At 64.4% G+C, this 57671-nt stretch carries 38 protein-coding genes (1 of these 38 only partly in view); 27 read left to right on the forward strand and 11 right to left on the reverse strand.

Annotated elements, in window-relative coordinates:
* Positions 1-162 precede the first annotated feature (162 nt).
* Positions 163-1005 (forward strand): glycine zipper 2TM domain-containing protein, encoded by an 843-nt coding sequence (locus WBP07_RS30965; protein WP_395397072.1) that lies wholly within the window; start codon positions 163-165, stop codon positions 1003-1005.
* A 326-nt stretch (positions 1006-1331) separates the two neighbouring features.
* On the opposite strand, the gene WBP07_RS30970 is transcribed toward WBP07_RS30965, so the two are convergent.
* Positions 1332-2246, reverse strand: coding sequence for a LysR family transcriptional regulator (locus WBP07_RS30970; RefSeq protein ID WP_395397073.1), 915 nt, complete (start codon positions 2244-2246; stop codon positions 1332-1334).
* Between the two features lie 244 nt (positions 2247-2490).
* Between WBP07_RS30970 and WBP07_RS30975 the strand changes: the two genes are divergently transcribed.
* The 3 genes from WBP07_RS30975 (at position 2491) to WBP07_RS30985 (ending at position 16457) form a co-directional block, all read left to right on the forward strand.
* Positions 2491-13683, forward strand: coding sequence for a beta strand repeat-containing protein (locus WBP07_RS30975; RefSeq protein WP_395397074.1), 11193 nt, complete (start codon positions 2491-2493; stop codon positions 13681-13683).
* Complete coding sequence (locus tag WBP07_RS30980) at positions 13680-15428, forward strand: ShlB/FhaC/HecB family hemolysin secretion/activation protein (RefSeq protein WP_395397075.1); 1749 nt, start codon at positions 13680-13682, stop codon at positions 15426-15428. Before WBP07_RS30975 ends, WBP07_RS30980 begins: the two co-directional genes overlap by 4 nt.
* A 297-nt stretch (positions 15429-15725) precedes the next feature.
* Entirely contained in the window at positions 15726-16457 is a 732-nt protein-coding gene (locus tag WBP07_RS30985; protein WP_395398289.1) for an SDR family oxidoreductase, read from the forward strand.
* A 30-nt stretch (positions 16458-16487) separates the two neighbouring features.
* Here WBP07_RS30985 and WBP07_RS30990 read toward each other — a convergent pair whose 3' ends face one another.
* Complete coding sequence (locus WBP07_RS30990; protein WP_395397076.1) at positions 16488-17168, reverse strand: Fe2+-dependent dioxygenase; 681 nt, start codon at positions 17166-17168, stop codon at positions 16488-16490.
* Positions 17169-17284: 116 nt separating this feature from the next.
* Positions 17285-18133, reverse strand: a complete 849-nt coding sequence (locus tag WBP07_RS30995; protein ID WP_395397077.1) for an SDR family oxidoreductase — start codon at positions 18131-18133, stop codon at positions 17285-17287.
* A 324-nt stretch (positions 18134-18457) separates the two neighbouring features.
* Between WBP07_RS30995 and WBP07_RS31000 the strand changes: the two genes are divergently transcribed.
* A complete protein-coding gene (locus WBP07_RS31000; RefSeq protein ID WP_395397078.1) occupies positions 18458-20728 on the forward strand; it encodes a TonB-dependent receptor in 2271 nt (756 codons plus the stop codon).
* 49 nt (positions 20729-20777) lie between these two features.
* On the opposite strand, the gene WBP07_RS31005 is transcribed toward WBP07_RS31000, so the two are convergent.
* Both WBP07_RS31005 and WBP07_RS31010 read right to left on the reverse strand, forming a co-directional pair.
* Positions 20778-21737 (reverse strand): TauD/TfdA dioxygenase family protein, encoded by a 960-nt coding sequence (locus WBP07_RS31005; protein WP_395397079.1) that lies wholly within the window; start codon positions 21735-21737, stop codon positions 20778-20780.
* 69 nt (positions 21738-21806) lie between these two features.
* Entirely contained in the window at positions 21807-22550 is a 744-nt protein-coding gene (locus WBP07_RS31010; protein ID WP_395397080.1) for a TetR/AcrR family transcriptional regulator, read from the reverse strand.
* Positions 22551-22774: 224 nt separating this feature from the next.
* On the opposite strand from WBP07_RS31010, the gene WBP07_RS31015 reads away from it, so the two are divergent.
* From WBP07_RS31015 to WBP07_RS31025, 3 genes are read left to right on the forward strand one after another with little or no spacing between them, the layout of a single operon-like run.
* Complete coding sequence (locus WBP07_RS31015) at positions 22775-23668, forward strand: TauD/TfdA dioxygenase family protein (RefSeq protein WP_395397081.1); 894 nt, start codon at positions 22775-22777, stop codon at positions 23666-23668.
* A 38-nt stretch (positions 23669-23706) separates the two neighbouring features.
* Positions 23707-24783 carry an LLM class flavin-dependent oxidoreductase gene (locus WBP07_RS31020; protein ID WP_395397082.1) on the forward strand — a complete coding sequence of 359 codons (1077 nt, stop codon included), beginning with the start codon at positions 23707-23709 and terminating at the stop codon, positions 24781-24783.
* 4 nt (positions 24784-24787) lie between these two features.
* A complete protein-coding gene (locus tag WBP07_RS31025) occupies positions 24788-26878 on the forward strand; it encodes an FAD-dependent oxidoreductase (protein WP_395397083.1) in 2091 nt (696 codons plus the stop codon).
* A 2-nt stretch (positions 26879-26880) separates the two neighbouring features.
* Here the strand turns inward: WBP07_RS31025 and WBP07_RS31030 are convergent, their stop codons facing one another.
* The gene (locus WBP07_RS31030) at positions 26881-30441 is read right to left on the reverse strand and encodes an autotransporter outer membrane beta-barrel domain-containing protein (protein WP_395397084.1); all 3561 of its coding nucleotides are present in this window, start codon (positions 30439-30441) and stop codon (positions 26881-26883) included.
* Positions 30442-30806: 365 nt separating this feature from the next.
* Between WBP07_RS31030 and WBP07_RS31035 the strand changes: the two genes are divergently transcribed.
* Positions 30807-31853 (forward strand): ABC transporter substrate-binding protein, encoded by a 1047-nt coding sequence (locus tag WBP07_RS31035; RefSeq protein WP_395397085.1) that lies wholly within the window; start codon positions 30807-30809, stop codon positions 31851-31853.
* A gap of 152 nt (positions 31854-32005) precedes the next feature.
* Here WBP07_RS31035 and WBP07_RS31040 read toward each other — a convergent pair whose 3' ends face one another.
* Both WBP07_RS31040 and WBP07_RS31045 read right to left on the reverse strand, forming a co-directional pair.
* Positions 32006-33058, reverse strand: coding sequence for a tyrosine-protein phosphatase (locus WBP07_RS31040; protein ID WP_395397086.1), 1053 nt, complete (start codon positions 33056-33058; stop codon positions 32006-32008).
* A gap of 220 nt (positions 33059-33278) precedes the next feature.
* Positions 33279-34418 (reverse strand): Gfo/Idh/MocA family protein, encoded by a 1140-nt coding sequence (locus tag WBP07_RS31045; protein ID WP_395397087.1) that lies wholly within the window; start codon positions 34416-34418, stop codon positions 33279-33281.
* A 111-nt stretch (positions 34419-34529) separates the two neighbouring features.
* Here WBP07_RS31045 and WBP07_RS31050 point away from each other — a divergent pair, with 111 nt between their 5' ends.
* The 12 genes from WBP07_RS31050 (at position 34530) to WBP07_RS31105 (ending at position 46104) form a co-directional block, all read left to right on the forward strand.
* A complete protein-coding gene (locus tag WBP07_RS31050) occupies positions 34530-34901 on the forward strand; it encodes a c-type cytochrome (protein ID WP_395397088.1) in 372 nt (123 codons plus the stop codon).
* Positions 34902-34915: 14 nt separating this feature from the next.
* Positions 34916-35959, forward strand: a complete 1044-nt coding sequence (locus WBP07_RS31055) for a sugar phosphate isomerase/epimerase family protein (protein WP_395397089.1) — start codon at positions 34916-34918, stop codon at positions 35957-35959.
* 61 nt (positions 35960-36020) lie between these two features.
* The gene (locus WBP07_RS31060; protein ID WP_395397091.1) at positions 36021-37325 is read left to right on the forward strand and encodes an MFS transporter; all 1305 of its coding nucleotides are present in this window, start codon (positions 36021-36023) and stop codon (positions 37323-37325) included.
* Positions 37322-38236, forward strand: a complete 915-nt coding sequence (locus WBP07_RS31065; protein ID WP_395397092.1) for a hydroxypyruvate isomerase family protein — start codon at positions 37322-37324, stop codon at positions 38234-38236. The genes WBP07_RS31060 and WBP07_RS31065 overlap by 4 nt, the downstream gene beginning before the upstream one ends.
* A gap of 14 nt (positions 38237-38250) precedes the next feature.
* Positions 38251-39078 carry a DUF1080 domain-containing protein gene (locus WBP07_RS31070; RefSeq protein ID WP_395397094.1) on the forward strand — a complete coding sequence of 276 codons (828 nt, stop codon included), beginning with the start codon at positions 38251-38253 and terminating at the stop codon, positions 39076-39078.
* Complete coding sequence (locus tag WBP07_RS31075; RefSeq protein WP_395397096.1) at positions 39078-39644, forward strand: gluconate 2-dehydrogenase subunit 3 family protein; 567 nt, start codon at positions 39078-39080, stop codon at positions 39642-39644. Before WBP07_RS31070 ends, WBP07_RS31075 begins: the two co-directional genes overlap by 1 nt.
* A complete protein-coding gene (locus tag WBP07_RS31080) occupies positions 39641-40483 on the forward strand; it encodes a sugar phosphate isomerase/epimerase family protein (RefSeq protein WP_395397098.1) in 843 nt (280 codons plus the stop codon). Before WBP07_RS31075 ends, WBP07_RS31080 begins: the two co-directional genes overlap by 4 nt.
* Before the next feature lie 23 nt (positions 40484-40506).
* Entirely contained in the window at positions 40507-42189 is a 1683-nt protein-coding gene (locus tag WBP07_RS31085; RefSeq protein WP_395397099.1) for a GMC oxidoreductase, read from the forward strand.
* 68 nt (positions 42190-42257) lie between these two features.
* Entirely contained in the window at positions 42258-43295 is a 1038-nt protein-coding gene (locus WBP07_RS31090; RefSeq protein WP_395397100.1) for a LacI family DNA-binding transcriptional regulator, read from the forward strand.
* 43 nt (positions 43296-43338) lie between these two features.
* Positions 43339-43749, forward strand: coding sequence for a Dabb family protein (locus WBP07_RS31095; RefSeq protein WP_395397101.1), 411 nt, complete (start codon positions 43339-43341; stop codon positions 43747-43749).
* Positions 43750-43996: 247 nt separating this feature from the next.
* Positions 43997-45070, forward strand: coding sequence for a Gfo/Idh/MocA family protein (locus WBP07_RS31100; RefSeq protein ID WP_395397103.1), 1074 nt, complete (start codon positions 43997-43999; stop codon positions 45068-45070).
* Between the two features lie 5 nt (positions 45071-45075).
* Positions 45076-46104, forward strand: a complete 1029-nt coding sequence (locus tag WBP07_RS31105; protein WP_395397104.1) for an SMP-30/gluconolactonase/LRE family protein — start codon at positions 45076-45078, stop codon at positions 46102-46104.
* A gap of 34 nt (positions 46105-46138) precedes the next feature.
* Here the strand turns inward: WBP07_RS31105 and WBP07_RS31110 are convergent, their stop codons facing one another.
* On the reverse strand, positions 46139-47563 hold the full coding sequence (locus WBP07_RS31110) for an esterase-like activity of phytase family protein (protein WP_395397105.1): 1425 nt from the start codon (positions 47561-47563) through the stop codon (positions 46139-46141).
* A 37-nt stretch (positions 47564-47600) separates the two neighbouring features.
* Entirely contained in the window at positions 47601-49940 is a 2340-nt protein-coding gene (locus tag WBP07_RS31115; RefSeq protein WP_395397106.1) for a TonB-dependent receptor, read from the reverse strand.
* A gap of 445 nt (positions 49941-50385) precedes the next feature.
* Here WBP07_RS31115 and kdpF point away from each other — a divergent pair, with 445 nt between their 5' ends.
* From kdpF to WBP07_RS31140, 5 genes are all read left to right on the forward strand, one after another.
* Complete coding sequence (kdpF, locus tag WBP07_RS31120; RefSeq protein WP_395397107.1) at positions 50386-50475, forward strand: K(+)-transporting ATPase subunit F; 90 nt, start codon at positions 50386-50388, stop codon at positions 50473-50475.
* Between the two features lie 12 nt (positions 50476-50487).
* The gene (gene kdpA / locus WBP07_RS31125) at positions 50488-52191 is read left to right on the forward strand and encodes a potassium-transporting ATPase subunit KdpA (protein WP_395397108.1); all 1704 of its coding nucleotides are present in this window, start codon (positions 50488-50490) and stop codon (positions 52189-52191) included.
* 12 nt (positions 52192-52203) lie between these two features.
* Positions 52204-54249, forward strand: coding sequence for a potassium-transporting ATPase subunit KdpB (gene kdpB / locus WBP07_RS31130; protein ID WP_395397110.1), 2046 nt, complete (start codon positions 52204-52206; stop codon positions 54247-54249).
* A 12-nt stretch (positions 54250-54261) separates the two neighbouring features.
* Positions 54262-54852, forward strand: coding sequence for a potassium-transporting ATPase subunit KdpC (kdpC, locus tag WBP07_RS31135; RefSeq protein WP_395397111.1), 591 nt, complete (start codon positions 54262-54264; stop codon positions 54850-54852).
* A gap of 147 nt (positions 54853-54999) precedes the next feature.
* Positions 55000-55716: a response regulator transcription factor gene (locus tag WBP07_RS31140; protein ID WP_395397112.1), complete on the forward strand. Its 717-nt coding sequence runs from the start codon at positions 55000-55002 to the stop codon at positions 55714-55716.
* A gap of 20 nt (positions 55717-55736) precedes the next feature.
* Here the strand turns inward: WBP07_RS31140 and WBP07_RS31145 are convergent, their stop codons facing one another.
* Positions 55737-56120, reverse strand: coding sequence for a ribonuclease HI (locus WBP07_RS31145; RefSeq protein ID WP_395397114.1), 384 nt, complete (start codon positions 56118-56120; stop codon positions 55737-55739).
* Positions 56121-56519: 399 nt separating this feature from the next.
* On the opposite strand from WBP07_RS31145, the gene WBP07_RS31150 reads away from it, so the two are divergent.
* Positions 56520-57671: the 5' portion of an arylsulfatase gene (locus WBP07_RS31150; protein WP_395397115.1), read on the forward strand. 720 nt of this gene lie beyond the right edge of the window; only the first 1152 of its 1872 coding nucleotides appear in the window; the start codon lies at positions 56520-56522; its stop codon lies off the right edge, out of view.

The following is a 57671-nucleotide window of genomic DNA, read 5'->3' on the forward strand; positions in this document are numbered from 1 at the left end:
ATGCCGGGTGGTGCGCCGGGCATGCGTGCCGGGCAGCAAGACAGGCGGGGCCGCGCCGGGACAATTCGTTACATCTTATAATGTTTCATAACGTTGCCCGTCAGCGGCAGTTCACACTCGAATTGGCAAATTAGGGGTTCTGGACAAGACAGGATTATCGAAATGGCTGGCAGGCTGCAAAAGGCGGGAGCGTATATGATGGTGGGGCTGGTCGCCGTGACGACGCCTCTCGCAGGCGCTTCGGCGCAAGATTACCCGCCGCCTGGATCGTACGATCCCTATTCGCCTCCGCCGCCGCCTTCACCCCCTCCGCCGCCGGCGCCTTATGAACCATATCAGGGGCAGTATGACGGCCAGAACCAAGGCCAGTATCAGGACCAGTACCAAGGCCAGTACGGGCAGCCTTATGCCTCGCCGCCGCTGGACAGCTACGCCAACACGGCTCCGCAAGGGTATGACGGGTCACAGCCGCCTCCGCCTCCGCCGGGCTATCAGCAAGACCCGGCCTACGCGCAGCAGATGGATCAGGACCGCTATTACGAGGCGCATGCGGAGGACTGGGCGCAGCGTTACTGCGTGCGGTCGGGCAACAACGCCGGTTCGGGTGCCTTGATCGGCGGCCTGCTAGGCGCGTTGCTTGGATCGAGCGTCGCCGGGCGGCATGATCGCGGTGCCGGTGCCGTGGTCGGCGGGGCCATGGGCGCGGTCGGCGGTGCGGCGGTCGGCAGCGCGAGTTCCGGAGAAACCAGCCCCGGCTGCCCTCCCGGCTATGTCGTGCGCGGTGGTGCGCCGGCGTTCTATTACCAGAGCTATGGCGAGCCCTACTATTACGCGGCACCCGTCTGGTATCAGCCGTGGATATACGTAGGCAACCGCTGGACCTACCGCCCCTATCCCTATCGCAACTGGTATTATCGTCACTATAGCTACGGCCGTCCGTACCATGGCTACTACGGCGGTTATCGGGGCGGCTACCACGGCCATTACGGTGGCCCGCGCCGTTGACCGGCTGAGAAATTGCAGCGGAGGAGGGCGATGATCGTCCTCCCCTGCTAGGGCGTAAACTCATAAATGGCACCATCGAGGCGCCCAAATGGCGAACAACTCGGGCCGAAGGGACCGCCGGGCGGGCTGGCTGCCCGTCCAAGGTCGCTTCGGTTCGAGATGGAAGCCATTTGGGCGTCCCTTCGGGATTTGACCAAAATGGTCCATCGCTGCGTCAGGAAGCCTTGAAATATCGACATATTCCGGCGCCTTCCCTTCTGGCGCTGAACCATTTTGCCTCAAACCTCGATGGTGCCATTTATGAGTTTACGCCCTAAAAGGAGCCGTCAGTCTTCGAAGGTCGCTTCGCTGGTGAAGAACGGCTGATCGGCATAGTGCTCGATGAAGGCGCGTTGGGCGGCCGACATCCCCAGACGCGTGGCGAAGACCATGTGGATGATGCCTTCGGCCGTATGCCATTGCGGTAGAACGCGTTCGAGGCGATTTCGCACCATATCATCGCGGCAAGCACGTTCGTGAAGCAACGCGATGCCAAGGCCGTTCAACGCGGCATCGCGCACGATGCTGGAATCGTTGCTGCACAGGCGCGGCTGATGGAAACAGCGATGCTGCTGGCCATCGTCGCCGACAAGGTCCCAGCGGTGGTGCTCGGCATGTTCGCCCACCGACAAAGTGGGGAACCACTGCAGCGTCTCGATCGTCACCGGTGCCGTCAATTCCGCCAGAAATTCCGGGCTGGCTACCAGAATCCGCTGGCCCCGGCCCAGTTGGCGCATCGTCAGCGAGAGATCGGTTTCCTTCTCGACATCCACGCGCAGGGCGATGTCATAACCTTCGCGGATGATGTCCACGCGGCGGCTGGTCAGGTGCATGTCGACGCGCACCAGCGGATAGCGGGCCAGGAATGAGGCCAGCCGCTCCGCCCCCAGGAAGCGGGCGAGGCCGGGCGGGCAGGTGATCCGCAGCAGGCCGCTCACATCCTCGCGCGCGCGTTCGGCAATGGCGCGCGTGGCGGCCAGCCCTTCCGCAATGATCTCGCACTGGCGATAGACCTGCCGGCCGACTTCGGTGATCCGCACGTTGCGGGTCGATCGTTCCAGCAGGCGGGCGCCCAGTTCCCGCTCCAGCTTCGCCACGCGCTTGGAAAGCTTGCCCCGCGCCTCGCCCGTGGCGCGTTCGGCGGCGGAGAAGCCGTTGTAACGCACGACCATCGCGAAGCTGCGCAAGTCGTCGAGATCCATCGCACGTTCCCTTTCTGTGGCCCTGGCTGGTGCCATTCCCGTCCCGGCACGCGAATGCAAGTCGCTTCGGGGATTGGTCCGGCGCGCAGGGCCAACGGGCAGGCGGGATCGCACCGGCCATTGTTACGGGAACCCACCTAACCGCGATGAGTTGAAATGATGCAAGGGTTTCTCCCGATAGGCAGAATACCGAGTAGCTGCTCAAAAGAGCTGCTCAAGTACGTGCAACGGAAGGCTATATCCGATGCGTATGACTTCGGGCGCAGCGACTACGCGCCGAACGGTTTTGAGCAGTCTCGCTGGTTTTGGGCCGGCTTCCTATCGGGCCAGGCTGCTGGCGGGCAGCAATCTTTCGAGACGGCGTTCGGATGCTGCGGGCGGGCGGCGCATCGCCCTGCTGCTGGGCGCGGCCGCTTTGATGACGGTCTCCGCGCCTGCGCTTGCCCAAACGGCAACCCTGCCGACGGGCGGCGCCTTCAGTGCGGGCGCGGGTACGATCGCCACGTCGGGCACGACGATGACGATCACGCAGGGTTCGACTCGCGCGGTGATCGACTGGAAGGACTTTTCGATCGGGACGGACAAGACCGTTCAGATCAATAACGCTGCCGGCGCGACGTTGAACCGTGTGATGGGCGGGCAACTCTCGCGGATCGACGGCACGCTTTCGGCCACCGGGTCGGTCTATCTGATGAATCCCAACGGGATGATCGTGGGGCCGGGGGGCAAAGTGCTGACCGGCGGCAGCTTCGTCGGTTCCACCCGCCAGATGGATCCCGCCGCCTTCATGGCGGGGGGCGCGGTGCGCGCCACCGGTACTTCGCCGGGCGGGATCGAAAATCAGGGCACCATCAGCGCCGAAAACGGCAGTGTCGTCCTGATCGCCCGATCGGTAGCGAACAGCGGGCTGATCAGCGCGGCGCAGGGCCGGGTGACGCTGGCGGCTGCCGACGACGTGCTGCTGGCAACCACCGATGGCAAGGCGGACGGCATCTACGTCTCCTATGGCGCGGGTGGCGGCGATATAACCCAGACCGGCCGGATCGAGGCGGCAGCGGCGGCGCTGAAGGCGGCGAACGGGAATATCTTCGCGCTGGCGGGCAATCGCGACGGATTGGTCAAGGCGACCGGCACTGCGACCGTGGACGGCCAGTTCTGGCTGACGGCGCCTTCCGGAACCGTGGAAGTCGCCGGCGCGCTTGCGGCGACCCGCGCGGATGGAAGCGGCGGCACCGTTGGCGTCAACGGCGCGCACGTCCTGCTTGCCGGCACGGCGGACATCAGCGCGGCGGGCACGAAGGGCGGCGAAGTGCTTGTCGGCACGTCCGGCTATGCCAGCGGCGCCGATATCGCCCAATCCACCGTGATTGCCGATGGCGCGAGGATATCGGCAGGCGGTCCGCAAGGCGGCGGGTTGATCGAGACCTCTGGGCACAGCTTCGACGTCGGCGCGGCAAGCGTCTCGGCGGGTTCCGGGGGCAATTGGCTGATCGATCCCGATGACCTAGTGATCGATGCGGCCGCAGCCTCGACCATCGTTGCCGCGCTGAACACCAACACCGGTGTGACCCAGCAGACTACGGCCGGCGGCACCGGGGGACTTGGCGACATCACGGTCGCCGCGCCCATCGTGTGGACCGGCACGGGCACCCTCACGCTCAATGCCTATCGCGACGTCGTGGTGGGCCAGATGATTTCCGGCGTGGGGGAACTGGAGATCGATGCCGGGCGCGACGTTGCCGTCAATGCGCCGGTTTCGGCCGGGCAGCTCCTGTTCAACCTGCCGGGAACCCTTTCCATCGCCGCTGGCGGCTCGATCACCGGCAGGGCCTATGTCGCGCTGCTGACCGGCGTTTTTGCCAACAGCGCCGGTGCGGGGGCGATCTCTTCCAATACGGCCAACTGGTACGTCCTTTCCAACGATCCCGCCAACGATACCGATGGCGGGCTGACGCCCGATTTCTACCAGTACAACTACAATAGCACCTCCGGCCTGCCGACCACGCCCGGCAACGGGCTGCTCTACCGCGTGGCGCCCAGCGTCAGCTTCACGCTGGGGCCGGTCATCAAGGATTACGACGGCACCACCGCCGCCACGCTGAATGACGGCAACGTCACCGTGACCGGTCTGATCAACAGCGACAACTGGACGCTGGACGGCACATATGCCGACAAGAACGCGGCCACCGGCATCGACGTTACCGCCACGAATTTCGCGGCGACCCACAACGGCATCCCTGTCCTTGGTTATACCGTAACGACACCTAGCGTGACCGACGCGGTCGGTACGATCAACCCGATGGCGCTGACGGCGGCGATAGTCGGCACGCCGACCAAGACCTACAACGCCACCACCGCCGTCTCGCTGACATCGACGAATTTCGCGCTGACGGGTGTCGCCTCGGGCGAGACCATCACCATCGGCAATGCGGCGACCGCCGCCTACGATTCTGCCAATGCGGGCAGTCGGATCGTCAATGCCACTTTCACCACCCCGAATTTCACGGCCGGGGCGGGAACCAGCCTGTCGAACTACGTCCTGCCCACTACCGCAACCGGCGCCGGGCTGATCAATCCGGCCTCGATCCTGATCAGCGGCATCGTCGCGCAGGACAAGGTCTACGACAGCACCACCGTCGCCCAGCTCGACACTTCGGGCGCATCGATCTTCGGCGTCGTCGGTAACGACGATGTGACGCTGAACCTGTCCGGATCGATCGGAGAATTCGCGACCAAGAACGTCGGCACCGCGATTCCCGTCACCGCCACCGGCATCACGCTGAGCGGAGCGGCGGCGGGCAACTACGTCGTTTCGCAGCCCACCGGCCTTGCGGCCAACATCACCAAGGCTTCGCTGGTGGTCTCGGGCGTCACCGCGAACGACAAGGTCTATGACGGCACCTTCTTCGCCGGCGTCAACACCGCCGGCCTTGACGTGACCGGCCTCTATGCGGGTGACGACATCACCCCCGTTGCGGGCCCCGGCGCGCAGATCACCTTTGCGACCAAGAACGTCGGCACCAACATCCCGGTCACAATCGCCGGCATCCTTCTGACCGGGCCGGATGCCGGCAATTACGACCTCAGCTTCTCCTCATCGCTGACGGCGGCGATCACGCCGCGCCCCCTGAGCGTGACCGGCAACGGCATGCCGACCAAGGTCTACGACGGCACCACATCGGCGATCGTCAGCGCATCCAATGCGACGCTGAGCAATCTGGTGCCCGGCGAGTCGATCTCGCTAACGCAGGCTTCGGCAACGAACTACGCGTCCAAGAATGTCGGTATCTGGGACATCGACGTCTCGGTCAACACATCCGACTACGTGGCCGGGCCGAATACGCTGCTGTCGAACTATATCCTGCCGACTTCGGGCACGATCCAGGGCGAGATTACGCCCGCGCCGCTCAACATCACCATCATCGGCAACCCCACCAAGACGTACGACGGCAATGCCAGCGCCTCTCTCGGTCCGTCGAATTTCCAGGTGGACGGCTTCGTCACGGGTGAAGGGGCCACGGTTAACCAGACGCAGGGCACCTATTCCTCCGCCAACGCGGGGATCTGGACCGTCTCGGCCAATCTGGACGCCAGCAATTTCAACCCCGATTCCGGCACCTTGATGTCGAACTACATCATCCCCTCACCCGTCACCGGACTGGGGACGATCATCCGGCGCAACCTTGGGCCCGGTGTCATCAATGTCGATATCACCGGCAATCCCACCAAGGTCTACGACGGCAACACCGTCGCCACGCTCACCCCGTCCGACTATACGCTGAGCGGCTTCATCACCGGCGAAGGGGCCACGATCACGCAGACGGTGGGCGAATACGGCAGCCCCAATGCCGGATTGCAGGCGGTGACCGCGCAGCTTGCGCCCGGCGACTTCGATCCATTCCCCAATACCAATCTGGACAACTATACGCTGCCAACCGAAGCGACGGGCATCGGCACGATCCTGCGCGCGCCGCTGACGGCCAGCATCATCGGCAATCCCACTCGCATCTACAACGGCACGACCCGCATCACCCTGAATTCCGTGAATTTCCAGATCACGGGCCTTGTCAGTGGTGAGAGTATCGACGTGCAGCCGCGCATCGGCGCATATGACAGCCGCAATGCCGGCAGCCGCACGATCACCACTGCGCTGCAATCGTCCGCGGAATTCGTGGCCGGCGCGAACACGCTGCTGATGAACTATATCCTGCCGACGGAGGCAACTGGCCCCGGCACGATCACCCCGGCGCCGCTGGTGATCCTGGGCGTCACCGCGCAGAACAAGGTCTATGACCAGACCACGCTGGCGCAACTGGCCGGCACCGCCACGCTGTTCGGGCTTATCGGCGGGGACGACGTAACGCTGGATCCCACCGCCTCCACCGGCAATTTCGCCACGCCCAACGTGGGCAACGGCATCGCGGTGACCGTGTCGGGCTATACGGTCACCGGCACCGATATCGGCAATTACAACCTGTTCCAGCCCAGCGGGCTTGTGGCCAACATCACCCCGCGCGGGCTGACGATCGCCAACCTGACCGCGCTGGACAAGTTCTACGACGGCACCACGGCGGCCACGCTTTCGGGCACGGCGACGCTGACGGGCGTGATCGCCGGGGACGACGTTGCGCTGGATCCCAGCGGGTCGACCGCATCGTTCCTCCAGTCGAACGTCGGCACCGACCTTCGCGTAACCGCCGGCGGCTATGGCATTTCCGGCGCGCAGGCCGGCAACTACACGCTTTCGCAACCGTCCGGCCTAACGGCGGACATCAACCCGCTGGCGCTGACCGGCAGCATCATCGGCAATCCCACCAAGACCTATGACGGCACCACCCAGGTTTCGCTGACGGCGGCAAACTATGCGCTAACGGGCTTCGTCGCGGGCGAGGGCGGTTCGATCGGCCAATCGGCCGGCGCCGCCTACGACAGCCCCAATGCCGGTGCCCGCACGGTCACGGCCACGCTGGCGGTTTCCGATTTCACCGCCAATGCCGGAACATTGCTGTCCAACTATGTCCTGCCCACCAGCATTTCCGGGCCGGGTACGATCACGCAGGCCATGCTGAATGCGATCATCATCGGCAATCCCACCAAGGTCTACGATTCCACCACCACCGCCACGCTGACCAGCGCCAACTATGCGCTGAGCGGCTTCGTATCCGGCGAGAGCGCGAACGTGACGCAGACGGCGGGCACGTACGCCAGCAAGAACGTGGGGATTCGCAATGTCACTGCCTCGCTAGCCTCTACCGACTTCACGGCGGGGGCGGGCACCGACCTTGCGAACTATGTGCTGCCCACCAGCGCTGCCGGGCTGGGCACGATCACGCAGGCTTCGGTGCAAGTGCAAGGCATCGTCGCGCTGGACAAGGTCTACGACGGCACCACGCTGGCCACGTTGGACAGTTCGGCCGGATCGCTTTCGGGCGTCTTCGCGGGCGATACCGTCAACCTCGTCTCCACCGGAGCAAGCGGCCAGTTCGCGACCAAGAATGTCGGCACGGACATTCCGGTGACGGCGACCGGCTACACCACTAGCGGCATCGATGCGCTCAATTACATCGTGCTGCAGCCGGTGGGCCTTGCCGCGGACATTACCGAGGCGACGATCCGGCTGGCCTCGGTCACCAAGGTCTACGATGCGACGACCACAGTTCCCACGCTGGACAGCGCCTATACGCTTTCCGGCGTGATCGCGGGTGACAGCGTGGGCGTAAGCGCTGGCGGCATCACCGGCAATTACGACACCAAGAACGTCGGCACCGGCAAGCTGGTGACCTTGAGCGGCGTGGTGCTGAACGGCGCCGATGCGGCCAATTATACGATCGCGGCCAGCGTTACCGACGAGGCGATCGGCACGATCACCCCGGCAACGCTGAACGTGATCGGTGCGCTGGCGATCGACAAGACATACGATCAAAGCTCGCTCGCCCAGCTTAACAATTCCGGCACGTCGCTCAGTGGCGTATTCGCGGGCGACGACGTCACGCTCTCGACCGGGGGCAGCACGGGCACTTTCGTCGATGGATCCGGCAATCCGACCGCGAACGCCGGCACCTGGAACGTCACGACCAGCGGCTACACGGTTTCCGGCACCGATGCCGGCAACTACAATCTGGTGCAGGCGCAGGGTCTGAGCGCGACGATCAATCCGCTGCAAATCTTCCTGACTTCCGTCACCAAGGTCTATGACGGCACTGTCGCGCTGCCCACGGCATCGACCGGTTATACCTTCAGTGGCGTGCTGACCGGGGATGACGTGACCGCCAGCGCGGCCGGGGCCACCGGCCAGTACAACAGCGGCCCCAATGTCGGCACGGGCATGTCGGTCACGGTCAACAATCTCGGCCTTTCCGGCGCCAGTGCGGGCAACTACTTCGTCAGCGACGTGACCGACAATATCGGCACGATCACGCAGGCCCAGTTGGCCGCCGCGATCATCGGCAATCCGACCAAGATCTATGACGGCACCACCAGCGCCACGCTGACCAGCGGCAACTACCAACTGACCGGCTTCGTCACCGGTGAGGGGGCGACCGTAACCAAGACTTCGGGCAGCTATGACAGCCCGAATGTGAATGCGACGACCGTCTCCACCACCTTGATCGATTCCGATTTCACCGCGACCGGCAGCACGCTGCTGTCGAACTACGTCCTGCCCACCAGCGCTTCGGGCGCCGGTACCATCGATCCGCGCCTGCTGACGGTTTCGGGCGTGACGGCGAACAACAAGGTCTATGACGGCACCACCTTGGCCACGCTGAACAGCGCGGCCGCTGCGCTGAACAACGTCGTCAGCGGCGATACCGTGGCGCTCGACAGTTCGGGGGCGACCGGTACTTTCGCGACCAAGAACGTCGGCACCGCCATTCCGGTGACGGCGGCGGGCTACGCGCTCAGCAACAATCCCTTCGGCAACTACGTGCTGGAACAGCCGACCGGGCTTTTCGCAGACATCACGCAGGCGGCGATCCAGCTTGTCAGGGTGACCAAGGTCTATGACGCCACCCTGGCGCTGCCCACCCTGTCTGCCGCCTATACCCTGGGCGGAGTGGTCGCGAACGACGATGTGAGCGTCGATACCGTCGGGATCGCCGGCAACTATGCCGACAAGAACGTGGCCACGGGCATCGACGTATCGCTTACCGGGCTGGCGCTGTCGGGCGCGGACGCCGGCAACTACAGCATTTCCAGCGCGGTGGTGGCGCAGCCGATCGGCGAGATTACCCCGGCCACGCTGAACGTGGCGATCATCGGCAATCCCACCAAGGTCTATGACGGTAATATCGTCGCCACGCTGGCCGGCGGCAACTACGACCTTACCGGCTTCGTCGGCGGTGAAGGCGCCACGATCAACCAGACGACCGGCGCCTATGACAGCGCCAATGCAGGCGCTCGCACGGTCACGGCGGCGCTGGCGGCGGGCAATTATGTCGCCAATGCGGGAACGGACCTGGGCAACTACGTGCTGGCCACCAGCGCGTCCGGCGCCGGCACGATCACGCAGGCGACCCTGCTGGCGGCGATCGTCAACAATCCGACCAAGACTTACGACGGCACCACCGCCGCTACGCTGGCAAGCACCAACTACCAGCTGACCGGCTTCGTGGCGGGCGAGAGCGCGACCGTCACCCAGACCGGCGGCACTTATGCTTCCGCCAATGCCGGCAACTGGCTGGTCACCGCTGCGCTGGGCTCCGGGGATTTCGTGGCCGGGTCCGGCACGCTGCTGTCGAACTACATCCTGCCCACCAGCGCGCAGGGGCTGGGCACGATCGACCGGGCACTGCTGTCCGCGGCGATCGTCGACAACCCGACCAAGACCTATGACGGCAACACCGCCGCCACGTTGGTGAGCACCAATTACCAGCTTACCGGCTTCATCGCGGGCGAGGGCGCAACCGTCACGCAGACGGCAGGCCTCTACGACAGCGCCAATGCGGGCGCCCGCACTGTCACCGCGGTTCTCGGCAGTGCCGACTTCACCGCAAACGGGGGCACCCTGCTCGACAACTATGTCCTGCCGACCAGCGCCAGCGGGGCGGGAACCATCGGTCAGGCCACGCTTACCGCCGCGATCATCGGCAATCCCACCAAGACCTATGAGGGCAATACTTCGGCCACGCTGGTCTCCGGCAATTACCAGCTGACGGGCTTCATCGGCAGCGAAAGCGCCACGGTAACGCAGACGGTGGGCCTCTACGACAGTGCCAATGCCGGCAGCCGCACGGTGACGGCCGCTCTTGCCGGTGGCGACTTCACGGCCGGGTCCGGCACACTGCTGTCCAACTACATCCTGCCGACGACCGCCTCCGGCGCGGGCACGATCACGCAGGCGATCCTGACGGCGGCCATCGTCGGCACGCCGACCAAGCCTTATGACGGCACCGTTCTCGCCCATCTGACCAGTGCCAACTACAGCCTTGCGGGCTTCGTCGCCGGCGAAGGGGCGAGCGTGACGCAGACCGTGGGCGCCTATGATAGTCCCAATGCCGGCGCGCGCACCGTATCGGCGACTTTGGGCAGCGGGGATTTCACCGCGAACGGCGGCACGCTCCTGTCCAACTATGTGCTGCCGACCAGCGCGTCCGGCGCGGGCCTGATCAACCAGGTGGTGCTGACCGCCACGATCGTCGGCGTGCCGACCAAGACTTATGACGGCAACACGGCGATCGCGCTCGTACCGGGCAACTATTCGGTGACGGGCTTCGTGGCGGGCGAAGGGGCCACGGTCACGCAGACGAGCGGCTTCTTCCCCACCGCGGACGCCGGCTTTGCCCTTGTCACCGCCACGCTCGGCTCCAGCGACTTCTCGCCCACGGGCAGCACGCTGATGTCGAACTACATCCTTCCGTCGATCGCGCGCGGCTTCGGCCTGATCGAACGCGCGCCGCTTGTCGCGGCGATCATCGGGAATCCCACCAAGGTCTACGACGCGACGACAAACGCCACCCTGACGAGCGCGAACTACAGCCTGACCGGCTTCGTGGCGGGGCAAGGGGCCACCGTTACCGAGACATCGGGCCTCTACGACAGCCCGAACGCCGGCAGCCGCATCGTGACGGCAATGCTGGGCAGCACCGATTTCGTGGCGGACGCCGGCACCCGTCTGACGAACTATATCCTGCCGCAGGAAGCCGTGGGCGCGGGCACGATCACCGCCCGCCCGATCGGCGGCGTCATCAACGGGATGATCATCGGCAATCCCACCAAGGTCTATGACGGCAACACGGTGGCCACGCTGACGCCCGCCAACTACGAACTGACCGGGTTCCTGGGCAGCGACGGCGTGATCGTGACCCAGACGCTGGGCACCTATGCCGGCAAGGACGTGGGCATCCATCAGATCTCCGCCGATCTGGCCTCGGGCGACTATACCCCCACCGGATCCACCGTGCTGTCGAACTATATTCTGCCCACCCAGGTCTTCGGGCTGGGGACCATCACCCAGGCCCTGCTGACGGCCGCGATCGTCGGCAATCCGAGCAAGGTCTATGACGGCAATACGGCAGCCCTGCTGGCCAGCGGCAACTACGCGCTGACCGGCTTCGTCAGTGGAGAAGGCGCCAGCGTCACGCAGACGGCGGGCACTTATGCCGATCCCAACGCGGGCCTTCGCGCGATCACGGCCATCCTCGGCAGTGGCGGTTTCGTGGCGGACAGCGGTACGCTGCTGTCGAACTACATCCTGCCCACCAGTGCCACGGGGCTGGGAACGATTACCCGGGCCGTGCTGTCCGCCGCGATCGTCGGCAATCCGACCAAGGTCTACGACGGCACCACGGCGGCCACGCTGGCGAGCGGCAACTACACCCTGACCGGCTTCATCGCCGGTCAGGGCGCCACTGTCACCCAGACCGCCGGCACGTACGACAGTGCCAATGCCGGCGGACGAACCGTTACCGCCACGCTTGGCGGCGGTGATTTCACGGCGGACAGCGGCACGCTGCTGTCGAACTATACCTTGCCGACGATCGCCACCGGCGCGGGCACGATCACGCAGGCCATGCTGACGGCGGCCATCATCGGCAACCCCAGCAAGCCTTATGACGGCAACACCACGGCTCCGCTGACCGGCGCGAACTTCCTCCTGACCGGCTTCGTCGGCGGCGAGGGGGCCAGCGTCACGCAGACCGCGGGCACCTATGCTGACCGCAATGCCGGCCTCCACGCGGTTACCGCGATCCTTGGCAGCGGCGATTTCGTGGCGAACAGTGGCACGCTGCTCTCCAACTATGTCCTGCCCACGGAGGCGGCGGGGCTGGGAACGATTACCCGTGCCGTGCTCTCCGCAACGATCGTCGGCGATCCGACCAAGACCTATGACGGCACCACGTCGGCCACGCTGACCGGCGCGAATTACAGCCTATCCGGCTTCGCGCCGGGTGAGGGGGCCAGCGTTGGGCAGACCTCCGGCTCCTACGCCAGCGCCAATGCCGGCACGCAGACCGTTACGGCGGCTCTCGGAGCTGGCGATTTCACTGCGCTGAACGGCACGCTGCTGTCGAACTACGTGCTGCCGGGCAGTGCCAGCGGACAGGGAACGATCGATCGCGCCATCCTGCAGGCGGCTATCGTCGGCAACCCGACGCGGACCTACAACGGCAACAGTTCCTCGACACTGACAAGCGCCAACTATGCCCTGACCGGCTTCATCGCCGGAGAGGGCGCGCAAGTGACTGAAACCCAGGCGCTCTACGATGGTCCCAATGCCGGGCCGCATATCGATACGGCCATTCTGGGCAGCAACGACTTCGTCGCCAACAGCGGCACGCTGCTCAGCAACTATGTCCTGCCCACATCGGCCTCTGGCGACGGCACGATCACCCGGCTGGACCTGACCGTCTCGATCACCGGCAACCCGACCAAGCCGCGTGACGGCAACACCAATGCAACGCTGAAGCCGGGCGATTACACGATTGCCGGTTTCGTGAATGGAGACGGCGCGATCATCACGCAGACACACGGCACTTACGCCGCGCCCGATCCCGGGCAGCAGGAAGTCACCGCGGCGCTGTCGCTTTCGGACTACTTGGCGAACCAAGGCACGCTGCTTTCCAACTACAACCTGCCCGACGTGGCGCATGGGCCGGGCACCATCCTCTTTGCGTTCCCCTGCGCATCGGTAGTGCTCTGCATGCCGGACCTGCCGGACTTGCAGCAGAAGGTCTTCGGCGGCACGTTCGCGCGGTTCTACATCGTCTACCCCAGCATCTTCCCGCGTTTCCAAGGCTATACCCAGGCCATGGCGGCGATGCCCAGCGTGCTTGAACAAGGGGGAATGGACCGGACCGAAACCGGCTGGTCTATCCGCAAGACCAGCGCCGTGGTAAACTCCGCCGATCAGATCCTGAACCGCGGCGGGGGCAGCACGCAGATCCAGGTACGGTACGACCCGCCTTCGCCGCAGACCGGGCTTGGCGGGGGACAATGATGAAAGCCACACTATCGCGCAGTGCATTCGCGGCGGCAGGCATGCTGGCGCTGGCTTCAGGATTGGCGGCAGGATCCGCCCACGCGCAGGATTTCGAACGGCGGATGCCCAAGCAGCCGCCAAACCAGCCGGTTCCCGAAGTGCCCGCGCCGCCGCCCGAAGCGGCCTCCGCGAACGATACCACGCAGATCCTGCCGGTGCTGCGCGGGCTGGTCTTCGTGAACGGCGCAGGGGCCCTACAGCCTGCCGGCATATCCCCAGAGGGTGCGGGCAACGGCGTGGACGTTCGCCAGTTACCGCTGCTGGCCACCCCGGGCTTCGATGCCGCCGTGCGCCCTTATCTGGGCCGTCCGCTGACGCGGGGCGATCTCGATGGCATCGTCCGTATCGTCCAGAATGCCTACCGGACAAGCGAGCACCCGTTCGTCGATGTCGGCGCGCCGCCGCAGAACGTCCAGAGCGGCGTGGTGCAGATCGTCGTCACCGAATATCGGGTCGGCGCCATCGAGGTGACGGGCAACCGTCATTTCTCCACCCGTCTGATCCAGGGCATGAGCGATCTGAAATCGGGCGACGTGCTGACCCTGCCGCGCCTGCGCGGGGCGCTGGACGATTACAACCAGAACCCGTTCCTGACGGTGGACGGCGTCGTCCGCCCCGGCCAGTCGACCGGGACCACCGACCTCGTGCTGGAAGCGCACGACCGTCTGCCGGTGCGCGTCTACGCCGGTTACGACAATCAGGGCGTGCCCACGCTGGGGCGGGACGAATGGTTCGTCGGCTTCAACTGGGGCAATGTGCTGGGCACCGGACAAGTCTTGTCCTACCAGTTCACCCGCAGCTTCAAGGGCAACTATACCTCGCACTCCGCCAGCGACGTCATCCCGATCACGCCGGATGACCGGCTGATGATCTTCGGCGCCTATGCGATCCAGAAGCCCGATTTTTCCGACTTGTTCGACAGCGAGGGCCATTCGGGCCAGGTCAGCGCCCGTTTCGTGCACAACCTGCGCGGCCCGGGCACGGTGCGCAGCAGCATACAGGTGGGCGTCGACTACAAGCGTGCCAATAGCAACCTGGAGTTCCTGGGCTTCCGGCTGCTGGATACGGCGATGGAAGTCTTCCAGTTCCCGGTGATCTTCACCGGCACGATCGACGATCGCCACGGCCAGACGGTGCTGGAAAACCAGACGGTGATCTCTCCGGGCGGGATCACTGCGCACAATACCGACGCCGATCTTCAGCAGCTGGTTCCCTACGGCAAGGCGACATATGCCTATGATCGCATCTCGGTAACGCGCACGACCTATTTTCCGCACGGGATCAACTGGGTGGTGCGGGGCATGGCGCAGTTCGCCACCAGCAACCTGCCGTATAGCGAGCAATTGTCCGCCGGCGGGTTGGGCAGCGTGCGTGGCTACGATCCCAATGCGGCGCTGGGCAGTGAGGGGGTGTTGGCCAAGACCGAGCTGAATTCGCCGGCCTTCCACCTGATCGGTTCCAGCGGGGAATTCGCCGACCAACTCCAGTTCGGCGTGTTCTTCGATTACGGCAAGGTGTGGCAGCGGCGGCGGTTGCCGGATTCGCCGAAGAACGCGGAACTGGCCAGCGTGGGCGCCAAAGTGCACTACACGCTGGGCCGTTATCTCGACCTGGAAGTCGATCTGGGCCATCAGCTGAAAAAGGCGCCGTTCCAGGATAACAAGGATACGCGGCTGGCGGTCGTTGCGACGATAGGCATCTAGGGTCAGGACCTATTGATCACGCCTGCGAGCCATTCCAATGTCCCGAAGGGATTTGATCAAAATGGCCCATCGCCACGTCAGGAAGTCTTGAAATATGGGCATATTCCTGCGCCTTCCTTCCTCGCCCTGAGCCATTTTGATTCAAACCTCGCAAGCGTGATCAATAGGTCCTGACCCTAGCCCGGTACTGGCCCTTCGGCGTTCCCGGCTGTATCGGGAAGCCATGTACCGACCAGATTTCGCCTTTCGCCCCGACACATGCCTTGTTCCCCATCACGCCGGGGAGCAACGGGCATGATGCTGGCCGGAACGAGCGCGCTTGTAACCGGCGCGGCCGGTGGGCTGGGCCGGCAGATCGCCCTCGGCCTTGGCGGGGCGGGCGCGCACGTGCTTGTCCATGCCCGCAGCGCAGACCGCGTCGAACCGGTCGTCGCCGAGATCGCGGAAGCGGGCGGCAGTGCGGAAGCCATTGTGTTCGACCTTGCCGATGAAGCGGCGATGGCGGCAGCGCTGGAATCGCGCGGGGCGATCGACATCCTGGTCAACAATGCCGGCCACCGCGATCGCCGCCCGATTGCCGAACTGGATCGTGAGGCCGTGCGCTACATGCTCGAAGTCAATCTGGTGGCCGCTTTCGACCTGGCGCGGACGCTGGCACCGCGCATGTCTGCCGGTGGGCGGATCGTGAACGTCACCTCCATTGCCGGGCCGATCGCGCGGGCGGGCGATGCTGCCTACACGATGGCCAAGGGCGGGCTTGAGGCGCTGACCCGTGCGCTGGCGGCGGAACTGGGCGGCAGGGGGATCACCGTCAACGCCGTGGCACCCGGTTTCTTCGCTACCGATGCGAATGCGGCGATGGTGGCCGATCCAGCAATCGGCCGCCATCTGGAAACCAGAACTTCGCTCGCCCGCTGGGGCAGGCCCGAAGAAGTTGTGGGCCCGGTCCTGTTCCTGGCGTCACCGGCAGCCTCTTACGTCACCGGGCAGGTTCTGGCCGTGGACGGGGGCTATCTGGCCCATTTCTGATGTGATGAATTCTGGCGCGGCGTCGCCCGCTCAGGTCACCGACCATTGCCGCAGCAGGTTGTGGTAGACGTTGGTCAGGCTGTCCACCGATCCGTGTTCCGGATGGTCGCCCGCGATCGACTGGATCGCGCCGTCCAGTTCCAGCAGCAGCCGTCGCCGTTCCGGAGAGGCAACGAAGCTTTGCGTCCAGAAGAACGAGGCGAAGCGAACGCCGCGCGTCACCGGCGTCACCCGATGGAGGCTGCTGCCCGGATAGACGATCAGGTGCCCGGCCGGCAGCTTGACCGTGTGGGTGCCGAACATATCCTCGATAACCAGCTCTCCCCCGTCGTATTCGTCGGGATCGCTCAGGAACAGCGTGCTGGAAATGTCGCTGCGCAGATGTTCGCCCGTGCCGGGGATCGGGAAGATCGCGTTGTCGACATGATTGCCGTAGTGGCCTTGCCCGTCATAGCGGCTGAAGCGCGGTTGCAGCACGCGCTGGGGCAGGGCGGCGGCGATGAACAGCGGCGTCTGGAACAGGCGCGCCTGCACCCGATCAGCCAGTTGCCTGGCCAGCGGGTGGTCCAGTGCAAGCTGCTCGTTGTCCTTTACGCGCGCCGCGCGGTGGCCGGCAGTGGCGCGTCCGTCGGCCCAGTCCGCCGCCTCCAGCGCCTTGCGCATTTCGCGTACTTCGTCGGGTTGGAAAAGCTCGGGAATCTCGATGACCATGCCGCCCTCCTTGCCCAATTGGCGCGATATGACAATGGCGAACCGGGAGAGGCAGCGAAACGAAAACCGGCCCCGTCAGGGGCCGGTCGCATGGCATGGCGCCGTGGAAGCGGGTCTCAGCCGGCTTCGGCGTAGAACGCATCCGCGAAGTCGAACGCGTCGTAGACGATGCGGCGATAGGTCTCGTCGAAAGTCTTGCGAATGCCGCCGTCGCTGATGACCATGGGGCGGTCTTCCTCCACCGCCTTGACCACCAGCTGACCGACCAGTTCTGCCGGGCGGAACGTGACTTCGGCATGCCACTGCGCGCCTTCGGGGATCTGCACTTCGCCTTCGCCGGGGCCGCCGAACCGCGCGGGGCGATAGCGGGCATTGTTGGCCTTCATATTGCTGACCACGCCGTGCGGGACGAAGGCAGTGACCCCAACGCCATATTCGCGCGCTTCCACGGCCAGGTTCAGCATCATGCCGATGATGCCCATCTTCGCCCCCGAATAGGCAGCGTGATAGGGGATCCAACTGGGCAGCAGGCCGGCGGTGGACGCGGTGGCGCAGACGTGCCCGTCGCGGGCGGCCACCATGTCGGGATAGAAGGTCTTTACGCAGTTGAGCACGCCGATCAGGTTGGCGTGGACGATCCAGTCGATATCGTCCGGGCTCATGTCGGTGATCCGCTCGAACGAGGTGGCTCCGGCGTTGGCGAACAGCAGGGAAACCGGGCCCAGCCTTTCGCCCGCCACCCGCTTCGCGTTCTGGACGGAGGCGATGTCGGTCACGTCGCAGGAGATTCCCACGGCACGGCCGCCGGCCGCCTCGATCTCGGCGGCGACGCTCAGGGCATTTTCGGGCAGAATGTCCGCAATCGCCACGGCCGCGCCCTTGGCGGCGAGTTCAAGCGCCAACCCACGCCCGATGCCGCTTCCGCCCCCGGTCACCAGGGCCGTCCGGCCCGCCACTTTGGTCATCCGCGTTCCTCTCTCTGAAAGGGCCTGTTTCGAACGCCAGGCGCTTTGGAGATGCTATATTGTCACCGATGTCGTTTCAATGACTGCAATTCAGCAACATTGAAATCGCCGATTTGGGCAATCCGGCATGACTGAGGCGGAAATTAATCACCTCATTGGTTTCTAATTCATTGACCCGTTTCCGACGGTTCCTCACCCTTGGCGTACGGACGATTGCATTCGTTCGGAAAAAACAGAGCAGGGCGCAAACCGGCGACCTTGCGAAAGGGAGAGGCGCCGGCTGCCTGTGGCGCGGCGCGATGCACGATGTGGGAGGCTTTTGCCATGTCCGGACTTCGTTTGCCGCCGGCCCGCGCGCGTCTGCGCCCGGGCCATGCGATCCTGTCGGCCGCGGCCCTGGCAGGCTTGCCCGCCGGCGCTTTCGCGCAGGACGCCGCCCCATCCACCGCCCCGCAGGCGGACGAGAGCCGCGGAGTTCAGGAGATCATCGTCACCGCCCAGCGGCGCGCGGAAAACCTTCAGGACGTGCCGATCGCGATTACCGCCGTCGGCTCGCAGGCGCTGGCTTCGGCAGGCATTTCCGAAACGAACACGCTGACGCAGGCAGTTCCTTCGGTTCAGTTCTCGCGCTCCGGGGCAAGCGGGCTGTTCTTCGTGCGCGGCGTCGGCACCACCAACGCGTCGATCGGCGATGAAGGATCGAACGCCTTCTATGTCGACGGCGTCTACATGCCGGACCTGTCCAGCACGGTCATGCAGTTCAACAATATCGACCGGATCGAAGTGCTGAAGGGGCCGCAAGGCACGCTGTTCGGCCGCAATGCCTTCGGCGGCTTGATCCAGGTGATCACCAAGGAGCCTGGCGATCACCTCGACGCCTCGGCCCAGGCGGGTTACGCCAATTACAATACGATCCAGGGGCAGGCCTATATCGGCGGCCCGATCACCAATGGGATAAGCGCCGACATCGCGCTGACAGGCTATGACCAGCAGGATGGCTGGGGCCGCAACATCACGCTCGATCGCGACATCAAGAAGATGAAATACTGGGGCGCCCGCTCCAAGGTCGTGATCCGCCCCAGCGACGCGGTGAAGTTCGTGCTGGCCGGCGACTATTACGATACAGACGACAATACCGCGATCGGCTGGAGCGTGGACGAAGACTTTCTCGTCCGGGGCGGCATCCGATCGGTGGGCAGCATGGACACCGCATCGAACGACTATTCGCTGACCCAGCTGCGCAACTGGGGCGTCAGCCTGACGGGCGAGTTCGATCTGGGCTTCGCCAACTTGACCAGCATCAGTTCGCTGCGCGACAGCCGGAACAAGTCCGACTTCGACGTGGATGCCACGCAAGTGCCCTACTTGCGGATCGCTTTCACGTCCGGCTCGCGGGCGTACCAGCAGGAACTGCGCCTTGCCTCGGCCGATACCGATCCGATCAGCTGGCAGATCGGCGCATTCTACCTGCATTCCGAAGTCTTCAATCGATCGCGCTTTACCGGCCTTGCGCTGGGCGGGCTGACTACCGGCCAGTACATCGATGCCACGCTGGATACCGATTCCATCGCCGGCTTCGGCGAATTGACCTGGTCGATCACCCCCACCACCAAGCTGACCGGCGGCATCCGCTACACCAACGACAAGCGCACGCTGGGCGGCGGCTATGCCCCGCTGGTCAGCAATGTGGTGGGGACGCTGATCCCGACGGACGATGAACTGAGCTATGGCAAATTCACGTGGCGCGCCGCGATCCGGCAGGAGATCACGCACGACGTCAGCGTCTATGCCTCATACAACCGGGGCTTCAAGGCGGGCACTTATTCGCTGCAAAATCCGCAGCTTCCCCCGGTGAAACCGCAATATATCAATGCCTACGAAGTGGGTGTGAAGTCCGAACTGTTCGGCCGGGCGCTGCGCCTGAATGCGGCGGCCTTCCACTACGACATTTCCGATTATCAGGTGCGATCGGCGGCAGTGGGAACGCTGGGCACTGCGGTGCTGCTGAACGCGGCATCGGTGAAGGTGAACGGCATCGATGTCGATTTCGAAGCCGCGCCGACCAAGGGCCTGCGCCTCTTCGGCGGCTTCACCTGGCTGCATTCGCGTTTCGACTATTTCGGGCCGACCGACACGCTGGCCGGCGCGCCGTTCATCTATCCGCTTCCGGCGGTCTGCAATGCGCAGGGCACCAGCCACCCCGGCATGAGCACGGGGCCGCAGACCGGCGGCTTCCTGACCTGCTTTGGTGATGCCTCCGGCCTTCAGACGCCAACCGCGCCGGACTTCTCGGCCAGCCTGGGCGCCAGCGCGACGATCCCGCTGAACGAAGTGCAGGAACTGCGCGCGAACATGATGGCCAGCTACAACAGCGGCTATCCGTTCGAGACCGACGGCGTGCTGCGACAGGATGCCTACATGCTGCTCAACGGCTCCATCGAGTATCGCCCGACCGACCGGTGGGGCCTGGAATTCTGGGCGAAGAACATTTCGGACACCAAGTATTTCCAGCAGAAGATCTCGACCGGGCTGGGCGCGACGACGGCGCGCGCAGCCCCGCGCACTTACGGCGTGACCTTGAAGTTCGATTATTGAGGAACGGCCGGGGCCCTTTCGCCGAAAGGGTCCCGGCAAAAGCCGATGATCACATCATGATTTCGGTCATCGCGCCGGTCGGCTCGGACTCGAACCGGCCCAGCCCGTAGTCGCCGGCAATAGTCGTGCGCTGCATGGTGCGGCCGTGGCTGGGATCGTTGCCCGAAACGGCATGCAGCATCCGCCAATTGTCCCAGATCAGCATCTGGTCCAGCTGCCAGGCGTGGTGATAGCTCTGCCCGGCGGCCAGCCGGTTGATCGTCTGGCACACTTCTTCCAGCAGTGCCTCGCCTTGCGGCGTCTCGATGCCTAGGATCCCGTCGGCCATGTAGGGCGATACGTGAAGGCAGCGTTCGCCACTGGCGCGGGTCCAGATCGCGGGATGGATCGCGCGCGGCGCGCCTTGCCGGTTCGCCATCATTTCCAGCGCGCCGGGCTTTTCACGCACCACCCGCAAGTTGTCGGGCTGGCCGAAGCGGTTGGTCTTGTAGGCGACGTTGAGCGTGTAGAGGATTTCCGCCTGTTCCAGCTTTTCGCGCAAGTCGGACGGGAAGGCGTGATAGAGCGCCACGCCGTCAACGAAGCCGGTAAGGCCGCCCTCAGGCGTGATCTTCGTGGCGCGCAGCACGCCGGCGCGGTTCAGCTGATCGGTGTAGCAATGGTCGAAATGCCAGGGCAGCCAGTGGGCCAGCGGCTTTCCGTCGATTTCGACCACGCCGGATGCATTGGCCTCCTGCTTGATCTCCACCACGCCGGGCAGGCGATCGGCGTCGACGCGGCTGACTTCCTTCAGTGGATGATCCTTCAGCGGTCCGAACACGCGGCTGAGCGCCACCTGCATCTCGTCGCTTTGCTCGATCGCCTCGAAAACGATCAGCCCCGCGCGTTCGAAGGCATCGAAGATCGCGCGGCGCTGCGTCTCGTCCGCCAGCGTCGCATGGGTGACGCCGGATATGCGCACGCCGAACGGCAGGTCCTGCCGCAGCGGTTCGATCCTCAACTCGCTCATCTGTGAGTCCTTCCCGTTTGTCACCCCGGTCGTTTCTTTGCCGGTCGTTTTTCGGTGATTGGCGCCGATCTACGGCACCTGCGATTTCAGCATTGAATCGACCAGCATGCGCCGCAACTGCTCATTCTCGCCGCGCAGCCGTTCCAGTTCGGCAGCGGCGGAATCCGGTAGTTCCTTGCGCTCAGGGGCTGCCGAGCCGTCCGTTTTGGGCAAGAGGCCGTGGAGCAGCACGTGGACCGCATAACGGATGTTGCCGTCCACCTCGTCCGCGTCCAGCGTCACGCCCCAGGCCGTGGCCGTGGGCGGTCCGCCGACGACGATGTACATGTAGACGATCGCCGCATTGTGGGCCTCTGCCGCGTCGCAGCCCAGACGGCGGTGGAACAGCCCGGCCAGCCACTCGATCGTGCGGCGGGTTCCCGCCTCGTACGTGAAGGCGCCGATCTCGGGAATGCGCGGGCTTTCGGCATTGGTGATGCGCAGCAGGCGAATGCCGTCCTCGCTCATGACATTGGTGACAAGCCGGCGGCCGACGCGCAGCAGCGTCTCCTCCAGATCGTCCACCACGCAGGCCTCCAGCGCTTCCAGCGGCAGAATCCATTCCTCGATCGCGCGTTCCAGCGTCGCCTTGAAGAAGGTCAGCTTGTCGCCATAGCGTTGGTAGAACGTGCGCTTGGCCATGCCGGCGGCGGCGCAGATGGCATCGATGCTGGTCCGTTCGAACCCGCTTTCCAGAAACAGCACGAGCGCACGGTCGAGCAGCGCCTCATTGCTGAGCGAAGGCCGTCCAGGGCCGCGTGCGGGCATGGGCATGCCTTCCCCGTCACCCGCCTTCACGACAGCGTATTCCGGATAAATAAAACGACGTAGGTTTTAAATGCTTGCATGATGCCGCCGACTGAGGGAAGGTATGACGCGTTGAACCGGTTTATGAAACGATACGGGTAATAATCGACTCGGATGCCGCGTCGGTCAAGCCCAGAAAGTATCGACCAGAAACCGAAAAGCACTCGCGCACGGCTGAGGAGAGGCGAGCGATGGGACAGACAGGCGGAATTTCCGAACCCGAAGCGCTGGAAACTGTCGCACTGACGCCGCGTATCGGTTCGCAGGTGATGGTGGATAAGGAAGCCTTGCTGTCCGGCCGCCATGCCGCGCAGATCCGCGCCTTGCTGATCCAACGCGGCGCGGTGGTGGTGCGCGGTGTCGCGCTGGATGACGAGGATCTGCGGACTGTCGCCCGCACCCTGGGCGACTTGCGCATCGGTTCGGCGCGGCGCGGCGCGGACGGCGCGATCCTGTCCGAAGGCGATGGCGGCGTGCTGCGCGTGACGCTGGATGAACGCCGCAACCCCGAATACGCCCGCTTCCTGTTCGGCAACCAGCTTTGGCATATGGACGGCACTTACGAGGAAGTGCCGCCTTTCGCGACGCTGTTGGCGCCCGTTCGCCTGTCCCAGCGCGGTGGTGACACGCTGTTCGCCAATACCGCCGCCGCTTTCGCCGATCTGCCGGAGGAGGAACAGCGCGGGCTGGAGAAACTGCGCGTCGTCCACACCATGCAGGCCGCGCTGTTCCCGGCCAAGCGGGATTGCACGGTGGAGGAATTCGCCTTGTGGAGTTCCTATCCGCAGCGATCGCACCCGCTGGTCTGGCAGCATCGATCCGGCGTCCGTTCCTTGGTGCTGAGCACTTCGGGTGCCTATGTCGAAGGCATGGAGCCGGCGGAAAGCCACGATCTGCTCCAGCGGCTGATGATCCACGCGACGCAGGATCGCTACGTTTACCGGCACAAGTGGCAGCCGGGCGATCTCGCCATCTGGGACAATACCGCGACGATGCATCGGGTTGAACCGTTCGATCGGGATAGCGGCCGTGAACTGCACCGCTGCACGCTGAACGGTGAGGAGCCGGTTACCGCCCCAATCTGACGCGGGCGGCGCACGTTACGAAATTTGGGAGAAAAACCATGCAAGTCGGCATTCATCTGGGCTTTCAGAACCTCCACGGCACGCCGGATGGCGATTTCTTCCGCCGCGAAACCCAGCTTGCGATCGAGGCGGAGGCGATGGGCTTCGACTTTGCGGCGGCAGTGGAGCACCACTTTACCGACTACGCCGCCTGCCCCGATCCGCTGCAATTGCTGACGTACGTGGCGGCGAAGACCAGCACGATCAAGCTGATGCCGGCGGCCGTGATCCTGCCGTGGAACGATCCGCTGCGCGTAGTGGAAAAGACCGCGATGCTGGATCACCTGAGCAACGGGCGGGTGATCCTGGGTATGGGGCGCGGCGCGGCGCGGCGCGAATTCACCGGCTTCCGGACCGATCTTGCGGATTCGCGGGACCGTTTCGACGAGGCGGCGCCGATGATCCTGGCTGGCCTCGAAACCGGCTTTGTCGAAGGCCCCGGCCCGCACTTTCCCCAGCCCCACGTGGAAGTGCGTCCGCGTCCGGAAGGCTGGTCGAAGGATCGCTGCGTTATGGTATCGATGTCGCGCTCCTCGGTGGAGGAAGCGGCAGAGCTTGGCTTGCGCACCTTGCGCTTCTCGCAGGGAGACTGGACCAAGGCCCTGCCGGAAATCGACTTCTACCGCGAGACTTTTGCCAAGCTGCACGGCAAGGCCGCGCCGCCGTTCGTCATCAGCGATTTCGTGGTCTGCTTCGAGGACGAGCAGCAGGTGATCGATTATACCGACAAGTACTTTTCCGCCCAGTTCCAGCAGGTTGCCGAACACTACGAGTTCGGCGGCGAGCATTTCCGCAGCCTGCCGTCCTATTCCACGTACGTCTACATGGGGGAGGCTTCCGCTGCGGCAGGTGGGCCGGACAAGGCCTATAAGGACTACATTTCGGGCAACATGATCGGCACGCCCGACCAATTGGTGGAAAAGCACTTCGCGCGGGCCGAAATGGTCGGCGATTACTGGATCATCGCCAATTTCAGCTTCGGCGGCATGCCTTACGAGGATGTCTATCGCCAGATGCGGACCTTTGCCGAAAAGGTGATGCCGCGCCTGAAGGAAGGGGCAAGGGTGACGGCCTGACGCGATGCATCCGCACTATCCCAAGGTCTTCTCGCCGATCTCGCTGGGGCCGGTCGAAGTCCCCAACCGCTATTTCTTCGCGCCGCATGGCAGCGCGCTGAGCGCGGGGACCAAGCCGTCAGACGATCTGGTCGCCTATAGCGTGGAGCGCGTGCGGGATGGCGGTTGCGGGCTGGTGATCGTGGCGCTGGTCGCGCACGAACGCGGCCGCACTCGCCAGCCTTCGCCGCATCCGGACGAGAACGTGACCGCCTTCGCCCGCATGGCCGATGCCGTCCATGCGGCGGGCGGGCGCATATTCGGGCAGATCTTCTACTGGTGGGGCGGCGCCGGCTGGTGGCAGCCGTTGAGCCCGCCGGCACCGGCGCTGGGCCCCTCGAACCGGCAATTCTCCTACGGGCGCCGGTCGTCCGTCACGCGGGCCATGACCGTGGGGGAGATCGCCGGAATGCACGAGGCTGTGCGGCACTCCGCCGCGAACCTGCGGGCGGCGGGCTTCGACGGCGTGATGCTGCATGGATCGCACGCCGGGCTGATCGAGCAATTCCTCTCACCCTACTACAACGCGCGAGAGGACGATTACGGCGGCAGCTTCGACAACCGCCTGCGCTTCGCGGTGGAATCGCTGGAAGCCGCGCGCGACGGGGCCGGGCCCGGCTTGGCGGTGGGCATGCGTTTCAATTGCGACGAGGAAGTGCCCGGCGGCTACGGCATAGCCGATGCCGCCCGTGCGGTTGCGGCGCTGACGGGCCGGGGTTTGCTGGACTACCTCGACCTCGATGTCGGGATGGAGCCGCAGCAGTTCCATCACGGCATGCCGACCGGCTTCTCCGAGAAATTCCCCTATCGCCGCGCGGTGGAGCAAGTGCGTAAGGCCGCCGGTAAAGTGCCCGTCCTATCCGTGCTGGGTCGCATTACACGCATAGCCGAGGCCGAAGAGGTCATCGCCGCGGGCGTGGTGGACATGGCGGGATCTGCCCGCCAGTTGATTGCGGAGCCGCAGTTCGTTCGTCTGGCCCGCGAGGGGCGCGAGGCGGAAGGGCGGACCTGCATCGCCTGCAACTGGTGTACGGCGGCGGGTGGGGACGGGGCACAGGGCTGCACGATCAATCCCGCCAGCTACCGCGAACGGCTCTGGGGGATCGACAGCTTCGCGCCGGCCGCCCAGCCATCGCGCGTGGTCGTGGTGGGCGCGGGGCCGGGCGGCATGGAGGCGGCCCGTGTCGCGGCAAGGCGCGGGCACCGCGTAACGCTTTTCGAAGCGCGAGACACCTTTGGCGGCGCTCTTGCGGATTGGGCGAAGCTACCGGGCCGCGCGCATTATGGCGAAGCGGTGCGTTGGTGGTCGGCCGAACTGGAAAGGCTGGGCGTCGATTGCCGCCTAGGCATTCGCGCCGATGCCGATCACATATTGGCGGAAGTTCCCGACGCGGTGATCGTCGCGACCGGCGCGCGGTATCGGCCGGGCGGTCAGGGCATCGCCGATGAAATGCCGCTTCCCGGCCACGATCGCGCTTTCGTCCATACGCCGGAGGCCGTGCTGTCAGGGGAAGTGCGCCTTGGCGGGCATGTGCTGGTGGCAGATGGGGAGGGCTATCACACCGCCAGCGGGCTTGCGGAAATCGCGGCTGCGGACGGGGCACAGGTGACGCTGGTCTCTGCCGAAATGACGCCGGTTTCGGCCCGGCTCAGCGATGCCTGGGAAGAGCGTTTCATCCTTGCGCGGCTGAAACGGGCGGGCGTGTCGCTGGCAACCGGCACCTGGATCGAGCGCATAGAGGATAACGCCGCCGTGCTGCGCGACGTCCATACCGGCGAAACGCGCATGGTGCCGGTCGATGCGGTGATCCTTGCCAGTTCACGCGCGCCGGTCGACGATCTTGCCCGTGCGCTGGAAGGCCGCATGCGGCAACTTTTCACGATAGGCGATGCACTGGCCCCTCGGATGCTGGCGGCCGCCAGTTACGAGGGGCAAATGTTCGCGCGACTGATCGGCGAGCCCGGGGCTCCCCGCGATTTCGCGGCGGCGTGGTTTGCGACCGATCCGCCGTGGGTCAATCCGCTGCCTGCAGACGTTCCCAGACCAGCCTCTTGATCTCACCAGTTGAAGCGTAGGCCTCCCTTGACTTCGACCGCGTCGAAATTGCCGTTGAAGGCGCGGTTGTAGTCGCCGGATGCGAAAAACGTCAGTCTCGGCTTGAGCTGTATGGAACCGCCCACGCCCACATCCCACCAAGTGGTGGATAGATCGGCGCGGAACGGAACGTCGCCATGGGCGGAGGAAAACTCCGTTTCGGCATTGCCAAGGAACTCATGCCAGACATTCGCGCGTATCCAGCCCTGGCCCCGGCCGCTGCTGGCCAGGCGAAGACCGGCGCGGCCCACCAGGGAATCAAGATCGCGGTAGTGCACATGGGCGGCGATATCGTCGAAACTGTCCAGGCTGAGTGTCTGGTAGATCAGTTGCGCCTGCGGTTCCAACCGCCAGTTGTCGCTGAGGCGGAAGGGATAGCCACCTTCAAGCGACGCAGCGAAACCGAACCCGTTGGTCTTGATTTCCGAGAGGAGCGTCGGCGTCATATGCAGTTTGTACCAGGTGCCTTGGATCACGCCGTCCAGATAGGCGCCGTTGGGTGCGAAATGAGTCCAGTACGCGCCCAGCGACAGATTGTCCGATTTGATGCGGCCTGCCGGGATCGAGAAGTTGAGCAGGTGATGCTCGACATCGGTGCTGCTGCTTCCCACCGCGCCCATGATGCCTGCGTGGTCCCGGTTCCCGGTCCGGCCATCCGCCTGCTTTTCTTCATGCCGATATATGTCGAGCCCGAACTGGAACGCGTAGTAATCCGAATCGTACGACGGGCCGATGGCCAGAGAGCCGCCACTGGTGACGCGCGCATTCGCCTCACGATAGGTGAATCGGCCCCAGACCCCGTTGAACAGGCTGCCTGATCCCAGCGCGGGGCTTCCTCTCAACTGCTCTTCCTCGCCCACACGTTCGTGCAGGGTGGCGACGAGGCTGCGGCCGTAACTCATCAGTATCCCGGGCGCGGCTGCATAAAGCGAGGTTTCGGGTCGGTAATCCGGCGTCGGTGTCGGGGTTGGAGTTGGAGTTGGAGTTGGGGTCGGTGTCGGGGTTGGAGTCGGAGTTGGGGTCGGAGTTGGGGTCGGACTTGGTGTCGGAGTTGGTGTCGGAGTTGGTGTCGGAGTTGGTGTCGGAGTTGGTGTCGGAGTTGGCGTCGGAGTTGGCGTCGGAGTTGGAGTGGGCGTCGGGCAGGGCGGCGACGGCGCGCCTGGTACCGAGCAATCGAGTGTCGACCGCAGGTACCAGCTGTCCGGGCCGCTCGTGTCGACGCTGCCCCGATAAAGCAGGTACTCGTAGGGCCCTGCTATGACCGTATGGCCAAGTCGGAAGGCGCCGTTCGCGCTCGTCCCGCCATTGACCGCATCGACCACGAGGATGCCGTTGCCGGTCGTCAAGTCTCCCGGCCCGGTCGAATTGGTGATGCGCAGCGATGATGTGCCGGTGGCGGTGCCGCCGTTGATGATCAGCTTGTCTGACGGGGAACCGTCCGTCCCCAGATAGGTGTTGAGCGCGATGACGCCGTTGCTGCCGACATAATTCCCGGCCACCGTGATGGTGCGGTAGGAGGCGCTGTCGGTGGGCGCGGCTATCAGGGCGGCGGTGACCGGAAAGTCGATCAGGCTGTCGGCGTTCGACAGGTTGGTCAGGTTCGAGCTTGCGGTGACATTCCAGGTGCTGTCGTTGCTCATGTTCAGCGTTGTCGTGCTGGACGTGTCCGTCGCCACGCGACCGTTCACGACCGAATGGTTCGCGTCGAGCGTGAGCGTGGCGCCTAGCTGTCCTCCGGTGATCGGCCTTATGCCTGAGTAGACGGCATAGGTCGCCCCGGTAAGCGTGGAGTCGGTCAGATCGACATTGGCGACGCCCCCATAGATGCGCAGCGCGATGTAGGCATCCGATGTGACCGTGGTGTCATGCAGCACCATGTTGTACCCGCCGCTGGCAGGCACATATGCGGCGGATCCCAGATTGAAGGCGACTGGGTCGGCATCGTCGATCGGTGCCGATGACGGCGGTGTCGGATCAGGCGTGACGATCGCGAATGCGGGTGGTGCGGCCGTCGAATCCAGCAGAGGCGTCGTTGCGGGCAAGGCGGGTAGCGGGGGCGTTGCGGCGACCGTGGGCGCGGCCGTCAGTGTCGCCGGTGCGTAGAACATGATGCCTGTCGCGCCGCTGCCGGTCGTGTGCAGCGTTGCCCCCGTTGCGTTGAACAAGCCGTCGTTTTCTATGCGCACCCCGTAGGCATTCGTGCCGCTGGTATTTACGGCGGTGCCGTGGCCGCTTGCATCCTTGATCAGGTTCACCGTGCCCGCATTCGCATAGATGCCGTACGTGCCGGCCTGGTCGGTAGTGATGCTGCCGCCTGCGAAATTGGTGGTGGACGCGGTCCAGCCGTAGATTCCGTAGGCATTGGTGCCATGGGTTGTAATGGCGAAATCGCTGAGGTTGACGGTCGCCGCGCCGGATCCGGACAGAACGCCATAGGCCGAGGCACCCTGCGTCGTTATCGAGCCGCCGGTGAGATTTGCCGACGAACTGCCGCTCACCCATATTCCGTAGCCGGTCTGACCCAGCGTGTTGATGGCGATGTCGGAGCCGATCACGGTCGATGTGCCGGCAACCCGAAGGCCGTAAGTGGCGTTCTGCGTCGTCGATAGGTTCAGCCGATTGAGGTTGCCGCTGGCCGTGTCGATCTGAACGGCATGGCTGGCTGCGCCCGTGGTGCTGACGGATACCGTGCCCGCCACCGAAGGATCGGTGTTCGTGTTGATGGAGCCGCCCGAAGCAGCATAGAGCCCCAGATTGCCGTCGACGGTGGTATTGACCGTCGACGTGCCGTTCAGCGTGGCGGAGGAGCCGTTGTAGGCGATCACGCCGCCTGCGCCCACATTGGCCGGGGTCGTCGCAAACTTGGTCGACGCGACCGAGATGTTCGTATTCGTCAGCGTTATCTGGCTGCCACCCCAGGAGAGCACGCCCCAACTGTTGCTGCCCGTGGCGGTGATGTTGGTGTCCAGCAGGTTTACCGTGGAGTTGGCGCCGTAGACGCGCAAACCATCGGCCTGATTGCCATTGGTCACGAAAGTCGCGTTGGCGCCATCAAGCAAGGAGGGGCCGCGTGACGATTCCGGCATGTAGAGCCCATGCACGCTATCGCCATTGCCCGTGAACAGCACGCCGTAACTGCTGGCGGCGATGTTCACGGTGCCGTTTGCAATGTAGAGCGCATCGTTGGGCGCCCCCGCCTGATAATCGGACGTCACGGAAATCAGGCCGGGCACGCCAAGGTTCGGATCGATTGTGACGACGGCGCCGTTGAAGACCGACACGCCTGCGCCGCCCAGTTGGGAGGGGTAGGGCGGCACCGGATGGATCGTCACCGAGCCCTGGATCGTCCCTTGGGGGACGACGGTGCCGTTGTAATATTGCTCGAAGTCGAGGTTGCTGCCCGACGGGGTTACCGGATCGGGATAAGTCTGCGCCAGCGCCGCATCCACGGACATGCAGGTGATGACGGTGACGGCGGCCATCTTGTGGCTGCTGGGCAAGCGTGAGCGGATCGATCGAGCCATAGGCCCTCCCTGATGCAGAGCGCGGAGAGTGTGCAGATCGTCGACCGCGCACGCCGCTACGAGGCGGTGCCAAAAGTGCGCGCGCCAAGTTATCCCATTTAATCATGGGCGCAGGTCGATGACCCTCAGGGATATCGGGGATGGGGTCTAAGGGTAACTACCGAGGTGCAGTACCGGGAATTACCGAGGGCCGCCGTAATTAGGCAGGATGCCGGTGCGCGAGAAGAGGGGCCGAAGCCAACACCCTGCGCGGCATGGGAAGCGATACAGAGGCAATCGGGATTGCGCCGACACGCATCGCCTTGCGTGGTCCGGCCGGTCCATGGAGGACAGCGCATGGTCCGTTTGAGAAGGAATTCCATCCGATGGCATCCGCAATCCGCATAGGTTTGATCAACGAGATGAGCGACGGGCCACCTGCGGTGACCGATATCGAAGCATGGTTGCGGCGGGAGGTGGATGAACTGGTGGCGTGCGGCCGCATAGACCGCCCCGTCGAATTCGTGAGCAGCTGGGGGCTGGGCTTGCCGATGGGCACCGCTGCTGCGGTGGAACGCGGCTTTCGGGAGCTTGTCGATCGGGATGTGCTGATGATCGTTGGCCCGGCGATTGGCGATAACGCGCTGGTGGCCACTCCGCTGGCAGACCGCCACAGGATGCCGACGATCAATTGGGCCGGGGCCGAACGGGCGCGAAGCGATTACATGTTTCACCTTCAGGTCGGCTCGCACGAGGACGAATCCATCGTGATCGCGCGGCATCTCGCGGCTGCCGGGGCTACGCGGGCAGGTGTCGTCTTCGATGAATCGCAGATCGGGCGCCGCCATGTGGGCTATCTTGAGGATGAAGCCCGCCGGATCGGCCTGCGGATCGCCGCGTCGGTTTCGATCAAGCCGCTGGCCGAGCAGGCGGAGGCCCCGGTTTCGGAGCTTCTGGATGGCCGGGTCGATGCGATCGTCTATCTCGGGCTGGGCCTTTCGGCGCCGGCAGTAGCGTCATCGCTCAGGGCGCGCGGCTGGTCCGGCCTTACCGTGATGAATACGGCGGGGCTTCGCGGCTATGATGAAACTTTCGCGCGGAAGATCGATGGCTGGCACTATGTTGACATGCATTCCGACAACAACGGGACCCTTGCCTCGCTTCGCGACAGACTTTCCATTCCACCCCAACGGGCGCTGAGCGCGGCGAAGGGCCACGATCTCGGGCGGTTGGTCGCAGAAGGGATAGCGCGGGCGCCCGAACTGACGCGCGATGGCCTTCGAGCAGGGCTCGAACAGGTCAAATGGATCCCGGCCGCGGAAGGGCACGATGGCACGTTGCTTGGCTTCGGGGTGCAGGATCGCGGAGCGTTGCACGGCCGGTATCTCGTGCTGCGCCAATGGCGGGACGGCCGTTCCGCGCAGATCGGGTAATTTCGCCGTCGGGGGCGCGACAATCATCGAGCATTAGGCTGTCGAAGGACCCACCTGCGGCGGAGACTGTTCCGTCATGGCAGTCGCTGCCGAGCGCCTGCGTGGTCACCGGATCGGCCGTTTCCCGTCCGATCCGGTGCGCGCTGGATGTTTCAGTCCAGCATGGTCTTGCGCAGTTTGGCGATGTCCGCGTCGGTCAGGCCGATCTTCTGCTTCAGGTAACCTTCCGAACCGCCGTACTGCTGGTCGAGGTAGGCGAAGAACTGCGCCAGGTTCGAAGCGCCGCTGGGGGTGTAGAGCGGCTCTGCCTTGGGCGGCTGGCCATCGGCGCGCGCGGCGTAGTACTTCAGGATCGGGTTGTTGGGATAGTCGGCCGGATCGACCTTGGGCATTTCCCACTGCGGACGGCGCAGTTCGGTCGAGCGGTGATAGTCCTTCAGGATCGTCTCGCGATCGACGCCCAGGACGTCGTAGATGAGAGCGGTGGCAATGCCGGTGCGGTCTTGCCCGGCAGAGCAATGGTAGACCACAGCGCCCTCGTTCGCGAGCAGGCGGTTGAACAGCGCGCGAAACTGCGGAACCAGCATGATTTCCATGCCCTGGTAGATGTTCTCGCCGCCGCTCTTGGCCATCTTGGCGAACAGGGGCTTCAGCGAATAGTCGTTGGCCAGGAAGAGCGCGCCGGTGCGATCGTCCAGCAGGTCGGGCGCCACTTCGCGTTCCTCGATCGAGCGCAGGTCGACCACGGCGCCGAGATGAAGCTGGCCGAGCAGCGCATAGTCGGCATCGGTCAGCAGCGGCATCGCGCCCGAACGGAACGCCTTGTCCCACTTCACCGTGCGGCCGTCCTTCGTGACGTAGCCGCCGATATCGCGGAAGTTGCTGCCCTGCTGGAGCGGCAGCACGCGCTCCGCGACGACGGTGGTCTTGCCGCCCTTGTCCTCAAGGATGACGTAGCGGCGCTCGGTGACCGGGATGGGCAGCTTGAGCGTGGCATCCGTGCTGGCGGTGGCGACGCGGTGGTCGCCCTTGTCGAGAACGGTGTCTGCGCTGATCCACACGGCGCGCGGCGCGGTGTCCGGCCGGGTTAGCTCCACCGTCTGATCGTCGATCCGGACCAGCGTGGCCAGTTCGCGGGCAGCGGCGGGCGTTGCAGCCAGCGCCGCGATCATGGCGAGAAGAGCGGTGGGGGCGACCTTGCGCATTGTTCTTTACCTCAATAGTGGCGATGTATGACCGCGCATCTAGAACGGATGTATGTACCTCCTATGACATTCCTTCGGCTGGATCTATCCCGAGCCTATCGTGGCGGTGATCGAAGAAAACGGCGGATGATCCCCGAAAATCGCGAGATTGACCCGTCGCCTCGCTGTTCCCCTGGGTGCTCGGCGACGGGTCAATGTAACGGATGTTTTTAGCCTGCCGCTATTCGGCGGAAAGCTTGGTCCACTTCGTGTCCGATGCGGCATTGGCGATGACGCTTTCCACGAAGCCCATCGTCCGCAAGCCCACTTCGACCGAGGGGAACGATGCCGTCTCCGCGCTGTCCAGAATTCGAAGCGCGAAGGCGTGATAGAGGTTGGCGAAAGCTTCGATATAGCCTTCCGGGTGTCCAGCCGGCGTGCGCAGGCGGCGCAGGGTGGACTCCGCCAGTCCCGGGCCGCCGGCGCGGATGATTTCCGTCGGTCGATCGAGCCAGCGCAGGGTCAGCGTATTCGGCTCCATCTGGGCCCATTCCAAGCCGCCATGTTCGCCGTGGATGCGCAGCTTCAGCCCATTCTCGTCGCCCGCCGCCACTTGCGTGGCCTTGAGCGTTCCGCGCGCGCCGCCATCCAGTCGCAGCAGGACGCTGACGTCGTCGTCCAGCCGCCGGCCGGGCACGTGGGTTGCGACATCGGCGCACAGCTCCTGCACCTTCAGCCCCGAAACATGTTCGGCCAGATGGAATGCATGGGTGCCGATATCGCCCAGACATCCGCCAAGGCCGGCGCGCGCGGGATCGGTCCGCCATTCCGCCTGCTTGTTGCCTTCCCGGTCGATCGCCTGGCTGAGCCAGCCCTGCGAATATTCCACCTGGACCAGACGGATCCTGCCAAAGTCCCCACGGGCCACGCGAACGCGGGCCTCTTCCACCAGCGGATAGCCGCTGTAGGTGAAGGCAAGGGCGAAATGGCGGCCGGAACGGGCCGCGGCTGCGGCGATCAGGCGCGCCTCTTCCAGATCGAGCGCCATGGGCTTTTCGCAGAAGACATGGAAGCCGGCTTCCAATGCGGCGATCGCCATGGGCGCGTGAAGGTGGTTGGGTGTCACGATCGCGATGGCGTCCACGCGTTCGTCGGCCGGAAGCGCCGCTTCGGCCGCCAGCAGCGCATCGAGCGAGGCATATGTGCGGGCCGCTTCGATCCCCAGCATTTCGCCCGAGCGGCGGTTGCGTTCGGGATCGCTGCTGAACGCGCCGGCAACGAGTCGCCAGTCTCCATCCAGTGCGGCCGCCGCGCGGTGAATCGCGCCTATGAATGCGCCTTCGCCGCCTCCGGCCATGGCCAGGCGCAGGGTCCGTTTCATCACCGCTCTCCTTTGTTTTCTTGCTTGCGATAAGGCCATGATTTCAGCCCTTGATCTGCTATGATTTACCGGTAAACGTAAGGCAATAACAAATAAGACGGAGAGTCGAGGATGCGCATGACAGCAAGCCTCTGCCTGACATCGATCGCCGCTGCTGCGGCGTTGTTTACCGTGCCTGCGATGGCTCAAACTGCGGCGCCGCCCGCTTTCAACGCCTGCCGCGCCTGTCACAGCGTGGACAAGGGCGGGAAGAGCGGCATCGGCCCCAATCTGAACGGTGTTGCCGGCCGAACGGCGGCATCTGCGCCGGGCTTCAACTATACGCCCGCTCTCAAGGGCGCCAAGCTGACCTGGAACGATCAGACGCTCGATGCCTTTCTGGCCGCGCCGGCAAAGAAGGTGCCTGGCACGCGCATGCCGGTCGCCACCCCCGATCCCGCCAAGCGCGCGGCGATCATCGCCTATCTCAAAAGCCTGAAGTGACGGAGCGGAAGGCCATGCGCGGACCGGCGATTTTCCTGGCGCAGTTCATGGGCGATGCGGCGCCGTTCGACACTCTGGACAATGCCGCGCGCTGGATGGCGCAGGCGGGATACAAGGGCATTCAGGTGCCCAGCAACGATCCGCGCTGCATGGACCTGGTGCTGGCGGCCGAAAGCCAGGATTATTGCGACGAACTGGCCGGGCGCTGCCGCGAGGCGGGCGTAGAGATCACCGAACTGTCGACCCATTTGCAGGGCCAGTTGGTGGCGGTCCACCCTGCCTATGACGCGGCGTTCGACGCCTTCGCGCCGGCCGAACTGCGCGGCAAGCCGGTGGAGCGGCAGGCCTGGGCGGTCGATCAGCTGAAGCTGGGGGCCAAGGCCAGCCGGCGACTGGGCCTGACCGCGCACGCCACCTTTTCAGGCGCTCTTGCCTGGCCGTTCTTCTATCCCTGGCCCCAGCGTCCCGCCGGTCTGGTGGAAGAAGCTTTCGCCGAACTGGGGCGGCGTTGGCAGCCGATCCTCGACACGTTCGAGGAGGAGGGGGTAGATCTCTGCTTCGAACTGCATCCGGGTGAGGATCTGCACGACGGCCTGACTTTCGAACGTTTTCTCGATGCCGTCGGCGGGCACCAGCGCGCCAATATTCTCTACGATCCCAGCCATTTCGTGCTGCAGGCGATGGACTACCTGCAGTTCATCGACATCTATCACGACCGTATCAAGATGTTCCATGTGAAGGATGCCGAACTCAACCCGACCGGGCGGGCAGGCGTCTATGGCGGCTATGCCGACTGGGTGGACCGTCCGGGTCGCTTCCGTTCGCTGGGGGACGGGCATGTGGATTTCACCGGCATCTTCTCTCGCCTGACGCAATACGGCTACGACGGCTGGGCCGTGCTGGAATGGGAATGCTGCCTGAAGCATCCCGAAGACGGCGCGCGTGAAGGGGCGCCCTTTATCGAGGCGCACATGATCCGCCGGCCGGAACGGGCATTCGACGATTTCGCAGGGGGCGGAGATCCCGCCAACAACCGGCGCTGGCTGGGGCTGACCTGACGGCGACGCAAGCACGACCCCGATAACAAACATCACGGGGCACATGGGTAGAGGATCGGGCATGACGGGCATAAACCGGCAAAGGCTATTCTGGCTGAGCGTTCTGGCGCTCTTCACAGCGTCGATGAGCGCATCTTTGCGCGCGGCGGTGGCAAGCAGCCTGAAGGCGCAATGGATCGACCCCATTGCGCCGATTTCGGCAGGCGAAATGATCGGCGCGGCGCTCGGCTCCGCGTTCCTGGGTTTTTCGATCACCGTCTTCGTCGTCAGCGCGGTGCTGGACCGGATCGGCATCCGCCGCGTCCTGATCGGATGCGGCGTGGCCTTCCTGATCGGTACCACGCTGATCGTGGGCGCGGGCGTGTTCGCCACCGGCATGGCGGTCTATCATCTGGTCTGGCTGGGCATGTTGCTGAGCGGCCTTGGCTGGGGCTTTGCCGAAGCATCGATCAATCCGCTGACGGCACGGCTCTATCCTGAAGACACCACGCATCGCCTGAACGTGCTGCACGCCTGGTATCCGGGCGGGTTGATCGTTGGCGGCCTTGCAGGCGTGTTCCTGGCTCCGCTGCTGCCCTGGCAGGCGATCATGGCGCTGGTGTACTTGCCGGCCATCTTCGTGATCGCGATCGCGGCGACGACCCGCTTCCCCGAACCTCCCGCCGCTGCGGGCGACCGGGCGATGAAGGAGATGATGCTGGAAGTGGTTCGCCGCCCCAGCTTCTTCGTCTGGTTCGGTGCGATGTTCCTTACCGCCTCCTCCGAACTGGCGCCGGGGCAGTGGATCGACGTTGCGCTCAGCAATCGCGTCGGGATGCGCGGCATCCTGCTGCTGGTCTACGTCAGCGCGCTGATGTTCGTGTTCCGCCATTTCGCCGGGCGGATCGCCGGGCGGCTGTCCAATCCGGGGCTGCTGTGGGTATCGAGCCTGCTGGCTGCGATCGGCCTGTTCCTGCTGTCGCAGGCCCAATCTCCGGTTTCCGCAATCCTGGCGTCGACCGTATGGGGCCTGGGCGTCTGCGCCATGTGGCCGACGATGCTGGCCTCCGTGGCCGAACGCTATCCGCGCGGCGACTCCTGGGCACTGGGGCTTGTCGGATCGGCCGGGGCCCTCGCCAGTTTCTTTGTCCTGCCGCGCCTTGGTGAGATGTTCGACCAAGCCAAGGTGGAGATTGCCGGCGGCCCCGAAGCCTTCACCCAGTTGACCGGCCCGGCGCTGCGCGCCGTGGAAGATGCCGCCGCCTCGCAATCCTTCGCGCGGTTGACCTTTGTGCCGCTGACGCTGCTGTTCGTGTTCGGCGCGATCTGGCTGGCCGAACGCCGCGCTGGTCGCAAAACCGGCCGCGTTGCGGAGGGCGTGGCATGAGCCTGACGAGACGGACCGTGATCGCCACCGGGCTGGCGGCTGCGGCGACCCCGGCACTGTCGGCGTCGGCGGGGAAGGGCGCATCGAACGCCGCGCATTTCTCGCTCGGCTACGCGCCGCACGAAGGCAGCTTTGCCAGCCGGGGCGGGTTGCTGGAGCAGATCGCTTTCGCCGCCGACCAGGGGTTTCGCGCCTGGGAGGACAACGAGGCGCGCAAGCGGCCTGTCGACGAGCAGGAGGCCATGGCCCGCGCCCTTTCTCAGCGCGGCATGACCATGGGCGTCTTCGTTGCCAGCATGCCGAAATGGGCCGACTTCCGGCCGGTGCTGGGCAGCAACGACGATGCCGATCGGGACGCTTTTCTGGCGGACATCCGAACCTCGATCGAGGTCGCAAAGCGGCTGAATGCCAAGCACATGACGGTCGTTACCGGCTTCATGGACCGCAAGGTGCCCGAAGCGATCCAGACCGGCCGCATTATCGACTGCATGCGCCGCGCCGGTGACATCGTGGCGCCGCATGGGCTGACGCTGGTGATGGAACCGCTCAATACGCGGACGAACCATCCCGGCGTGTTCATGCAGTCGATCGCGCAAGGCTATGCGGTCGCGCGCGGCGCCAACAGCCCGGGCGTGAAGATCCTGGCCGATCTCTATCATGAGCAGATCCAGTCGGGGAACCTGATCCCGACGCTGGACGCCTGCTGGGCGGAGATCGGCTATATCCAGTTCGGCGACAATCCCGGCCGCAAGGAGCCGGGAACCGGCGAAATCAACTTCGCGAATATCGCAAGCTGGCTGCGCGCCCACAACTACGCCGGCGTGATCGGCATGGAACATGGCAATTCACTGGCCGGACGCGAAGGCGAAGAGCGATTGATCGCCGCCTATCGCGCCATCGATAGAACATGAAGGGGAGCGAGAGGATGAAATACATCCCGATCGGCATGCTGGTGGCGGGCACTATCCTGGCCGCCACGTGTGTCGAGGCGCAGGACAAGCCGGGCTTCAGGGACACGCCGATCCTGCCCGGCGGCAACTGGCACGTCCACGATCCCGATCGCCCGGCGCCGACCGTGGTTACGCCCGCGCCTGCTCCCGGCGGCGCACCGTCCGATGCCATCGTCCTGTTCTCCGGCACGTCGCTGGACGCCTGGCATGGCGAGCGTGCGCCATGGACGCTGGAGAACGGCGTGATGACGGTTCCCTCCCGCGCGCAGAGCGGGGGTGAGAATAACCTCATCTCGAACCAGGAATTCGGCGACGTTCAACTGCATCTGGAATTCCGTTCTCCCAATCCGCCGGAAAAGACTTCGCAGGATCGGGGCAACAGCGGGATCTGGTTCATGCAGCGCTATGAAGTCCAGATCCTGGATGGCTACCAGAACCCCACTTATGCCGACGGTACGGTGGGCGCGGTCTACGCATGGAAGCCCCCGCTGGTGAACCCATCGCGGCGGCCGGGTGAGTGGCAAAGCTACGACATCGTATTCGAACGCCCGCGCTTCGATGCCAAGGGCGGTCTGGTCCGTCCGGCCTATGTCACGGTGCTGCTGAACGGTGTGCTGGTGCAGAACCATCAGGTCATGCTCGGCACTACCGTCTGGCGCAAGGTCGCGCAGTATCAGGCGCACGGCGACAAGGCGCCGATCCAGTTGCAGGATCACAATTCGCCCGTTTCCTTCCGCAACATCTGGGTTCGCCCATTGCCGGAAGAAGCGATCGCGCAGGATCTGAAGGGGGCAGCACGCTAATGGATCGCAGAAACGCGCTTGCGGGCATGGTCGCCCTATTCGGCGCCCAGATATTCGCCCCTCTCGCCCGGGCCGCAGGGCTTGCCCCCGGCGCCGCGATTCCGGTGATCAACCAGGGCGCGCCCAGTGTCCAGGTCTTCACGCCGGAACAGCGCGCGCTGATGACTGCTCTGTCTGAGCGCATCATCCCCACCACCGACACCCCCGGGGCGATCGCCGCCGGCGTGCCGATGTATGTCGAAAAGCTGCTGGCCGACTGGGCGGTGGCGGAAGATCGCGAACCGATCCTGTCCGGCCTGGCGGAAATCGATGCGCGCAGCCGGCAAGATTACAAGGTGCCCGCCGTGCAGGCCACGCCCGAGCAGCAGGACGCACTGCTGACCCTGGCGATGCATGATGAGCTTCCCGATGGAGAGGAGTTCTTCAAGGCGTTCCGGCAGATGGTGATCGTCGGCTACTACACGTCCGAAATCGGCATTACGCAGGAACGCGAATACCTGCCCGTCCCAGGCGAATACAACGGCGCCTTCCCTTATTCTCAGGTCAACAAGGTCTATTCCGCATGATCATGAATCGTCGTTCCCTGCTCGGCGCCGGTGGCATTGCCGTGCTTGCCACCCAGCCTTTCCTGGCCAGCCTCGCCAACGCAGCCCCGATCCGCAATGTCGGCCTGCAGCTTTATACCGTGCGCGAGCTTTTCGCCGCCGATCCTGTCGCGACCCTCGAACAAGTCGCCAAGATCGGCTATCGCGAGGTTGAATACGGCGGTGGCGGCTATGATGCCATGGACCATGCCATGCTGCGCAAGACCATGGACCGGCTCGGCCTGAAGAGCCCGTCCATCCACGTCGGCTACGACGCACTGCTGGACAATTTCGATGCCAGCGTCGCGATGGCCAAGACGCTTGGCGCGGAAACGATCGTCCTGCCGTACATGGTCGACAAGTATCGCAATGCGGCTGCTTGGGATGCCGCGATTGTCAACATCAACCACTTCGGCGAAAAGTTGAAGGCGGCGGGCCTTGGCTTCGCCTATCACAACCACGACTTCGAATTCACGGTAAAGCCGGATGGTGTCAGCCTGTACGACCGGTTGGTGAAAGGTACCAATCCGGCATTGGTCAAGCTTGAGCTGGACTTGTACTGGGCCATCTACGCCGGACAGGATCCGCAGGCGCTGATCCGCAGCCTGCCCGGGCGCATCTATGCCTATCACGTGAAGGACATGCGGCCGGATCGCAGCATGACCGCCGTGGGCGCGGGAACGATCGATTTCGCCAGCATCTTCAAGCTGAATGGCCTTGCCGGCGCGCGGCACTTCTACGTCGAAAACGACCAGGCCCCGGCACCTTACCTGCCCGACATCACCAAGAGCTTCCAGACACTCAGCACCCTGCGCGTCTGACCATCGATCGGGAGAGGATTACCATGGCGGCAACGGACAGGTTCGATGCAATCGTTATCGGATCGGGCATCAGCGGAGGCTGGGCGGCGAAGGAATTGACCGAAAAGGGGCTGCGCGTGCTGATGCTCGACCGTGGCCACATGGTCGAGCATGGCGAGGATTACACCTACGACGGCAAGCCAGCCTACGAAGTGCCCGCGCGCAACATCATGCCGGATGGCCTGCGCGAGAGCGACTATTTCATCGCCCAGCACGGTTATGTCACCCCCAGCAACCAGGCCTTCTACAACAACGACCGGCTGAACCCCTACGATTTCGGGGAAGGCAGCAAGTTCTACTGGATCCGCCCTTCCGCTGTTGGCGGCAAGTCGCTGATCTGGGGGCGCTGGAGCTTCCGCTGGAGCGCCGCCGATTTCGAGGCGAACAAGCGCGACGGCATCGGCGGTAACTGGCCGATCGGCTATGACGACCTGGCACCTTGGTACAGCTATGTCGAAAAATACATCGGCGTATCGGGTTCGCGGGAAAATCTGGACTATCTGCCGGACAGCGAATTCCAGCCGCCGATGCCGATGAACATAGCCGAAAAATGGATGAAGCAGCGGCTGGAATCCGCCTTTCCCGGGCGCAAGATAATCAATGCCCGCGTCTCCAACATGACCGAGGACAAGCCCGAGCAGAACCGCACCAAGTGCCAGTTCCGCAACCAGTGCAGCAACGGCTGCTCGTTCGGCGCCTATTTCTCGACGCAGGCGGTCACGCTGCCCGCCGCCCGTGCAACCGGGCGGCTGACGCTGCGATCCGATGCGGTTGTCACCAATCTCGAATACGACCCCGTCAGCAAGAAAGTCACGGGCGTACGCTTCGTCGATGCCAAGACCGGGGAGGCTGAAGTGGTTACCGCAAGGGCGGTCTTCCTCAACGCATCGACGATGGGGTCCTTGCAGGTGCTGCTGAATTCACGCCCGCAGGGTAGCGACCGCAGCCATTTCGACAGCAGCGGCATGCTGGGCCGCTATGTGATGGACCATATCTTCCGTGTCGGCGTGAAGGGCGACATTCCCGGCATGGAGGAATTCGTCGAATATGGCCGCAGGCCCGGCGCCATCTATGTCCCGCGGTTCCGCAACAACGGTCGGGACGAAGACCTGGGCTTCCGGCGCGGCTATGGCTATCAGGGCGGCGCCTACCGCGAGCCGTCAAAGCCGGTGGGCTTCGGCGCATCGATGAAGGAAGGGATGCGGCGCTATGGCGGCTGGAAATTCCAGATGGGCGCTTTCGGCGAATGCCTGCCCTATGAGGACAACCATGTCGCCCTGAATGCGAATAAGGTGGACCGCTTCGGCGTGCCGCTGATGCAGTTCAATGTGACTTTTCGCGACAACGAACTGCGCATGATGGCGGACGCGCGCGAGCAGGGCGAAATGATGCTGCGCGCGGCCGGGCTGACGAACATCGAAAGCAAGGTGAAGGAACACGTGCCGGGCGACGCCATCCACGAAATGGGCGGCGCGCGCATGGGGGACGATCCCCGCACATCGGTGCTCAACAAGTGGAACCAGGCGCACGATGCCTCCAACCTGTTCGTCACCGACGGGGCGCAGATGGCCTCCATCTCCTGCGTCAATCCGTCGCTGACCTTCATGGCGCTGACCGCGCGCGCGGTGGATCACGCCGTCAACGCGATGAAGGCGGGCACGATCTGACGCCGATGTTTCCAGCGCTGTGAAGGCGCTGGAAACACGCTATCAGAGGGTATGGAGACAAGAACCTGATGGCGAGACGAAACGAGAATGGCGTGACGATCCGCGCTGTCGCACAGCGCGCGGGTGTGTCCGCCATGACCGTGTCCAACGTCCTCAATGGCGCCGGCCGGGCCAGCGCCGCCACAGTGGCGACCGTTCAGGCGGCGATTGCGGAACTCGGCTACGTGCCCAATCTGGCCGCCAGACGGCTGGCAAAATCGCGCGCGACGACGGTGGGCCTGCTCTACAGCAACCGGCGGACGCCGTTCCTGGATGCGGTGCTGGTGGGGGCGTTGCGGGCAACCAATGCCCATGGTCTGCAGCTCATCCTGCGTGATGGCGATGGCGTCAGCCGGGACGAAGCCGAACGCATGGCGCAAGATCTGGTACGCTCCGGCGCGGACGCCCTGCTCGTGATCCCGCCTTTCGCCGAACAGTTGAGCGGGTCGGACGTGCTGCCCACCCTGGGCGTGCCCCTGGCGGCGATCGCAACCGGCACTGCGATGCCCGATATCACCACCGTCAGGATCGATAACCGCGCCGCGCTGGAACTGATCGCCCGGCAGGTCATCGCCAGGGGCCACCGGCGCATCGCCTATGTCGCGGGCCCCGATCACTACAGCGTGGTGGCGGCGCGGCTCGATGGCTTCCGGGCTGCGTTGCGCGATGCTGGCCTCGCCGAAGAGGACGATCTGATCGTGCGGCATGGCGAGTTCGACTATGAATCGGGCAAAGCGGCGGCGCAGGCGCTCCTGTCCCGGCCGGATCGCCCGACAGCCATCATTTGCAGCAGCGACGATCTTGCCGCAGGCGTGGTCGCGCAGGCCAGCCATCTGGGGCTACGCTTGCCGGCGGACCTGACGGTGACGGGTTTCGACGACACCATTCTGGCATCGCGCATCTGGCCCCCGCTGACGGTGGTGCAGCAACCGGTCGAGGAAATGGCCTTCCGCGCCGCGCAGTGCCTGATCGCGGCATTGGGCAAGGCGGAGCCGGACGTCAGCGACGAAATCTTCGATCACGCGATCATAGAGCGCGAATCCATCGGGCCTCTGGCCCCGCAATGACACCGTCGCAGGGCGGCCAACCATTTACATCGAAAGCGTCACCATGAAAGCAAGCAGACGAGAAATGGCGGCAATGATTGCATTGGGAAGCACCGGCATTGCGGTATCATCGGGTAGGGCAGAGGCTTCACCTCCGCAGCCCGGAGTGGTTCACCATGTCTTCTTCTGGTTGCATCAGCCCGGATCGCATGCGGATCGCGAGCAGTTGATTGCGGGCCTTCGCACTTTGCGCGGCATCCCGGTCATTCGCCGGCTGGAGATCGGCATACCCGCCGATACCGAAAGCCGCGATGTCGTCGATGCCAGTTACGACGTATCGGAACTCATGTTCTTTGATAGCGTGGCGGATCAGAAAGCCTATCAGGACCACGCCATCCATCAGACCTTCGTCAAATCGTGCGGGCACCTTTGGTCGAAGGTCGTGGTGTATGACATGGCCGTGGTACCGGGATAAACGGCGGAACGGGTTGCCGGAGTGGATGGCAGTCCTCTTCGGAACGCTGGAAACGCGGCATGCACGTTACTCTATCCGCCTGAAATGTCGTTCGTTTCGTGATGCAATCGGCTTGATGCGGTTGGCAGGCCTTGCCAAGTTCAGCCAAAGTCGGCGATAGACGCGGAAATACTGACATCGATGTCGGTTGGAGAGGGCAAAGGCATTGGAATCCCGACGCGACGTTTTGGGCGGCATAGGCGCGGGCATGGCAGTGGCGAGCCTCGCTTCGGCTCTCCGGGTGCCGAGCGCTTTCGCGGAAACGCGCAAGATCGGTTATGCTATCGTCGGCCTTGGCTATTACGCCACGAAGCAGATCATGCCGAATTTCGCGGAATGCGAACATTCCCGGCTCGTCGCGCTGGTCAGCGGATCGCCGTCGAAGCTGGAACAATACGGGGCGCAGTACGGAATTCCGAAAACGCACCGATACAGCTATGCGGATTTCGATCGCATCCGCGACAATCCGGATATCGACGTGGTCTACGTCGTCCTCCCCAACAGCCTGCACGCCGAGTATACCGTTCGTGCTGCGCGCGCAGGCAAGCATGTGATGTGCGAAAAGCCGATGGCGACCTCGGTGGCGGAATGCCAGGCGATGATCGCCGCCTGCCGACAGGCCGGGACGAAGCTGATGATCGGTTATCGATCGCGGTTCGAACCGTACAACCGACTGGCAATCGAACTGGCACACGGCGGCCATGTCGGCCCGACGCGTCTCATCACCGCAGAGCATGGGTTCTCCATCCAGCCGAACCAGTGGCGGCTGAACCGGGCAATGTCCGGCGGGGGTTCGATGATGGATATCGGCATCTACAGCCTCAACGCGGCCCGTTATCTCACGGGGGAGGAGCCGGTGGAAGTGAGCGCGGTGGAATCGACCGACCACGCCGACCCGCGTTTTCGCGAGGTGGAGGATCGCGTCAGCTTCATCCTGCGCTTCCCTTCGGGCGTGCAGGCCAATTGCATTTCCAGCTACAGTTCCGCGCACAACGGCTACCGCGTTAACGGCACGCAGGGCTGGATCGCGCTGGAACCGGCCACGTCCTACGCGGGGCAGGCGATGACGATCAACAGGGACGGGATCACCGCCCCCAGAACGCTGCCGGCGCCTGCGCGCAATCAGTTCGCGGCGCAATTGGACCATCTGGCGGAATGCATCCTGACCGGCGCCTCGCCGATCGTGGCCGGTGAGGAAGGACTGGCGGACATGCGCCTTATCGAGGCGATCTACCGCTCGGCGGCGGAGCGCCGCAGCGTTGCTTTGAAGGAATTGGGGTGAAGGGGATGATGGACCGTCGCAGCATATTGGCCGGAATGGCCGCCTTGCCGTTGCTGGATGCGGTGCCGTTGGCGGCGGCTGGCGGGAAGGGCAGTGGCTTCGGCACGATCCGCCGTCTCGATCCGGGGCTGGACAGGGTTATAGCGCCGGGCGCGACCGTCCGCCTGCTGGCCTCCGGATTTCAGTGGACCGAGGGGCCGGTATGGGTGCCGCACGAGAATTGCCTGCTGTTCAGCGATCCGCCACGCAATACCGTGCATCGCTGGAGTGCCGGGAAGGGCACCGAGAAGGGAGTGGAGGTTTTCCTGCGCCCCTCCGGGCTGCAGACGCCCGTTCCGGCATCGATCCGGGAGCCGGGGCTCAACGGTCTTGCGCTGGATGCGCGCGACGCGCTGGTCGCGGCGGACAGCGGCTCGCGGGCGATCGTGCGGATCGACCTGACCTCGCGCCGGCGTGAGGTTCTGGTGGATCGCTACGAGGCGAAGCGCTTCAACAGCCCCAACGATCTTTGCGTTGCCGCCTCGGGTGCGATCTACTTTACCGATCCGACCTACGGGTTGGCGGATGGGGACGATTCATCGCTGCGCGAACTGGCATTCTGCGGGCTTTACCGCCTGTCTCCGGACGGCAACGTGGTGGCGCTGGATCGCGATCATCGCCGGCCCAATGGCGTGGCCCTGTCGCCGGACGGGCGCACGCTCTATCTCTCGCTGTCAGACGAAGTACAGCCGGAAGTCTTGGCCTACACGCTGGACGAAAACGGGATGCCCACGGATCGCCGCCGGTTCCTTGACCTGCGTGCCGACTTCGCGGCGGGCCGCCCGGGGCTGCCTGACGGCATCAAGGTGAACGCTTCCGGACATGTCTTCGCCACCGGCCCAGGCGGCATCCATGTCTGCACACCGGCCGGGCAGGTGCTGGGCGTCATCGAGACCGGAAAGGCCATATCCAACTGCGCGCTGGGCCGGAACGGCACGGCGCTGTTCCTGACCTCGTCGGACAGCGTGGCGGTTCTGGAGGGGATTCTGGCCTGAGCGCCCTAAGCGGTGACGGCCGAATACCCGGCAGTCACCGCAGCGGAGCGGGCAGGCCGAGGCGGTAGACGAGTATCCGATTGTCGTTGTCGATCGGGGCGTCGCAGGGCTGGCCTGACATCCGGCACTTGCGGGCGATGAAGTCGTTGTCGTTGCCCACGAACAGGAAGTAATCGGCCGGGTGATCGGGTTCCAGCACGGGAACGAGATCCATCGCTTCCCATTTTTCCGACAGCTTCTCGATCCCCAGGCCGAAGCGTGCGAGTTGCGTGGGATTGAGCATGTTCACCAGTTCGGCGTGCTCGCCCGGGACGATGTTCGGCCGTAGCGCGGTGCTAGCGGGATCCTGCAGGACCGACGCGGTCGTGTGCTCGTATTCGGTTCCCGCCAGATTGGTCGCTCCGGCAAGGTCGACCAGCAGGACGCTCTTGTAGACGATCGGCGCGGAACCCTCCGCCCCCAGTCCGGCTCCGTCACGCGCGAGCATCAGGAACCTGTGGTCGTCGAGCGCCCGGATTTCGCTTTGGGCAGCGGTGCGATTGGGCGCTCCGCCGCGTCCCTCATCGTTGTACGCCGGCAGTTGCACCACGTAATGCCCGATGGGCCGCGAGGGCGTGGGCCCGTGCCGCACGTCGTAGACCAGCACGCGAATGGCGGTGCGTCCGGCCGCATTGGTCTTCGCGCTGTCCTGCATCAGCGCGCTCTGGAGTGCCACGAAAAGGGTGCGCCCGTCCGGTGAGAGCGACATGCCCTCAGGCCCCTGATTGTTGCGGCGGCCGGTATCCGGGGCTTTCAGCGATCCGAAGCAGGGTTTGCCGCCGCAGCGCGGCGTCACTGCTTCGGGCGGCGTGATCACGCCGCGCAAACGGCCCTTGCGGTCAAAATAGTAGATGTTGGCGGTATATTCGTCGCCCACATAGAAGCTGCCATCGCGTGCGAATTGCAGCGATTCCGCATCGATGGACACTTTGCCCTGGCCGATGCCGCTGGCCGGTGCGGGCAGGGCGATGCCGTGCTCCGCCAACATGCCGTTGGCTGGATCTGCGCCAGTGAAGGGGCGTCCGCGAAAGTCGCGCAGTTCAAGGCCGCCGTCGGGCGTGATCTCCACCCGCCCGGTTTCCGGAGCGAAGTTGAGACGAAAGCGCTCAAGGCGTGCCGGATAGTCGAAGAAAAGATTGGCGGCGGGATCGTTGCGCCCCCTGTCCGGCAGGGTCCAGAGCACGCCTTCGTAATGGTCGCCCACGCGCTTCCAACTGCCGGGCGCGATCTGCAGCGAGGAAAAGGACCCCAGCGTGTCGCCCAGGAAATCGACCGTCTGAGCCGAAAGCTGGCCTGCGCCGACCAGCCCCCGATTGATGTATCTCTGGCCGCGCAGCGAAACGTCCCGCGGGCCGGCCGTCTGATCGAGGTGAGGCGGTGTCACCGGCTCCTCCCCGCCGGCGAGGGCGGGGAGGGCCATGGACAGGCAACCCAGGGTCAGCGCGACCCGTGCAGCCTTAAAACGCAACGCTGAGCGTTCCGAAGAACTGGCGCGGCGCCGAAGAGTGGAACACCACGATCGTGCCGGCGGCATCGTCCGGTGCGAACACGCTGTTGTCGAGGTTCGATGCATAGCGCTTGTTGGTCAGGTTGGTAACGTTGAGCGCCAGCTTCGCACCCTTCACCGCGCCGATGGAACCGAAGTCGTAAGTCAGTCCAAGGTCGAAGGTGGTGTAGCCGCCGAAGCTCTGGTCATTGGTATAAGTGTAGTAACGGCGGCCGGTATACTTGCCCTGCACCATCGCCGATACGGCGCCTTGCGTCAGCGTCAGCACGCTGGCCAGCATTTCTTTCGGCGTATCGACCTGCTGCTTGCCTGCGGTCGCCTTGATGACGCAGGTGGTGGTGCACCAGTTCAGGTCGTTGTCGTAAGTGGACTTGTTGTACGAGGCAGAGTTGTACCAGCTCAGCCACGGTGCGGGCTTCCACAGCACGCCCAGTTCTGCGCCCCGGCTGGTGACGCTGCCGGCGTTGTGGAACGAGTTGCCGCAGCCGGGATTCTGCTGCTGGTTGGTCGGGCAGGGGTTATACTGCAGTAGACGATTGTCGAACTTCACCCAGTAACCGCTCAGTGCGATCTGAAGCGGACCGCTGACATAGCGATAGCCACCTTCCACGCTCTTCGAGGTTTCCGGCTTCAGCGTCTTGCCCTGCGCGTCCCACACGGTTTGGGTGACCGATTGTGGGCCAAGCTTGAAGCCGCCCTGATACATGGCCATGTTTTCGGCATAGCTGGCGTAGAGTTCGTGGTGCGGCGCGACCTGCCAGTGCACGCCCACTTCCGGCAGGAAGTAGTCCTTGGCGGTCAGCGAACCGGTGGCGAACTGGGTGGTTGCAGGCGGAGCCGCCTTGGCGATGCCGTCCTGCGCCTCTGCGTCCGAGCGTGAGTAGGTGCCCTTGAAACCGAAATCGACGGTCAGCGCATCATCCAGCAGCTTGATCGTGTCCTGCACGTAGAACTGGCGCGTCTTCCACTTGGTTTCCTGCACCCACTGGGCCGTATCCGGCTGGCCCTTCAGGAACTGGCCGATATCGAACGGACCGGTGACGTTGCCCCAGATGTAGCGCGCGGCGCTGCTCTTGTTCTCTTCAAGCCAGAAGCCGGCCTGGAGCTGGTTGAAGCCCAGTTCCCAGCTCAGGCTGCCAAGGGCGCCGGTGCGGTTGATCGTGTAGCGGGTGTCGCGGATCTGCACCGGCACGTCGTCGGCCGTGGTCGTGGTGCCCTGCTTGGACCAGCCGACGATCCAGTTGTTGCCGGCGCCCTTGTCTGCGTGGTGATAGACTTGTGCGTGCAGCGTCAGCGACTTGGTGATGTCGTAATCGCCGGCGACGTAGAACAGTTCGTCGTTACGCAGGATCTGGCCGTTGGTGAAGGTGACGTCCGAATTCTTCTGCGGCTTCGGCGCGTTCACGCACTTGGTCGGCGCGGTCGGCCCGGTCACCGAGCAATAGGCGACGCCCAGATAGGAATCCCAGTCAGGCGCATAGCCGCCCCAGTCCCAGCCCAGACGGCCGAGCATGTCCTTCGAGAGATAGGCGTCGTCCGCCTGGTTGGTGCGCGAAATGTCGGCGAAGGCGGTGATCGTGCCGCCGGTGAATTCGTACTTCGCCTTGCCGTTGAACTGCTTGCCGGTGGAGCGGTTGTAGTCGCGCTGGTGCACGAACAGATCCTGCTCGCTGTACTGCCCGGAAACATAGGCGGAGAAGCCGCCGTGCTCGCCGGTGTCCAGCCGCACGAAAGTGCGCAGGCTGTCCTGGCTGCCGAAAGTCTGGCTTGCGGAAACGCCCAGATCCTTGTGCGGATCGCTGCTGACATAGATCAGCGCGCCGCCAAGATTGCTGGTCGATGCGATGCCAAGGCCGGCGATGCCGGTCGCCAGATCGGCGCGGCCGAGGTTCTCGGAAATCAGCGCACGGCTGATCGAAAGGCCGTTGTAGTTGTTGTAGGCGCCGTCGCCCAGCGGCATGCCGTCCAGCGTGTAGCCGAGGTGCGTGGTGCTGAAGCCGCGCACCTGAAGCGACAGCGACTGTTCGTTCACGCCCAGCGCGTCGATCGACTGCGCGCTGACGCCGGGAAGGAAGTTCAGCGCCTTCTGGACGCTGGTGCCCGGGGGCAGGACTTCGAGGTTCGAGGGCAGGAGCGTCGAGACCGAGCGGGTCTGGCCGCTGCCGATGACGACGATTTCATTCGATCCGCCGGTGTCTGCTTCGGCAGCGGCAGCATCCTCCGCCCTCGCCTGTGCGGAAACCGAAATGCTGGCGACGACTGCCAGCGCGACGACGGATTTTTGCAACACTTATGCCCCCTGTGATCCGAAAAGCGCCGTGTGTCCCTCCACCGGCCTTTTCTGGAGCGGGCCTATTCCACGCGTTCATGACGCCTTTGCTACAATCCGGAAACATAAGGGAAAAATCGCAATCGATTAGCGGAGATGCGCGGGTTTGATCCGCCGAAGGCCGCGATGCCGGCAGCGATCCGGCGATGGGAGATGGACCGCACCGATCGGCGCCGGCCCCGAAATCATATGAAAATACTATGCCGGAGGCGCGGTTTTCGTCTCGAATCTCAACGCGGCCCTGCCCTAGTTGGACGGCTGCAGACGATACCATGCCGCATTGGCGATGGGTCTGCTGGAGCCTTGATAATGCAGGACATCCTTTGGGTTGGCCTCTTCCTGATCTTGCTGGCGGCGAGCCTTGGCTACGCGGCGCTGTGCGATCGCGCGTGAGGAGCAGGCAATCATGACAATCGATCTGTGGCTGGGCGCGATCACCGCGCTCGGCCTTCTCGTCTATCTGGTCGCTGTGCTTGCGCGGCCCGAACGCTTCTAGGAGGGCGATCCCATGACCATTCAGGGATGGCTGCTCATCGCAGCCTTCGTCGGCATCCTGCTGGCGCTGGCCAAGCCGGTTGGGCTTTGGCTTTTCGCTCTCTACGAAGGGCGCCGTACGCCGCTTCACGCCGTGTTCGGCCCGATCGAGCGCGGCTTCTATCGCCTGTCAGGCATCGATCCTGAGGAAGACCAGTCCTGGCGCCGCTACGCGGTGCACATGCTGATCTTCAATTCGGCACTGTTGCTGTTCACTTACTTTCTGCTTCGTGCGCAGGCGCTGCTGCCGCTCAATCCGCTTGGCTTCGGCGCGGTCGGCGGGGACCTGGCGTTCAACACCGCCGTCAGCTTCACCGCGAACACGAACTGGCAGAGCTATGCCGGTGAATCGACGATGTCGAACCTCAGCCAGATGCTGGGGCTGACCATTCACAACTTCCTCTCGGCGGCGACCGGCATCGCGCTGGCCTTTGCGCTGTTTCGCGGTTTCGCGCGTCGAAGCGCCGCAGGTATCGGTAATTTCTGGGCCGACATGACGCGCGTGACGCTCTATCTGCTGCTGCCGATCTGCATCGTCTATGCCCTGTTCCTGATCGCCAGCGGCGTGCCGCAGACCTTGGCCGCCTCGGTCGACGTTTCGACGCTGGAAGGCGTCAGGCAGACGCTGGTGCTGGGCCCGGTGGCTTCGCAGGAAGCGATCAAGATGCTTGGCACCAATGGCGGCGGGTTCTTCAACGCCAACAGTGCGCATCCGTTCGAAAACCCCACCGGGCTGACGAACTTCGTGCAGATGCTGTCGATCTTCGTGATCGGCGTGGGCCTTACCTACACGTTCGGCAAGGCCGTGGGCAACACGCGGCAGGGCTGGGCGATCCTGGCGGCGATGCTGACGATCTTCCTCGTCGGCGTGGGCGTGACTTACTGGCAGGAAGCGGCCGGCAATCCCGTGCTCCACCACCTTGGCGTGGGCGGCGGCAATATGGAGGGCAAGGAAGTCCGCTTCGGCATCGCCGCATCGGCGCTGTTCTCGGTCGTCACCACGGCGGCGAGCTGCGGGGCGGTCAATGCCATGCATGACAGCTTCACGGCGCTGGGCGGCCTGGTCCCGCTGTTCAATATGCAACTGGGCGAAGTCGTCATCGGCGGCGTCGGCGCCGGCATCTACGGCTTCCTGCTTTTCGCCATCCTTGCCGTCTTCGTGGCGGGCCTGATGGTGGGCCGCACGCCGGAATACGTGGGCAAGAAGATCGAAAGCCGCGAAGTGAAGCTTTCCGTCCTCGCGATCGCGGTATTGCCGCTGATCATCCTGGGCTTCACGGCGATTGCATCGGTACTGCCGGCGGGGCTGGCGGGACCGCTGAACAAGGGGCCGCACGGCTTCTCGGAAATACTCTATGCCTTCACCAGCGCGGTGGCCAACAACGGGTCGGCTTTCGCGGGGCTCAGTGCCAACACGCCGTTCTACAACGGCATGCTGGGCGTGGCGATGTGGATCGGGCGGTTCTTCATCATCGTCCCGATGCTGGCCGTGGCGGGCAGCCTTGCCGCCAAGAAGTACACGCCGGAAACCGCGGGCAGCTTCCCGACCACCGGGCCGCTCTGGACCGGTTTGCTGATCGGCATCGTGCTGATCGTCGGCGGGCTGACGTTCCTGCCCGGCCTCGCCCTTGGCCCCATCGCCGATCATCTTGCGATGATCAACGGCCAGCTTTTCTAAGGAACCTTGCACATGGCCCGGCCATCACATGCTTCCGAAAACAAATCGCTTTTCACGGCTGACCTGATCGTTCCCGCGATCGGCGACGCCTTCCGCAAGCTCAATCCCAAGGAACTGATCCGCAACCCGGTGATGTTCACCACCGCCGTCGTCGCCACTTTGCTGACGCTGTTGTTGGTCATCGGCCATGACGGCCTGGGCTTCGGCTTCAAGCTCCAACTCGTGGTCTGGCTGTGGCTGACGGTGCTGTTCGGCACGTTTGCAGAGGCGCTGGCCGAAGGGCGCGGCAAGGCGCAGGCCGCCTCGCTGCGCGCCACCAAGGCGGAACTGACCGCCAAGCGCCTGAAGGGGGACGGCACCCGGTTCGACGACGTTCCCGCCAGCGCCCTCAAGAAGGGTGACGTGGTGCTGGTCCGGACCGGCGACCTGATCCCGTCCGACGGCGAAGTGGTTGCCGGTGTCGCCTCCGTCAACGAGGCGGCAATCACCGGCGAAAGCGCGCCTGTGATCCGCGAGGCTGGCGGAGATCGCTCTGCCGTGACGGCCGGCACCCGCGTCATCTCGGACGAGATCCGCGTGCGCGTCACCGTCAACCCGGGGCAGGGCTTCCTCGACCGCATGATCGCGCTGGTCGAAGGCGCGGAACGCCAGAAGACGCCGAACGAGATCGCCCTGACCATCCTGCTCGTCGGCCTGACGATCATCTTCCTGATCGCGGTGGGCACGATCCCGGGCTTTGCCAGCTACGCGGGCGGCGCCGTTCCGGTGTCGATCCTGGCCGCGCTGCTGATCACCCTGATCCCGACGACCATCGCGGCCCTGCTTTCGGCCATCGGCATTGCCGGGATGGACCGTCTGGTGCGCTTCAACGTGCTCGCCAAGTCCGGCCGCGCGGTAGAGGCGGCTGGCGACGTCGATGTGCTGCTGCTCGACAAGACCGGCACGATCACCGTGGGCGACCGGCAGGCCACCGAATTCCGCCCGGTCGGCGGGGCCAGCGTGAACGAACTGGCCGAAGCGGCGCTGCTCGCCAGCCTTGCGGACGAGACGCCCGAAGGCCGCTCGATCGTGGTGCTGGCGCGGGAGAAGTTCGGCCTGACCGCCACTTTGCCCGAAGGGACGGAGATCATCCCGTTCACCGCGCAGACCCGGCTTTCGGGTGTCGATACCGGCGGCCGCGTGATCCAGAAGGGGGCGGTTCAGGCGATCCTGCGCGCCAATCCGGAAAGCGGCAGCACGGCCGCCGCCACCGAACTGCGCCGCATCACCGACGAGATCGGCCGTGCCGGTGGCACTCCGCTTGCCGTCGCTGCCGACGGCCGCCTGCTGGGTGCGATCTTCCTGAAGGATATCGTAAAGGCGGGCATCCGCGAACGCTTCGGCGAACTGCGCCAGATGGGTATCCGCACGGTGATGATCACCGGCGACAACCCGCTGACCGCGGCCTCCATCGCAGCGGAATCGGGTGTGGACGATTTCCTTGCGGAAGCCACGCCGGAAGACAAGCTGGCGCTGATCCGCAAGGAACAGCAGGGCGGCAAGTTGGTCGCCATGTGCGGAGACGGCACCAACGACGCGCCCGCGCTGGCGCAGGCCGACGTCGGCGTTGCCATGAACACCGGCACGCAGGCCGCGCGCGAGGCGGGCAACATGGTCGACCTCGACAGCGATCCCACCAAGCTGATCGAGGTGGTCGGCCTCGGCAAGCAACTGCTGATGACGCGCGGCGCGCTGACCACATTCTCGGTCGCCAACGACGTTGCCAAGTACTTCGCGATCATCCCGGCCATGTTCGTGGTGCTCTATCCCGGCCTCGGCGTGCTCAATGTCATGCGTCTCGGCACCCCGCAGAGTGCGATCCTTTCGGCGATCATCTTCAACGCGCTGATCATCCCGCTGCTGGTGCCGCTGGCGCTGAAGGGCGTGAAGTACAAGCCGATGGGGGCGGGGCCACTGCTGGCGCGCAACCTTGCGGTCTATGGCCTTGGCGGCCTGATCGCGCCGTTCATCGGCATCAAGCTTATCGACCTGGCCGTCAGCGGCCTGGGCCTCGCCTGAGGAGGCGGACACATGACCAAAGACATATTCACCGCTCTGCGCCCTGCCATCGTGATGACGCTGCTGTTCGCGATCCTGCTGGGCCTTGCCTACCCGCTGGCATTGACCGGCATCGGGCAGGTCGTCTTTCCCAGCCAGGCCAACGGCAGCCTTGTACGGCAGAACGGCAAGGTGATCGGCTCCACCGTGATCGGGCAGGGCTTCACTTCGGATCGCTACTTTCAGACGCGCCCCTCGGCCGCCGGCAAGGGTTACGACGGGCTTGCCTCGTCAGGGTCGAACCTGGGGCCGACCTCGCAGGCACTGGCGGACAGAGTGAAGCAGCAAGTCGGCACGATGAAGGCGGCAGAACCGGGCAAGGCGATCCCCGGCGATCTGGTGACCACTTCCGGCTCGGGCCTTGACCCCGACCTTACTCCGCAGGCGGCGCTCTATCAGGTCGAGCGTGTAGCCCGGCTGCGTCATCTCGATCCGGCGGCGGTGCGCCGTCTGGTCGAAGGCAGCATCGAAACCCCGCTGTTGGGTTTCATCGGCGAACCCCGCGTGAACGTGCTGGCGCTCAACCGCCGACTGGATGCACTTTCCGCCACGCCGGGACAATGAACTGCCGGAGCCTTCCCGCGCGCTGCGGGAAGGCTCCGTTCACATGGTCGGCGAGCGATGTTGACGAGAGCCCTTGCGGAACGCGCTGAAGGATACGAGAATCCTGCAATTCAGCGATCCCGGCCGGCCCGGGGATAAGGAACATCCATGAAACCCCGCCACAAGGTCCTTGTCGTCGATGACGAGACGCCCATCCGTCGGCTGATCGTCACCGCGCTTGCAAAAGTGGACTATGCAACGATCGAGGCTGCGTCTGCTCGCGAGGCGCTGGCGAGGCTGGGCGAGGAGCGTCCCGAAGTCACATTGCTTGACCTTGGCCTACCGGACCGGGACGGGTTGGAACTGGTGCCGCTGATCAAAAAGCAGGCGGATACGACCCTGATCATCATTTCGGCGCGCGATGCGATCGAACAGAAAGTGGCGGCCCTCGATCTGGGGGCGGATGACTATCTGACCAAGCCGTTCGACATCGACGAACTGCTCGCCCGCGTGCGCGTGGCCTTGCGCAACCGTACGAGCCGGGACGGAGGCGTGAACGGGTTGACGGTGGGAGAGGTGAAGATCGATCTCGTTTCCCGCACGATCACAAAAGCGGGCCGGGAAATCCACCTTGCGCCCAAGGAATATGCGTTGCTGGAACAACTGGCGCGATACCCCGGGCGGGTCATTACGCATCACCAGATCATGACGCATGTCTGGCCCGGAGAGACCGAACATCATGTCGAGTACTTGCGGGTTCTTGTCCGCACGCTGCGCCAGAAGCTGGAGGACGATCCCCAGAATCCTCGCATCATCAGCAACGAGCAAGGCATCGGCTATCGCCTGCGCATGACGGGCGACGCACTCGACACCGCTTCGGGATAGCGCGGCGTTGCGCAGGAGCCCTACCGGGGGCGCCGGCGGGAGAGGGCGATCCCGGCCAGATTTTGCTCGCGCTTGATCCAGCGAATGCGCGCTGGGCGGATTTCCTTCGTCAGATCCAGAAATGTAGTGGGATGGCCAGGCGCTGCCTTGCTGCTGGAAAGGGCCGCATTCGCGTGCCGCACGATTTCCAGCGCGTCGCCGATCAGTTCGACGTCGCATGGGCCCAGCGTTTGCGCCACCTTCATCGCATGGATCAGCGCAAGCCATTCGGCATCGCGGTTCGTGCCCTCGCCCAGATCATCGAACAGGTGTGTGGTGCCGCGAACCACGACGGCGACTTCGATATGGCCGGGATTCGGCCGACAGCCGCCGTCAAAGAACACTTTCACCCTTCGTCCCGCCATGATCACCTTTCGTCCAATGTCTTCGCCGGAATGCGCAATTGCTCGGTTCCGCAGGGCTGCTCAAGCAATTTCGAGTAGCTGGCGCGGGGAGCGGAAGCGGAACCGACTCGGTTGACAGATAAACTCAATCAAATAAGTTGAGTTTGTCCGGGGCAATGCCCGGATGCAGTTCGCGGGATGACGGGTGCATGGGAAATGCGGCTCGGACGCCCGATGTTACCGGCCCCAGGCGACCACGTCCGGGCTTTTCATCACATGTCATGGATACACGTCATGGGATCGAGAGGTCGCTTCGGGGCGTCGCATTTTCGCGTGCGAAACCGCTGAAGCCTGCCCGATCCCGAAAAGCCTCGCGGCCTTGATCGCCGCGCGAAATTCGCAGGGAAAAGGGGACGAACATTGAAACGCAGGATTCTGATGGCGATGACCGCTTTGGCGTCGTCATTCGCCATGGCGAGTGCAGCCAGTGCGCAACAGCAGCCGGCATTCCAGGGCACCGTGGGCCGGACGCTGGCGGAATCGAAGGAATGGTGGCCGGAACCGGCCCGGACCCCGGCCGGCGCGCCCAACGTGGTCTGGATATTGCTGGATGACGTCGGCTTCGGCGCCTCCAGTGCCTTCGGCGGCGGGGTCAGCACGCCGACGCTGGAAGCGCTGGCGCGGCAGGGATTGCGCTACACCAATTTCCACACGACGGCGATCTGCGCACCGACGCGCGCCGCGTTGCTGACCGGCCGGAACAGCTCCTCCGTGCATGAAGCCGGTTTCTCGCACATTCCACTGTCGGCGGGCTTTCCGGGCTGGGACGGCCGCATTCCCTCGGAAGACGGCACCATTGCGGAGATCTTGCGCGACCGGGGATACAACACATTTGCAGTGGGCAAGTACGGCCTCACGCCCGATGAAGACGCCACCGATGCCGGTCCGTTCGACCGCTGGCCGACCGGAAAGGGTTTCGAGCACTTTTTCGGCTTCCTTGGATCGCAGACAGACCAGTACAAGCCCGATCTGGTCGAGGATCAGGCGCATGCCCAGCCGGACGGCCGGCACCTGAGCGAACAGATTACCGACAAGGCCATCACCTATATCGATCGCCAGAAGAAGGCCGCGCCGAACAAGCCCTTCTTCCTGTATTATGCGCCGGGCGCCACGCATGCACCGCATCAGGTCGCGGCGGAATGGAGCGATCGTTATAAAGGCCAGTTCGACGCGGGCTGGGACGTCTATCGCCAGAAGGTATTCGCCCAGCAGAAGCGCGAGGGGATCATTCCAGCCAATGCCGTTCTTCCGGACCGCGATCCCGGCATTGCCGCTTGGGCCTCGCTCAGCCCAGACGAGAAGCGGCTCTATGCCCGCTTCATGGAAGTCTATGCCGGATACCTGACCTATACCGATCATGAGATCGGCCGGTTGGTGGATCATCTGAAGGCGACGAACCAGTACGACAACACCCTGTTCGTGGTGATCGTCGGCGACAATGGCGCCAGCAAGGAAGGCACGCTGAACGGCGACATCGATCGCAAGATCACGGCGAAGCCGCTGGGATATCAG

Source organism: Novosphingobium oxfordense (genome assembly GCF_044029435.1).
GTDB lineage: Bacteria > Pseudomonadota > Alphaproteobacteria > Sphingomonadales > Sphingomonadaceae > Novosphingobium.

What these genes read in the sequence shown, in the direction of transcription:
- WBP07_RS31105 (WP_395397104.1), top strand. Translation starts at nt 45,076, where the DNA reads ATGATGGACCGTCGCAGCATATTGGCCGGAATGGCCGCCTTGCCGTTG.
- WBP07_RS30995 (WP_395397077.1), bottom strand. Translation starts at nt 18,133, where the DNA reads ATGACCAAAGTGGCGGGCCGGACGGCCCTGGTGACCGGGGGCGGAAGC.
- WBP07_RS31060 (WP_395397091.1), top strand. Translation starts at nt 36,021, where the DNA reads ATGACGGGCATAAACCGGCAAAGGCTATTCTGGCTGAGCGTTCTGGCG.
- WBP07_RS30965 (WP_395397072.1), top strand. Translation starts at nt 163, where the DNA reads ATGGCTGGCAGGCTGCAAAAGGCGGGAGCGTATATGATGGTGGGGCTG.
- WBP07_RS31100 (WP_395397103.1), top strand. Translation starts at nt 43,997, where the DNA reads ATGGCAGTGGCGAGCCTCGCTTCGGCTCTCCGGGTGCCGAGCGCTTTC.
- WBP07_RS31015 (WP_395397081.1), top strand. Translation starts at nt 22,775, where the DNA reads ATGGGACAGACAGGCGGAATTTCCGAACCCGAAGCGCTGGAAACTGTC.
- WBP07_RS31110 (WP_395397105.1), bottom strand. Translation starts at nt 47,563, where the DNA reads ATGGCCCTCCCCGCCCTCGCCGGCGGGGAGGAGCCGGTGACACCGCCT.
- WBP07_RS31080 (WP_395397098.1), top strand. Translation starts at nt 39,641, where the DNA reads ATGATCATGAATCGTCGTTCCCTGCTCGGCGCCGGTGGCATTGCCGTG.
- WBP07_RS31085 (WP_395397099.1), top strand. Translation starts at nt 40,507, where the DNA reads ATGGCGGCAACGGACAGGTTCGATGCAATCGTTATCGGATCGGGCATC.
- WBP07_RS31000 (WP_395397078.1), top strand. Translation starts at nt 18,458, where the DNA reads ATGTCCGGACTTCGTTTGCCGCCGGCCCGCGCGCGTCTGCGCCCGGGC.
- WBP07_RS30985 (WP_395398289.1), top strand. Translation starts at nt 15,726, where the DNA reads ATGCTGGCCGGAACGAGCGCGCTTGTAACCGGCGCGGCCGGTGGGCTG.
- WBP07_RS31035 (WP_395397085.1), top strand. Translation starts at nt 30,807, where the DNA reads ATGGCATCCGCAATCCGCATAGGTTTGATCAACGAGATGAGCGACGGG.
- WBP07_RS30975 (WP_395397074.1), top strand. Translation starts at nt 2,491, where the DNA reads ATGCGTATGACTTCGGGCGCAGCGACTACGCGCCGAACGGTTTTGAGC.
- WBP07_RS31020 (WP_395397082.1), top strand. Translation starts at nt 23,707, where the DNA reads ATGCAAGTCGGCATTCATCTGGGCTTTCAGAACCTCCACGGCACGCCG.
- WBP07_RS31005 (WP_395397079.1), bottom strand. Translation starts at nt 21,737, where the DNA reads ATGAGCGAGTTGAGGATCGAACCGCTGCGGCAGGACCTGCCGTTCGGC.
- WBP07_RS31075 (WP_395397096.1), top strand. Translation starts at nt 39,078, where the DNA reads ATGGATCGCAGAAACGCGCTTGCGGGCATGGTCGCCCTATTCGGCGCC.
- WBP07_RS31140 (WP_395397112.1), top strand. Translation starts at nt 55,000, where the DNA reads ATGAAACCCCGCCACAAGGTCCTTGTCGTCGATGACGAGACGCCCATC.
- WBP07_RS31145 (WP_395397114.1), bottom strand. Translation starts at nt 56,120, where the DNA reads ATGGCGGGACGAAGGGTGAAAGTGTTCTTTGACGGCGGCTGTCGGCCG.
- WBP07_RS31070 (WP_395397094.1), top strand. Translation starts at nt 38,251, where the DNA reads ATGAAATACATCCCGATCGGCATGCTGGTGGCGGGCACTATCCTGGCC.
- kdpC (WP_395397111.1), top strand. Translation starts at nt 54,262, where the DNA reads ATGACCAAAGACATATTCACCGCTCTGCGCCCTGCCATCGTGATGACG.
- WBP07_RS31030 (WP_395397084.1), bottom strand. Translation starts at nt 30,441, where the DNA reads ATGGCTCGATCGATCCGCTCACGCTTGCCCAGCAGCCACAAGATGGCC.
- WBP07_RS30970 (WP_395397073.1), bottom strand. Translation starts at nt 2,246, where the DNA reads ATGGATCTCGACGACTTGCGCAGCTTCGCGATGGTCGTGCGTTACAAC.
- WBP07_RS31065 (WP_395397092.1), top strand. Translation starts at nt 37,322, where the DNA reads ATGAGCCTGACGAGACGGACCGTGATCGCCACCGGGCTGGCGGCTGCG.
- WBP07_RS31045 (WP_395397087.1), bottom strand. Translation starts at nt 34,418, where the DNA reads ATGAAACGGACCCTGCGCCTGGCCATGGCCGGAGGCGGCGAAGGCGCA.
- kdpB (WP_395397110.1), top strand. Translation starts at nt 52,204, where the DNA reads ATGGCCCGGCCATCACATGCTTCCGAAAACAAATCGCTTTTCACGGCT.
- WBP07_RS30980 (WP_395397075.1), top strand. Translation starts at nt 13,680, where the DNA reads ATGATGAAAGCCACACTATCGCGCAGTGCATTCGCGGCGGCAGGCATG.
- kdpA (WP_395397108.1), top strand. Translation starts at nt 50,488, where the DNA reads ATGACCATTCAGGGATGGCTGCTCATCGCAGCCTTCGTCGGCATCCTG.
- WBP07_RS31090 (WP_395397100.1), top strand. Translation starts at nt 42,258, where the DNA reads ATGGCGAGACGAAACGAGAATGGCGTGACGATCCGCGCTGTCGCACAG.
- WBP07_RS31040 (WP_395397086.1), bottom strand. Translation starts at nt 33,058, where the DNA reads ATGCGCAAGGTCGCCCCCACCGCTCTTCTCGCCATGATCGCGGCGCTG.
- WBP07_RS31095 (WP_395397101.1), top strand. Translation starts at nt 43,339, where the DNA reads ATGAAAGCAAGCAGACGAGAAATGGCGGCAATGATTGCATTGGGAAGC.
- WBP07_RS31025 (WP_395397083.1), top strand. Translation starts at nt 24,788, where the DNA reads ATGCATCCGCACTATCCCAAGGTCTTCTCGCCGATCTCGCTGGGGCCG.
- kdpF (WP_395397107.1), top strand. Translation starts at nt 50,386, where the DNA reads ATGACAATCGATCTGTGGCTGGGCGCGATCACCGCGCTCGGCCTTCTC.
- WBP07_RS31010 (WP_395397080.1), bottom strand. Translation starts at nt 22,550, where the DNA reads ATGCCCATGCCCGCACGCGGCCCTGGACGGCCTTCGCTCAGCAATGAG.
- WBP07_RS31055 (WP_395397089.1), top strand. Translation starts at nt 34,916, where the DNA reads ATGCGCGGACCGGCGATTTTCCTGGCGCAGTTCATGGGCGATGCGGCG.
- WBP07_RS30990 (WP_395397076.1), bottom strand. Translation starts at nt 17,168, where the DNA reads ATGGTCATCGAGATTCCCGAGCTTTTCCAACCCGACGAAGTACGCGAA.
- WBP07_RS31050 (WP_395397088.1), top strand. Translation starts at nt 34,530, where the DNA reads ATGCGCATGACAGCAAGCCTCTGCCTGACATCGATCGCCGCTGCTGCG.